The sequence below is a fragment of the Nonomuraea rubra genome, from assembly GCF_014207985.1.
Classification (GTDB): Bacteria; Actinomycetota; Actinomycetes; order Streptosporangiales; family Streptosporangiaceae; genus Nonomuraea; species Nonomuraea rubra.
In genome coordinates this window covers 9,372,169-9,429,839 of record NZ_JACHMI010000001.1, presented here as the reverse complement: position 1 = coordinate 9,429,839, position 57,671 = coordinate 9,372,169, and the positions used below count along the sequence as shown (strand labels likewise).

The following is a 57,671-nucleotide window of genomic DNA, read 5'->3' as shown; positions in this document are numbered from 1 at the left end:
TACGTCCAGCGGCTCGACCCGCAAGGGCTGGAGGCGGCGCTCGACCTGGCCCTGTCGGCCAGCCACCTGAGCATCGAGTCCCTGCACTCCGTACGCGTCGCGCTCGAACGCCAGGCCGCCAGGGAGGCCGCGCGCAAGGGCGACCCGGTCGCCGTCGCCCACGTCGGCAGGGCCCTGGCCGACATGGAGGCCGCCGCCACGGCCGAGGACATCGACCGCGCCGACTTCGCCTTCCACCAGGCGCTGCTGCACGCCACCGGCAACCCCGCGCTCACCTTCTTCGCCGACGCGATGACCGGCGTGCTCTTCCGCGCCGTCCGCCAGCGCCGCGACCGGCTGAAGACCCACCCCCGCGACAAGGAGGTGTCGGTGGCCGCCCACCGGCCCCTGTACGAGGCGCTGCTCGCCGGCGACGCGGACGCCGCCGGGCAGGCCAGCGACGACCACTTCCAGGTCTGGCACGACCTGTTCACCCAACCCCGGATGGAGCGGCCTTGACGGCAACCCTCGGACTCGTCCACACCTCGGCCACGCTGGTGCCGGTGTTCGCCGAGCTGTGCGCGCGACACCTGCCCGGCGTCGAGACGTTCAACATCGTCGACGACAGCCTGATCAAGAACACCATCGCCGCGGGCCGGCTCACCCCCGCCACCGCCCGCCGCGTCGCCGGCCACATCGGCTCCGCCGAGGCCGCCGGCGCCTCGCACATCCTCGTCACCTGCTCCTCGATCGGCCCTGCCGTGGAGGCCGCCGAGCCGCTGACCGGCGTGCCCGTGCTCCGCGTCGACCGGCCGATGGCCGACAGCGCGGTCGCGCTCGGCCGCCGCGTCGGCGTGCTCGCCACCCTGTCCACCACCCTCGAACCGACCGCCGACCTCGTACGGCGGCGCGCCCTCGCCGCCGGGGCGGAGATCTCGCTGGAGGCCCGGCTGTGCGAGGGGGCGTTCGAGGCGCTGATGAGCGGCGACGCCGCCACCCACGACGCCCGCGTGGCCGGGGCGCTGAGCGAGCTGGGCGGGCAGGTGGACGTGATCGTGCTGGCCCAGGCGTCGATGGCGCGGGTGGCCGGGACGGTCGAGGTGCCCGTCCCCGTCCTGGCCAGCCCGCCCCTGGCCATGGAGCACCTGGCGAAGGAGCTGCATGCGTGACCTGACCGTGGCGACGTACCAGGTGGTGACCCGCCTGCCGCTGGAGCAGGCCGTGAGCGCGATCGCGGGGGAGCAGAGCACCGGCACGTTCGTCAGCGTCGCCGGCGAGACAGACGAGCTGCGCGCCCGGCACAGCGCGGTCGTGCTCGACATGACCGAGATCCCCGCCCCGATCACCGAGGCCCTGCCGGGCTCGCGCGGCGACCAGCCGCTGCACGCCGCCCTCGTCCGCATCGGCTTCCCGCTGGACAACACCGGGCCGTCGCTGACCAACCTCTTCCCCGTGGTCGCGGGCAACCTCTACGAGCTGCGCGAGCTGGCCGGGCTCAAGCTGGTCGACCTGGAGCTGCCCGCCGCGTTCGGGGACGCGTACCTGCCGGCGGGGTTCGCCGTGGACGGCACCCGGCGGCTCGTCGGGCGGCCGTCCGGGGTGCTGATCGGCACGATCGTCAAGCCCAACGTCGGCCTGCGCCCGTCCGACTACGTGGACCTGGTGCTGGAGCTGGGGCTGGCAGGGGCCGACTTCATCAAGGACGACGAGGTGAACGCCGACTGCCCGCCCGCGCCCCTGCCGCAGCGCGTCCGGGCCGTGACGGCCGCGCTCGACGAGGTGGAGCGGCGTACGGGGCGGCGGCCCATGTACGCCTTCAACATCAGCGACGAGCCCGACCGCATGCTGCGCAACCACGACCTGGTCGTGGCCGCCGGCGGGACCTGCGTCATGGTCAACCTCAACGTCGTCGGCTTCCCGGCCGTGGCCATGCTGCGCAGGCACGCCAGGGTGCCCATCCACGCGCACGTCACCGGCATCGGGGCGCTGGCCAGGCACGCGGGGCTGGGGATCGGGCACGTCGCCTACCAGAAGCTGGCCCGGCTCACCGGGATCGACCACCTGCACTGCGGGGGGTTCCACAGCAAGTTCTACGTCACCGACGACGACGTGGCGGCGATGGTCGAGGCCGTGCGTACGCCGCTGCTCGGCGGGTTCCCCTGCCTGCCGGTGCTGTCGTCGGCGCAGTGGGCGGGGACCGCGCCGGTCACGCTGGAGCGTACGGGGACCGAGGACCTGCTGGTGCTGGCCGGCGGGGGTGTGCTCGGCCACCCGGACGGGCCGGCGGCCGGGATCACGAGCATCCGGCAGGCGTGGGCGGCGACGGCCGCGGGCGTGCCGCTGCACGAGGTGGACTCGCCGGAGCTGGTCCGGGCGCTGGAGCACTTCGGCGGGGTGGTGGCCCGGTGACGCTGGTCGCCTTCGTGGCCGACGACTTCACCGGCGCGACGGACGCGTTGTGGCAGTTCCGGCGGTTCGGGCTGAGCGGGTCGCTCGTCACGGACGTCGCGTACCTGCACGATCGGGACGACGTCATCGGCGTCGCCACCACCGCCCGGGCGTCGGCCGACCCGGTGGCGTCGGCGCTGCCCGCCCTCAGGGCCGTGGCGGCGCTCGGGCCGCTGGCCGTCCAGTACAAGGTCTGCTCGACGTTCGACTCCTCGCCCGCGTCCGGCAGCATCGGGGCGGTCGTCGCCGCCCTGCACCGCGAGGGGCTGGCCCGGAGCGCGGTGCCCGTGCTGGCCGCGCAGCCGGAGTTCGGGCGGTACACGTGGTTCGCCAACCACTTCGTGCGGGCGGGGGACGAGGTGGTCAGGCTCGACCGCCACCCGCCGGCCCGGGACCATCCGGTCACCCCGGCCACCGAGGCCGATCTGCGGGTGCGGCTGGGCGAGCAGGGGGCGGGCCGCACGGGGTGGCTGCCGGCGGGGGCGTCGCGGGAGGCGTACCGGGCGCGGGGCGGGGACGCGGCCTTCGTCGCGGACGCCATGACCGAGGAGCACCTGCGCGCCCTCGGCGCCCTCATGATCGCGGACGCGCGGGACCTGAGTCCCCTGTACTGCGTCGGCTCAGGCGGCCTCAGCTACGCCCTCGCCTCGGCTCTGGCCGCCAACAGGCCCTTGCCCGTGGGCAGCGTGGTGCTCGGTGCGGCCGGGCCGGTGCTGGTGGTGTCGGGGAGCCGTTCGCCGGTCACCGCGCGGCAGATCGACGCGGCCGAGCGGGCGGGCTGGGCCGTGCTGGACGCCGGCGGGCCCGACGCGATCGCGCACGCCGAGGCGAGCCTGCGCGAGGGCCGGCACACCATCGTGCAGTCGACGCGCGGCCCGTCCCGCGACCCGGCGGGCGTCGGCGAGCTGCTCGGCCGGGTGGCCGCGGCGGCGGTGCGGGCCGGGCTGGTGCGGCGGCTGGTGGTGGCGGGCGGCGACACCTCCGGCCAGGTCGTGGCGGCGCTCGGCGCCCGGGCCCTGGACGTGGCCGGCACGCTGGCTGTCGGCGGGCCGGTGTGCGTGCTGGCCGCGGACGACCCCGCCTGCGACGGGCTGGAGGTGGCGCTCAAGGGCGGCCAGGTGGGCGGCGAGGACTTCTTCCTGCGCGCCGCCCTGGGCACGGGATCGGCGCGGGCCCCGGTGAACGGCTGACCCGCGTACACGTCACCAAGTCAATATGATATGGAGGGCTTTGTCGGCCTCGCAATTTATGTCCGGATTCTGTGACACAGAGGCATATGGGAGCGGTCTCATGGGTCTCTGGTAAGCGGCGTTTCCGCAGGTCGAGCCCGGTTTTCGGGAGGCCGAGAGCCTCATGTCGATCTATTGTAGGTGACCTTACCGTTATATAGTCCCGTTTCCTGCTGTTATATTTTTGCTTATATATTGCGCCCTGATCGCCATCCCGACATCGTGTTGCCATTTCACGATGCGAGGTGGGTTTTCGTTGCGGGGGGCGCCTCTCCGCCACAGGAAGGTTGCGCCCCCGGTCAGCGCGAACGGAGAGTGATGGGTAAGTACCTGCTCCGCAGGTTGGCAATAAATGTGATCTTGGTCGCCATCGCGGCCAGTTTGGCGTACATGCTCGCGGCCACCACCATGAACCCGCGGGCCGCGTACGAGGGGCGCCAGCCCCCGGTGGCCGAAGAGGTCATCGACGCCACACTTGATGACTACAACCTGAACGACAAGACTCCCGTGCTCCAGCGCTACGCGACCTGGGCCTCGGGCGTCGTCACCGGAGACTTCGGCAAGACCTGGAACGGCGGCTCCGTCAACGCGGAGATGGGCCGGCGGATCATGGTGAGCCTGCGGCTCCTGCTCATCGGCACGCTGCTCGGTTTCGCCGTGGGCGTGGGGCTGGGCGCGTTCTCCGCGGTGAAGCAGTACAAGCTCAGTGACCGGTTAATCGGTGTCAGCTCCTTCGTGATCATGGCGATCCCCGTGTTCGTGCTGGCCACGCTGCTGGCGATCGGCACGTACAACCTGAACAGAGGCTTGGGGTTCACGCTCATCGAGTACACCGGCGAGTACAACCCGCGGCTGTCCGGCTGGGACCAGTTCGTCAACCGGCTGAACCACCTCATCCTGCCGACGATCTCGCTCAGCCTCGGCTCGATCGCCTTCTACAGCCGGATCCAGCGCAACATGATGCTCGACGTGCTGAACCAGGACTTCGTGCGGACCGCGATGGCCAAGGGCCTGCGGCGCAGGACGGCGCTGTTCAAGCACGCGCTGCGGACCGCGCTGATCCCCTCGGCCACGTACTTCGCCTTCGCGTTCGGGACGATGTTCACGGGCGCGACGTTCACGGAGAAGATCTTCTCCTGGCACGGCATGGGCGCCTGGCTCGTGGACTCGATCAACCAGAACGACGTGAACTCGGTCGCCGCGGTGACGTTCTTCGCCGCCGTGTGCATCCTGGTCGCCTCGTTCCTGTCCGACGTGCTGGTGGCGGCCCTCGATCCTCGGGTGCGGGTGAGCTGAGATGCGATCGAAAGTCGTCTTCAGGCGCCTGGTGCGCAACAGGCAGGCCCGCTATGGCTTCGTCGCCCTGATCCTGCTGGTGGCGCTGGCGTACGTGGGGCCCTTCTTCGGCGCGTACGACTGGACGGACAAGGACTTCATGGCCTTCATGTCCGCCCCCGACGCCGACCACTGGTGGGGCACGACCGCCATCGGCCAGGACATGTACGCGGTCACCCTGCGCGGCATGCAGAAGTCGATCGTGATCGGCCTGCTGGTCGCCCTCATCTCCACCGGCCTGGCCGCGATCGTCGGCGCGTTCGCCGGATATTTCGGCGGATGGGTGGACCGGGTGCTCATGTGGGGCGTGGACCTGCTGCTCGTCCTGCCGAGCTTCCTGATCATCGCGATCGTCTCGCCCCGGCTCAGGGAGGGCGCGTCGTGGTTGTGGTTCGTGGCCCTGCTGGCCGCGTTCTCCTGGATGATCACCTCCAGGGTGGTGCGCAGCATGACGCTCTCGCTCCGCGAGCGGGAGTACGTGCTGGCCGCCGTCTACATGGGCATCCCGCGCTGGAAGATCATCCTGCGGCACATCGTGCCGAACCTGTCCTCCCTGCTGATCATCGACGCCACGCTCAACGTCAGTGGCGCGATCATCGGCGAGGCGGCGCTGTCCTTCTTCGGCTTCGGCATCCAGCCGCCGGACGTCTCGCTCGGCACGCTGATCGCGGAGGGCTCGCGCAACGCCACCGGCTACCCCTGGCTGTTCGCCTTCCCCGCGGGCCTGCTGGTCGCCCTGGTGCTCAGCGTGAACCTGATCGGCGACGGCCTGCGTGACGCACTCGACCCGGGGAGCAACTCGTGAGCATCTTGGAGGTCAGGGACCTCAACGTCACCTTCCCCGGCGGCATCGAGGCCGTGCGCGGCGTCAGCTACGAGGTCGAGCGCGGCGAGGTGCTCGGCATCGTGGGCGAGTCCGGCTCGGGCAAGTCCGTGACGTCGCTGGCCGTCATGGGCCTGCTGCCGAAGAACGCCGTGGTCAGCGGCTCGGTCATGCTGCACGGGCAGGAGCTGCTCGGCAGGCGCGAGGAGGACCTGGTCAAGGTCCGCGGCAAGGCCATCAGCATGATCTTCCAGGATCCGCTGTCGGCCTTCACTCCCGTCTACACCATCGGCGACCAGATCGCCGAGGCCGTGCGCGTGCACCAGAAGCTGGCCAAGGACAAGGCGGCCAGGCGCGCCGTCGAGCTGCTCGACCTCGTCGGCATCCCGAACCCGAACCTGCGGGCCAAGGCGTTCCCGCACGAGTTCTCCGGCGGCATGCGGCAGCGCGCGATGATCGCCATGGCCATCGCCAACGACCCCGACCTGCTGATCTGCGACGAGCCGACCACCGCGCTGGACGTGACCATCCAGGCGCAGGTCCTGGAGGTGCTCAAGACCGCGCAGCAGGAGACCGGCGCCGGAATCGTGATGATCACCCATGACCTGGGCGTCATCGCGGGCATGGCCGACCGGGTGCTCGTCATGTACGCGGGCCGGCCCGTCGAGCAGGGCCCCGTGGACGACATCTACTACCGGCCGCGGATGCCGTACACCATGGGTCTGCTCGCCTCGATCCCGAGGATCGACGGCGAGGAGGGCGCGCTGGTGCCGATCGAGGGCAACCCGCCCTCGCCGGCAGCGCTGCCGCCGGGCTGCCCGTTCGCGCCGCGCTGCCCGATGAAGGTGGACATGTGCGATGACGAGGAGCCGCCGCTGATCCCCATCACCGGCGGGCGGCACGTGGCCTGCATCCGCGCGCACGAGATCGAGCACAAGGGCCTGTCCGGCGCGGACGTGTTCCCGGTGCCGGTCATCCCGGCGAGCGACGTCGTACGGGTGCCGCGCGCCGAGCGCGCCACCGTGCTGGAGCTCGACGACATGAAGCGGCACTACCCGCTGATGAAGGGCGCGATCTTCAAGCGCCGCGTCGGCACCGTGTACGCGGTGGACGGCATCACCCTCGACATCGCCCAGGGCGAGACCCTGGCCCTGGTCGGCGAGTCCGGCTGCGGCAAGACCACCACGCTGCAGCAGATCATGCAGCTGGAGCCGCCGCAGGGCGGGCGCGTGGTCGTGCTCGGCAAGGACAGCGCCAAGCTGGACAGGGCGGCGCGCAAGGCGCTGCGCGGGGACCTGCAGATTGTTTTCCAGGACCCGATGGCCGCGCTCGACCCGCGCATGCCGGTCGGCGACATCATCGCCGAGCCGCTGCGCGCGCACGGCAAGAAGGACGTCAAGGACAAGGTCGCGGAGCTGCTGCAACTGGTCGGGCTGGCGCCGGAGCACGCCGAGCGCTACCCGCAGCAGTTCTCCGGCGGCCAGCGGCAGCGCATCGGCATCGCCCGCGCGCTGGCGCTGGAACCGAAGGTGCTGGTGCTGGACGAGCCGGTGTCCGCGCTGGACGTCTCCATCCAGGCGGGTGTGATCAACCTGCTGGAGGAGCTGAAGAACAGGCTGGGCCTGTCCTATCTGTTCGTGGCGCACGACCTGGCCGTCGTCAGACATCTGGCCGACCGGGTGGCCGTCATGTACCTGGGCAGGATCGCGGAGATCGGGGCGGTCGAGAGCGTCTACGACCACCCCGCGCATCCGTACACGCAGGCATTGCTGTCGGCGATCCCGCTGCCCGATCCCGAGATGGAGCGCACCCGCAAGCGCATCCTGCTCGAAGGCGACCTGCCCAGCCCGGCGGACCCGCCGTCCGGATGCAGGTTCCGCACCCGCTGCCCGAAGTTCGCCCGGCTCAGTGAGGCGGAGCGGCGGCTGTGTGTGGAGGAGGAGCCCTCGGTGGCCCGGCTGGCCAACACCGTCGACCACGGCGCGGCCTGCCACTACGCGGAGGAGATCGAGGTCATCACGGCCTCGGACAATCAGGAGGAAGAGTGAAGGTTCATTACCGTGCGGCCGCTGGGCTGGCGGTCCTGGCCATGGCCGTGGCGGCGTGTGGCGGTGGCGGTTCCGAGAGCAAGCAGCCGACCGCCGAGAAGTCGCAGCAGGCGCAGCAGCAGATGGCGGAGACCCCGGCCATCGCCATCAACGAGGTGCCTTACGAGCAGGTCAAGGATGGCGGCACGCTGACCGTGGCGATCGGCCAGTGGCCGACCCAGTGGAACCCGTACCACGTGGACGGCAACCAGGCGGACACGGCGACCATGCTCGACCCCGTCCTGCCGCAGCTCATGATGGCCGACGAGAACGCCGAGTTCACGCCGAACGCCGACTACGTCACGGACGTGAAGAACGAGATGGTGGACGGCAAGCAGGTCGTCACCTACACCATCAACGAGAAGGCCACCTGGTCCGACGGCACGCCGATGACCTGGAAGGACCTCGAGGCCTCCTGGAAGGCCATGAACGGCAAGGACAAGAAGTACAAGCCGGCCTCCACCGACGGCTGGGACCGGATCGAGTCGGTGAAGAAGGGCGACTCGGACAAGGTCGGCATCATCACCTTCGCCAAGCCGTACCCGGAGTGGCAGGGCCTGTTCAACCGGGGCACCGCGCACCTCATCCCCGCCGCGCACCTCGAGACGCCCGACGCGTTCGACAAGGACTACAACCAGAAGATCCCCGCCACCGCGGGTCCCTTCAAGGTCGAGAGCATCGACGAGGGCACCAAGACCCTCACCCTCGTGCGTGACGACAAGTGGTGGGGCCGGAAGGCCAAGCTCGACAAGATCATCTTCCGGACCATCGCCGACGCCTCGGCCGAGGTGAACGCCTTCGCCAACGGCGAGCTGGACGCCGCCTACATCGAGGCGGGGAACCCGGCCAACCTGCAGCGGGCCAAGCAGGTGCCGAACGCGGAGATCCGCAAGGCGCTCAGCCCGAACTGGCGGCACATCACGGTCAACAACTCCAGCGAGTTCCTGAAGGACAAGTCGGTCCGGCACGCGATCGCGTACGCGATCAACCGTGACGTGATCACGCAGTCCGACCTGAAGGACATGGAGTGGCCGCTGCAGACGCTCGGCAACCACGTCTTCATGAACAACCACAAGGGCTACGTCGACAACTCCGGCGACCTCGGCAAGTACAACCTGGAGAAGGCCAAGCAGCTGCTCGACGCGGCCGGCTGGAAGCAGGAAGGCGAGTACCGCAAGAAGGACGGCAAGGAGTTCGCGCTCGACTTCGTCATCCCGGCCAGCGTCGCCACCGCGAAGACCGAGGGCGAGCTGACCCAGGCGATGCTCAAGGAGGCCGGGATCAAGATCACGATCCGCCCGGTCCCCGATGACAAGTTCTTCAACGACTTCATCATCAAGGGTGACTTCGACCTGGTGCCGTTCTCCTGGATCGGCACGCCGCTGCCGATCGGCAGCCTGCCCCAGATCTACAAGACCGGCTCCGAGAGCAACTTCCCCAAGGCCAGCGACCCGGCCGTGGACGCCGCCATCGAGGAGGCCGTGAGCGAGATGGACCCGGCCAAGGCCATCGAGAAGGCCAACGCCGCCGACAAGCTCGTCTGGGACATGGTGCACACCATCCCGCTGTACCAGCGTCCTGACATCTGGGGCGTGAAGAAGACGCTCGCCAACTGGGGCGCGCGCGGTTACAAGTACTACGACTACACGGCGGTCGGCTACACCGGCTGATCCCCGTGACATGAAGAACCCCCGGCCCCGCGGCCGGGGGTTCTCCGTTGTCCGGGCGGGTCGGTCACCGAGCCCTGGAACGTGCTCGTCAGGCCGGCTCAACCCCCGGCGAACTCCCGCAGCGTCGTGGGCGGCCGGCCGCCGTGGCGCTCGATGGTGTCGGTGACCCGGTAGAGCGGGTGGTCGCCGGTGCCGATGGCGCGGAAGATCGCCCACAGGTTCGTGAGGTGCTCGACCGCGTACGGGTCCCCGTACACGTCCATCGCCCCCGCCTCCCACTCCTCGGGCGGCAGGTCCGCGTACTCGACGCCGAGCGCCTGCGCCGCCTCCCCGGCGGTGGACATCTCCCCGGTCAGCAGGCACACCGGATCGACCGGGGCCGGATCGAGCAGCAGCCCCGCGCCCACCGCGGCCACGTCGTCGGCCGCGACCAGCGGGATCCGCGTCGAGGGCGGGCCCAGCGGCAGCGCCAGCCGGCCCGCGGCGGCCGCGACGACGGCCAGGTTCTCGAAGAACACCGCCGCCCGCAGGTGCACCGCGCCCACTCCGGCCCAGTCGAAGACCTGCTCCGACAGCCAGTGCCGGCGCATCCGCGGCGTGCCGGCCGCGGGCTGGGCGTCGAGCTGCGACACCTCGACGACGCGCTCCACCCCCTCCTCCCTGGCGGCGGCGGCGAACGCGGCGGTCGCGTCCAGCAGGCCCGCCGTCACCGGGTAGGTGAAGAACGCCCGCCTGATCCCGCGCAGGGCGGGCCGGACCGCCGAGATCTCGCGCAGGTCGCCCACCACCACGTCCACGCCGAGCTTGCGCAGCTCGGCGGCCCGATGGTCGTCGGAGCGCACGAACGCGCGCACCTTCTCGCCGCGAGCCAGCAGCAGCTCCACGACGCGCCGCCCGGTCGAGCCCTGCTGCCCGCCGGCCGCTCCGGTGACCAGGATCATCTCTCCTCCTGCAATGTGAGCCTGAACAGCCCGAGCCGCTCCAGGTCGCGCAGGAACGGCTCGGCGGGGAACGCCTCGGCCGGGCCGAAGACGCCGGGGCCGGGGCCCCTGCCGTCCGCGAGCCGGACGGCGGCCTCGACGGAGGCCAGCGCGCTCATCCGCCACAGGTCGTGCCCGCGCGCCTGGCCGGCCCGGTTGCCGTCCTGCGTGATCACCTGTGCGGCGACCGTGAAGCGGGAGCCCGCTCTGGTGGCCGCGTCCACGTGCTCGCTGGTGAACGCCTGCTCCTCCTCGAACGTGTGCGCCGTGAGCTGCGCCTCGACCTGCCGTGCCGCGACGTGCCTGGGCACCGTGACGACCTCGGGGAACGGCACGGGCGCGATCATCGTGCGCGGCCCCAGCGGCGGCGGGAACGGGAAGACGGCGTTGCGCGGCTCGACGTAGCCGACGTGCTCGGCCCCGTCGCTGTAGGTGATCCGCCGGGTGTCGGCGAACAGCAGCTCGGCGGTCTTCCTGGCCCCCGTGGTCAGGCGCCAGCCGGTCACCGAGTACGCGGTGATCACCCGGTCGATCCCCGTCATGCCGGAGGCCGCCGCCCCGGCGAGCAGGTCGCCCAGCCCGCCGTAGAAGCTCATGGCCGTGACCATGGTGAGGCCCGCCTCGCGCGCGGGCCGTTGCATCGTGTCGAACATCCACTTCGTGTGGTGCTGCTCCAGGGCGTGGTCCACGTAGTGGCAGCCGGCCTCGGCGGCGGCCGTGGCCAGCGCCCTGCCGGTGTCCGTGAACGGGCCCGCGCAGTGGATCAGCACGTCCGCCGAGCCCGCGAGGTCGCGCAGCGCGGCGGGTTCGTCGAGCGCGGCCTCGTGCACGAGGGTCCCGCTCAGCTCCTCGGACATGGTCTTGAGCCTGTTGCCGTCGCGGCCGGCCAGGGTGACCTCCAGGCCCCGGCTGCGCAGGTTGGCGACCACCAGGCGCCCGGTGTGCCCGGTCGCGCCGTAGACGGCGATGTGCGGTGGTGACATGAGTGTTCCTCATTGGGATACTCGGCGTACGTAACTGTGTTCGAAGTTACGTACCGCGAGTATGTAAGTCAATGGGAGCACGATGATCCGCCGTACCCAGGCAGAGCGCTCGGACGAGACCACCGGGCGGCTGGTGGAGGCCGCGCGGGAGCGGTTCGGAGCCACCGGATACGCGCCGACCTCGATCGACGCCGTCGCCGCCGCGGCCGGGGTGACCAAGGGGGCTGCCTACCACCACTTCGGCGGCAAGGCGGAGCTGTTCCGCGCGGCCTTCGTGGCCGAGCTGGAGGCGGTGGACGCCAAGCTGCTGGCCATCGCCGCCGAGGAGGACGACGTGTGGGCGGCGCTGCGGCGCGGCTGCCGGACCTTCCTGGAGCACTGCCTGGATCCCGGGTTCCGGCAGATCGTGCTGCTGGACGCGCCGGCGGTGCTCGGGTGGGAGACCGTTCGCGAGATCGAGCACGACCACATGCTGCGCATCCTGCGCGATGGGCTGCGCATGGCCGTGGCCGCCGGGCTGGCGCCGGACGGCGACCTGGACGCCCGCGCGCAGCTCGTCTTCGGCGCGCTGTGCGAGGGCGGCATGTTGCTGGCCCGGTCGAAGGAACCGGCGGCCGACCTGCCCGGCATCGCCGCGGAGGCCGACCGCCTGCTGTCGGCGCTGGTCACACCGCCACGCTGAATCCGGTTTGGATTACGCGAGGGAGACGGCGATCCGCTGCGTCGCCCCGGCCGCGCCTCGCAGGTCGCCGAACGTCAGGCGGAGCGAGCCGCCCGTGCCGGCGGCGGTGACGGACGGGGCCGCGGAGATCACCTCGCGTACCGGGCGGTCCCAGGTGAGCGAGAGCCCGGCCGCCGCGCGGGCCGGGTCGGAGACGCACACGTGCGCGGTGCCGTCGGCGCGCTCGCGGATGAGCACGCAGGCGGGGACGCTGGCGGCGAGCGGGCCCACGCGGGTGGGCGCCCACAGGTTCGCCGCCGTAAGGCCCAGCTCGGGCACCCTGATCGCCTGCGCGTACGGGGTGTTGGCGAGGATCTCCACCCGGCCCTTGGCCGCAGCCCTGGCGCGGGTGGCCTCGGCGGTGGCGCCGGGCATGAGCAGGTACGCGTAGCTCGCGCCGGCCGGGTCGGTGCCGTGGTCCAGCCACATGGTCAGGTAGCGGCGGGTGATCCGGTCGGGCGAGCCGCCGGCGTTGACGTCCCGCCACGAGCCGGTCCGCTCCTCCATCAGGAGGTTCACGTCGGTGGGGGAGGGGAAGACGTAGCCGGCGTGGCCGGGCACGTGCATCCAGGAGACGTCGGCCTTCCGCTCCCGCGCGGCCTCCGCCCACGTGCCCTCCTTCCCGTCCCGTTCGTTCCACCGGTCGCCGTTCACCCGGACGGTGGCCGTGCCGCGCGCGCCCAGGTTGCGGTTGTCCACCACGGTCTCCACCGGCACCCCGTCGGCGGAGGTGATGCCCGCCCCCAGGCACACCACGCAGTCGTCCAGGAAGAACCACGCCTTCCTGGCCGCCATCGTGCCGCCCAGCCCCCGCAGGTCCTGCCCCACCGCGGCGAACTCGCCGTCCGTCGCGCCGCCCACCCACGTCACGTCCGGCCGGGGCAGCGCCCACGCGCCGCCCTCGCCGTCCGCCAGCCGCTTGGTGGACACCGTGATCCCCGGCAGCCGGTACGGGTCCGCCGTCGCCCAGAACGCGTCGGTGTACTGCTCCTCGCCGAACCCGTCGCCCCACCACGACAACCATCCGGCGCCCGTGTGCCAGCCCCGCGCGTTCTCGCCGTTGCCGTACTCGTAGTGCGCCACCCGCCGCGACGCCATGCTCACCGAGGCCGCCCAGCCGGGCCGACGGTGGACCGCGCGGTCCATGCCGGCGAACAGCCGGTGCCCCACCGGCTCGGCCGCCGCCCGCACCTTCGAGCCGGACACGGCCAGGAGCCGGGCCGTACGGGCGACGCCCAGCGACGGGCTGTCCGCCACCGGACGGCCGCGCTCCAGCCAGCCCTTCACCATGGCCTGCCAGCGTTCCGCGTGCTCGCCGCCCGCCACGTCCGCCAGCAGCGCGATCGAGGCGAGCATGCCCTGGGCGCGCAGGTGGTCGTCCTGCCCGCCCCGGCTGATGCCGCGCCCGGACACGTTGTCCATGAGCAGCCCGTTGTAGACGAACGGGGCCACCGCCTGGTCCACCGTGCCGAGGAAGGCCCGCAGCTCGGGCCCGTCCAGGTCCCAGGTCGTCCCGCGCAGCAGCGCGCCCAGCATCGCGACCCCGCTGAACAGCGCCGCGCCGTAGCCCCCGACGCAGGGCACGCAGCCGTGCTGGATGAAGGAGCCGTCGGCGTGGAAGCCGTCGCCCGCGGTGACGGGGAGCAGCGCCGGGGTCAGCGCGTCCTTGGCGAGCTGGATCCGATGCGTCTGGCCGCCGAGCACCCCGCGCACTGCCAGCACCCGGCACAGGTCCACCCGGTTCGCGCCGGTGCTGCTGCCCGCGTACCGCGCCACCGACGAGCCCGGCACGAACGCGTCCACGGCCGCGCAGCAGGCCGCCGCCCTGCGCCCGGTCAGCCGCCCGGACATCAGCAGCGCCGTGTCCAGCAGCGCCTGCGGGCCGCCGATCCGCCAGTGCCACCAGTTGCCGTACGGGGTGGTGCCCGGGTGGTAGACGTCGGCCAGCAGGTGGTCCAGGCCCGCCAGCACGGCCCGGCCCAGCTCGGCGTCGCCGGTCACGCCGGTGCCCGGCTGCGCGTACGCCTCGGCCATCACCCTGAGCCTGGTGAAGCTCTCGTGCAGGTTCCCGGAGAGCGCGGCGGGGTCGCCGGCGGGCGCGGGGCCGCGCCGGGCGGGCCCGGTCCAGGTGAGGCCGTGCTGCGTGATCGAGATCCCGGACGGGCCCGCGTACGCGACGGCGCGCCGCGTGCTCGCGTCCGCGTAGCGCAGCCCGCGCCAGAGCGCGCCCCGCTGCGGGCTCATCGCCTCCCGGTGCCTGGCCGCCGCCCGGCCCAGCTCCGCCAGCCTGCTCCTGTACGGCTCCGCCGTCCGGTCGAAGCCCTCGCCGAGCAGCAGCGCCCGCCATCGGGCCCGCAGGTCCGCGTGCCGTGGAGCCGCCTCGGCGCGGCCGGCGGGACCGGTGGCGATCCCGGTGCTCAGCGCTGCGCCGCCTGCGGCGCGCAGGAGGGCGCGCCGTGTCCATCCACCCGACATGAGATCCCCCGAGGCCGATCGTGCTGCTTGGACATCGGGGACGATATAGGCGCTCATGCCGGTGACCGGGATGACTTCAGCGGGGTTGATCGAATGCTGACCGATTCATGCCCCTGTCGGGTAAGCGCCCTCCAAACGGGGAGAGCGGCACCGCCTCGCGGGGCGGTAAAGCGGTGCTGAAACTTTCACCCGATCGCGGCCCGTTTTCCCTGGTGCTCGCGGATCGGGCGGGCGCCGGGCGGTGCAGGCCCGGGAAACTCGGCAGATGTCACCTAGAGTGCGTTTGGGAGCGCTCCCAAAACACCCTTCGAGCCGAGCGCGGAGCAGCGTGCCATGAGCAACCCGAGCAGAAGATGGACGAGCACCGCCGCCGCGCTGGTGCTCGCCGCCGGTCTGGTGGCGGCGCCCCCTGCGGCAGCCGTCGCGGCCTTCCCCTACCAGGACCCCACCCTCCCCGTGCCCACCCGGGTCGCCGACCTCATGTCCCGGATGTCGCTCGACGAGAAGCTCGGCCAGATGACCCAGGCCGAGCGCGGCTCGGTCAGTGAGTCGGACGTCACCACGTACCGGCTGGGCTCGGTGCTGTCGGGCGGTGGCTCCGCGCCCTCCCCGAACACGGCGACGGGCTGGGCCGACATGTACGACAGGTACCAGAACGCCGCACTGGCCACGCCCCTCGGCATCCCCATGATCTACGGCGTGGACGCCGTGCACGGGCACAACAACGTCCACGGCGCCACGATCTTCCCGCACAACATCGGCCTCGGCGCCACCCGCGACCCCGCCCTCGCCGAGCGGATCGGCCGGGCCGTGGCCGAGGAGGTGTCCGGCACCGGCATCGACTGGAACTTCGCGCCCTGCCTGTGCGTGGCCCGCAACGACCGGTGGGGCCGCACGTACGAGTCGTTCGGCGAGACGCCCGACCTGCCCTCGTCGATGGCGTCCATCATCACCGGCATGCAGGGCAGCACGCTCGACGGCCCCGCCTCCGTGCTGGCCACCGCCAAGCACTACGTCGGCGACGGCGGCACCACGAACGGCACCGACCAGGGCGACACGCAGCTCTCCGAGGGCGACCTGCGGGCGATCCACCTGCCGCCGTTCGAGGAGGCCGTGGAGCGCGGGGTCGGCTCGGTGATGATCTCCTTCAGCAGCTGGAACGGCACCAAGCTGCACGGCCACCAGCACCTGATCACCACGGTGCTCAAGGGCGAGCTGGGCTTCGACGGGTTCGTGGTCTCCGACTGGAACGGCATCGACCAGATCGACGGCGCCCCCGGCACCTCGGCGCAGGACGTGCGCACCGCCGTGAACGCCGGCATCGACATGTTCATGGTGCCCGTCGAGTGGCGGCGCTTCCTCGACCTGCTGCGGGCCGAGGTGCAGGCCGGGCGGGTCACCACGACGCGCGTGGACGACGCCGTACGCCGCGTGCTGACCAAGAAGTTCGAGCTCGGGTTGTTCGAGAAGCCGCGCACGGACCGGTCGTACACCTCGACCGTGGGCAGCGCGGCGCACCGGGCGCTGGCCCGCGAGGCGGTCGCCAAGTCGCAGGTCGTGCTGAAGAACGCGGGCAACGTGCTGCCGCTGGCCAGGACCGGCGGCAAGCTCTTCGTGGCCGGCAAGAGCGCGGACGACATCGGCAACCAGAGCGGCGGCTGGACGATCTCCTGGCAGGGCTCGTCGGGCAACATCACGACCGGCACCACCATCCTTCAGGGCATCAGGAACACCGTGGGCTCCGGCACCACCGTCACCTACAGCCGCGACGGCAGCGGCATCGACGGCTCCTACCGGGCCGCCATCGCCGTCGTCGGCGAGACCCCGTACGCCGAGACCCAGGGCGACCGCCCCGGCGGCCTCGGCCTGGACACCGCCGACCTGAACACCATCGCCACCCTGCGCGCCTCCGGCGTCCCGGTCATCGTGGTGCTCGTCTCCGGCCGCCCCATGGACATCGCCTCCCAGCTCTCCGGCTGGAACGCGCTGGTGGCCGCCTGGCTGCCGGGCACCGAGGGGCAGGGCGTGGCCGACGTGCTGTTCGGCGCCGCCCAGCCGACGGGGAAGCTGCCGATGACGTGGATGAGCAGCGCCTCCCAGCAGCCGATCAACGCGGGTGACGGCAAGACGCCGCTGTTCGCGCAGGGGTACGGCCTGACGTACGAGCCGTCCGGCGAGGAGGACACCAGCCCGCCCACCGCGCCCGGCACGCCCGCCGCCTCCGCCGTCACCTCCTCCTCGGCCACCCTGACCTGGCAGGCCGCCACCGACAACGTGGGCGTGACCGGCTACGACGTGGTCCGCTTACAGGGCACGGCCGAGACGGTGACGACCACCTCCGCCACCGCCTCCGCCTCGCTCACCGGCCTGACCGCGAACACCTCCTACACGTTCGCCGTCTACGCCAGGGACGCGGCCGGCAACCGCTCGCCCCGCTCGGGCACGGTCACGCTGACCACCACCGGCGGCGGCACGGGCGGAGGGTGCACGGCGACCCCGTCCACGCAGAGCCAGTGGAACACCGGGTACGTCATCCAGGTCACGGTGACCAACACCGGCACCGCGCCGCGCACCGGCTGGACCGTCACCTTCACCCTGCCGCCCGGCCACACGATCAGCGGTGGCTGGAACGGCACGTTCTCCACGTCCGGCCAGAACGTCACGGTCCGCGACGTGGGGCACAACGGCTCGCTGGGGCCGGGCGCGAGCGCGTCGTTCGGCTTCCAGGGCACCCGACCGAACGGCGACACCTCGCTGCCGTCCGGATACACCTGCGCCTGAACGCGGCCCCGGCCGGTGGCGCGGGCACCGCACCACCGGCCGGGCGGTTCCCTACCGTTCCTCGTACAGCCGCCCGAACTCCACCTGCGGCGTGCCACCGGCGAAGTTGCGATCGACCGCGGCCCGCTCGGCAGCGCTGGGTGTCGCGTTCCTGCAGCTCACGGGCGCGCTGGAGCCCGACATCAGATCGGAGCAGAGCCCGGTGCGCCGGTCCGGCAGGCCGAGGATGTGCCCGATCTCGTGGGTGGCGATCCGCAGCGGGTAGTAGCCCTGGTTGACGGCCTGGCGGCCCATCCAGATCGTGCCCCGTCCCAGGCTGGTGGGCAGGGCCCGGGGCCAGCCGTTGTCGGCGTACACGACGAAGTGGGCGGGCGTGCCGCGGACGAGCCGGACGTTCACCACGTTGGCGTTCCAGACCTGGGCCGCCTGGTCGATCGTGGCGCTGAACTCGGCGGCCCGGCTCGCGTCGTACCTGAGCACGGTGACCAGGGCGGTGGCCTGAGCGGGCGCGGTGACCAGCAGGAACGCCAGGCTCAGGACGACGGAGAGCATGATGCGGAGAGGTCTTGACACGGGGCCTCCTCCAGGAGTTGGGGGTGTTGTGACGGTATGCGCACCCCCTCGTCCCGGAGACGTAGCAATTTGCCCCTATCGCGGTGATATGGCCACTCAGCAGATCGTCTGCCGGCTGTTGACCAGCGTGTTGTTCCTGAAGGTCGTGTTGACGCCGCAGGGGTTCTCGGTGATGGCGGAGTTCGTCACCGTCAGGTTCTGGATGACGATGTCGGAGGTGTTGGGGAACTCCGAGCGGGCCGCGAGCCGGATGTCGCCGGGGCCCGTCACCGTGCCGCCCTGGGCGGCGATGTTCACGTTGTAGCAGTTCTCGATGAGGATGGAGTTGTTACCGGTCTGCGCGATGTCCACCCGGTCGATGACCGCGCCGCCGCTCTCCGAGACGCAGAAGACGCCGCGCCCGCCGCCCCGCGCGATCACCCGGCCGACGCGGACGTTCGTGGGGTACGAGCTGCCGATCCGGCCGTTCCTGTTGGCCATGCGGAAGGCGGCGTAGCCGGTGCCGGTGCCGGCGCCCTGGGCGTCGACCGTGTTCACCGTGGCGTTGATGGTGTCGTTCAGCAGCAGGCCGGAGTGGCCGGTGTTGCGGGCCGTGACGGTGCCGACGGTCAGGCCGTCCACGCCGTACGTCTCCACGCCGTGGGTGCTGGTGCCGGAGACGTAGACGTTGTCGATGCGCACGTTCCTGGTGCGCACGCTGCGGTCGCCGTGGTTGTCGATCCGGATGCCGAGGCCGCTGGACAGGCGCAGGTCGATCTGGCCGAGCGTGACGTTGACGCCGTTGCGCACGAAGATGCCGTAGAGCGGGGCGCCGGTGACGTTGAGGTGCTGGACCTCGACGTCCGTGACTCCTCTGGCGTACACGACGGCCTGGTCGCCGGAGCCCGAGCCGGTCACGTTCACGGTGCCGCAGACGTCCAGCACCGTGTAGCTCGGCAGGGAGAGCCGCGAGCCGGCGCTCATCGAGCCGGAGCCGCGCACCACGACCCGCTGCTTCGAGGTGCGGCCGGCGGTGAGGCTGCCCACCGCGGCCTGCATGGCGGACAACATGCTGCTTCCCGTGTAGACCGTCCTGCTGCCGTTGCGCGCGGTCCAGGTGCCGCCGCTGAGCACCGCCTCCGCGTTGTACGAGCCGTCGCCGCACGCGAGCGCGGCCGTCGCGGCGCCGGCCGGGGCCGGCAGCGGGGCCACCACGAGCGCCATCGCGGTGAGGCCGGCCATCAGGCCGAGTTTCCTGGGCTTGCTGCTGCTTCGCATACTCCGCTCCTGGGGTCGGGCCCTGAATCGATTCATCATCTGTCAAGCCTCTGAGCTGCTCTGATGTAGGAGGGTGGGGTGGGAACGGCGGCTTGACCGTGGGGAGTATTACAACGTTCAAATCGGCAGTCAACAAGCCGTGAAACTTACACGGGCACCGCCCCCGGCCCGGCTCCGGAAACTGTCGGTGGTCACGTGCACACTCAGTGCATGCAGAACGAGCCACTCGAACTCGGCGAGATCTCCTTCTCCTCCTGGTACGCCCACACCGACAAGATGGCGGAGGTCGGCTTCCTGACCATCGCCAGAAGGCTCCCCTCGCTCGTCGGCCAGGCGATGCGGATGGCCTGGCAGGCCAGCCCGCGCGACGCCCTGGCCACGGTCGCGCTCAACCTGCTCGGCGGTGTCTTCACCGCGTTCGGCCTGCTGGCCACCACCGGCGTGCTGACCGCCCTGTTCAGCGAGGGCCCCACGCCCGACCGCGTCATGGCCGCCCTGCCCGGCCTCGCCCTCGTCGGCGGCGCCGCGGTGCTGCGCACGGCGACGCAGGCCGGCGCGGGCTGGGCCCAGTCACGCCTCACCCCGCAGATCGCCCGCCTCACCGAGGAGCGCCTGTACGGCCTGACCAGCCAGGTCGAGCTCGCCGCCTACGACGACCCCGACTTCCACGACGCCATGGAACGTGCCGGCAGCCGCGGCGTGTCCATGGCCGGCTCGGTGGTGGCGTCGGCCGTCGACACGGTCACCGCCGCCGTCGGCATTGTGGCAGCCGCTGGCGTGCTTGGCGTCCTGCACCCGGTCCTGCTCCCGCTCCTCCTCCTGGCCGTGCTCCCCGACGCCTGGGCCGCCGTCCGCAGCGCCCGCATGCGCTACTCCACGATGTACGCGCTCATCCCGGCCCGCCGCCGCAAGTGGATCATCGGCCAGCTGCTGGCCGAGCGGGAGCCGGCCGCCGAGGTCCGCGCGTTCACCATGCGCGGCTTCCTGCTGCGCATGTACGACGCGGTGGCCAAGGCCGAGCAGGACGTCATGCTCGGCCTGGCCCGCCGCCAGATGGCGGCCAGGCTCGTAGGGGAGGCGCTCGGCGGCCTCGGCACGGCGCTCGTCTACCTCGCGCTCGGCATCCTGCTCGCCGTCGCCGCCATCCCGCTGGCCGTGGCCGGCACCGCCGTCCTGGCCATCCGCTCGGGCCAGACCTCTCTCGGCAACCTCATGTACGCCACCAACCGCCTCTACGAGGAGGGCCTCTACTTCACCGACTTCCTGGACTTCTGCGCCGAGGCCGAGCGCCGCCTGACCGTCCCGCGCCCGGCCCCCGTCCCCGAGGGCTTCGAGTGCGTCACCGCGTCCGAGGTGACCTTCACCTACCCCGGCGCCGCCGCCCCCGCCCTGCGGGGCGTCTCGATCGAGATCAAGCAGGGCGAGGTGATCGCGTTCGTCGGCGAGAACGGCTCCGGCAAGACCACCCTGGCCAAGATCCTGTCCGGCCTGTACGAACCCGACACCGGCACCGTCCACTGGGACGACACCGACCTGCGCCAGGTCAGCCCCGAAGCCCTCCGCTCCCGCACCGCCGTCATCGCCCAGGACCACACCCGCTGGCCGCTGACCGCCCGCTACAACATCACCATGGGCACCGGCAAGGGCGAACCCGCCCTGCACGCCGCCGCCGCGGTCGCCGGCGCCGACGAGGTCATCGCCGCCCTCCCGCACGGCTACCGCACCCTGCTCGACCGCCGCTTCAAGGACGGCCACGAACTATCGGGCGGCCAATGGCAGCGCATCGCCGTCGCCCGCGGCTTCCACCGCGACGCCGACCTGCTCATCTGCGACGAACCCACCGCCGCCCTCGACGCCCGCGCCGAACACGCCCTCTTCGAACGCATCCGCCACCACGCCGACGGCCGCACCGTCCTGCTCATCACCCACCGCCTGGCCAGCGTCCGCTACGCCGACCGCATCTACGTCCTCGACCACGGCACCATCACCGAACAGGGCGACCACGACACCCTCATGTCCCTCAACGGCCTCTACGCCGACCTCTACACCCTCCAGGCCACCGCCTACCGCTGAGCCGAATTGAGTAGGGGATACTCATGCCCTGCCGTGGCCCGCCTCCTAGCGTCACGAGCCATGAAGACCTGGACGGCCGCCCTCGCCCTCATGTCCTGCCTCGCCGCGACCGGCTGCGGCGGCGGCGTCTTCAACGCGCCCGGCTCCTCCTCCTCCTCGTCCTCTTCCTCGGAAGAGGATGGCGGCCGTGTGGTGGGGGCGGGTGACGGCGAGGATCAGTCCCGCGCCTCCAGCCGGCCGCCGGGCAAGCGCAAGACCCGGTACGACTTCACGCTGCCGGTGGGGGAGACCGCGGTGGACGAAAGCGAGGGGAAGGTCTACGAGGCGCTGTCGATGGGGAGGTGCGACGAGGCTCAGGCCCTGCTCGACGGGTCCCGGCAAGGCTTCCGGTCGGAGCTGACCGTGCCGCTGTTCCAGGCCGGGGTGCACCTGTGCCGGGGGGATGTCGCGGCTGCCAGGGCCGCGTACGCGCGGGCGGTCTACACGAACGAGGAAGGGGTCTGGTTCATCTGCGCATTGGATCGGGCGGTGGGCAGCGTCGTGCGGGGGCGGCCGAAGTCGGCGCTGGGCGCGTGCCCGCCGGTCGTCCCTCGCTCCTCCACCCCGGAGCCTGAGTCCTCACCTGAGGCGTCTCCCGAATCGTCACCCGAGGCGTCTCCCGAGTCCTCACCCGAAGCGTCTGCCGAGTCCTCGCCTGAGTCCTCAACCGAGTCCTCAACCGGGTCCTCGCCGGATGCCGGGTCGTCGCCTGGCACGGAGTCCACGACCGGTTCGGAGCCGAGCGGAAGCTCGGAGCCCACAAGCGGCACAGGGGCCGGCCAGGACTCGGAGCCCACGTCCGGCTCCGGTTCCGGCCCGGTCTCGGAGCCCGCGCCCGGTGCGGGGGCGGACTAGCCGTGGGGGTGAGTGCGTGAGCGGCGAGCCGACCGTGGAGATCGGGAGCAGGCCCACCCGGCCGGGGCCTCCCGGGGAGCCATCGGCCTCGGTCCGCGCCGATGACCGGGGCAGGGTGACGGGGACAGCCGCCGCCCACCCGCCGGCCGGGGCGGCGCCCGAGCGTGACCCGTTGGCGGGTGAGGAGGGCTTGCCGGCGGGCGGGGAGGACTCGTTGGCGGGTGGGGAGGGCGAGGGCGACGGGCCCGCCGGGCACCCGTTGCTGCGCTGGGCTGTCGGCGTGCTGGCCAACGTGACCGTCCTGACCGGCCTGCTCGTGTACTTCGGCTGGCAGCGCAGCGAGGTCCAGGCCCTGGAGCTGGGCATCGACGACAGCGTCCTGGGCATGACCACCACGGACTACGTGCTGCGGAGCGTCGGCCCGGTGCTGGCGCTGCTGCTGGTCGTCGCCATCGGCGGGCTGGCGTGGCTGCAGCTCGACCACTTCCTGGCACCCCGCGTGCGTGCAGCCGGAGCCGCGGAAGGCCAGGCCGCGGGTGCCGGTCGCGTCGTCACCTACTCCTTACGCTTCATGTCCTGGGCCTGGTTGGTGCTGCCCCTCACCTTCTGGGCCCTGAGCTTCCTCCAGGTCCTGCTCGAGATCACGTTCCTGGTGTTCCCGTTCAGCATCGGCGTGGGTGCCCTGCTCACCCTGTACGGCACGCACCTGCGCTCCACCATGCCCGGCCGGCGGCCACGCACGAGCATGCCCCTGCGTTACGCCTTCACCGCGATCATCGTCTGCGTGTCCCTGTTCTACGGCGCGCAGAACCACGCCACCGTCCTAGGCGTCTCCCTGGCCGAGAACACCGAGGTCGACAAGCTGGCGACGGTACGCGTCTACAGCACCCAGCGCCTGAACCTCGCGGCAGGCAAGGAGACGACCCTGCCCGGCTCCACCGGCAAGGACGACTACCGCTACCGGTACACGGGCCTGCGCCTGCTCCTGCACACCGGCAAGGGGTACTTCCTGGTCGCGGAGGACTGGCGGCCACGGGAGGGGACCGTGATCATCCTCCAGGAGTCGTCCACGATCCGGCTGGAACTGGGCGGGTGAGCGACCCCCTCCGCGCGCGTTCAGGCCGTCCACGCCGACGGTGTCCGGCACCGCCGCTGCGGCCGGGCGGCCCGGCCGCAGCGGCGCGCCGCACGGCAGGCGGGCGACCTGGCGGCAGGCGGGCGAACCACCAGGTCGTCTTCCGGCTCGGCCCCCTGCCGTGGCCGTCGAGGCCCGCTGAGGCTGCCGGAGCCAGGTCATTCGGCCCTGATGTTGTCGATGAACACCTCGCCTCCGGTGTTGAGGAACACCCACACCGCGCGGATGTCGCTCCGGTCGAGGGTGATGCCGGTGGGGCAGCTGATCTGGTCGAACCGTTCGGTGATCGTCCTGCTGGAGTGCGCGTTCGTCCAGGTCCACAGGCCACCCTGGCACCAGGAGAAGGCCTCGCCGACCTGGACGGCGATCTCGCCGACGGTGCCGGCGTCACCGGCCTTGAGGTCGAACTTGAGCATCGTCGCGCCGGTCAGGTCGAGCGGCGTGGCCAGGGGCCTGCCGAACCAGTTGCCGGCGACCGGGGTGGACACCTTGAGGCCGTTCGTGCCCTCGGTGTGGAAGAGGGGGGACTGTGCCACGGTGCCGCCGTCGCCCGGGTTGGCGATGGTGAAGTCCTCGGTGCCGGACTCGAAGGAGAACAGGGTTCGCGACTCCGGCAGGACCGGGCTGTCGTCCGGGACGTCGCCGCAGGTCAGTACGGGTGACGCCCAGTCGGCGTGCGTTCCGGTCGTCTCGGACTCCGCTACCAGGCGCAGCCAGGCCGTGCCGGTCAGGTCGGCGGTGAGGGGCTTCGGGGCCTCGCCTGAGGTGACCGGGCCGCTGGCCGCCGCCACGGCGTCGTCGGCGTACACGGTGAAGGTGGCGGGGCCGCCCGGGGCCTCGTCGTCGATGCCGACGTCGGTCACGAGTCGCGAGCAGCGGCCGCCGAGGTAGTAGAGCAGCTCGCTGCCGGTCGTGGTGCCCAGGCCGCGGGTGTGGACCTGGCCGCCGATGGTGATGAGGTTGCCGTCGTTCTCCAGGGCGCCGCCGTTGCTCTGGTCGGGCTCCAGGGGGCCGGTCGCGTTGACCGAGGTGACGGGGGAGATCGTGCTCAGGTGCCGGCGGCCGTCCTCGGGGGCGGTGACGACCGTGGCGATGACCTGGCTGGAGGTGGTGGCCGGGCGGTGCCTGGGGCCCCACCTGTAGGAGGCGGTGAGGTCGATCGGGTAGCGGCCCGCGGGGGTGCTCGCCGGGACGTCGATCCGCCAGCGGGTCTCCAGCGTGGCGTCCGTGGCCAGCCGGGAGCGCCGCGCCGGGGTGACCGGGGTGGCCGTCCAGCCCTCCGGCACGTCCGCCGTCACGGCCACGTCGCGAAGCGTGCCGACACCGCGATTGGTCACGGCCGTCGTCAGCGTGCCGCCGGCGGTGGGGTCCGGTCCGGTCGTCGTCGGGGTGCCGCCGCCGGTCGGGTCGGGTACGGCTGCCACAGGCGCGCCCCCATCGGTGGGCTGGGGTACAGCGGTCGTCGGGGTGCTGTCGCCCCCGGCAGGGCCGGGGACGAGGGTGGCGAGGTTGGCGCCGAGGGCGACCGCCGGGGCGACGGCGGTGGGGTCGCGGAGGGGACGTACGCGGTAGACCACGGTGCCGTGCGCCGGCACGGCCGCCGAGATCGTGGACTTGACCTGGGTCGTGGCGCCGGTCCAGACGTCCGTCAGCCGGTACGCCCCCGCGTCCCGCAACCCGGTCTCGCCCGTCGTGACGCTCACCGTGGCCAGCGTGTCGGTGGAGTTGTACAGGGCGATGGCACGATCACCGTTCGCGAGGGGCTTGTCCAGCACCATGAGCCCGTTCTCGTCCGAGACGACCGCGCCCTGCACGCCGAGCCGGTCCTGGTCGATGGCGATGAGCTCCCTGTTGCCCAGGATCGCCAGCGTCTCGGCGGAGGCCGTGCGCAGGTCGGTGCCGATGATCAGCGGGGCGGCCATCATGGCCCACATGCTCATGTGGGTGCGGTACTCGGTGGCCGTCATCCCGCCGTTGCCGATCTCCATCATGTCGGGGTCGTTCCAGTGGCCTGGCCCGGCGTACGGGGCCAGCGGCGCGTTCTGCCGGATGATGGAGCGCAGGCTGGCCCAGTTGTCGCTGATGTCCCCCGTCGTACGCCACAGGTGGCCGATGCCCTTCGCCCACGTCCACGGCCGCGAGGTGCCCCACTCGCAGATGGAGTACACGATCGAACGCCCGGTCCGGTCGAGCGCCTGGCGCATGGCGGTGTAGCGCCGGATGTAGTCCTCCTGCGACCCGTCCGACTGGTTGTTGCAGTTGTCGTACTTCAGGTAGTCGACGCCCCAGTCCGCCCAGGTCCGGGCGTCGAGCTCCTCGTGGCCGAGGCTGCCGGGGTAGCCGGCGCAGGTCTTGGTGCCGGCGTCGCCGTAGATGCCGAGCTTGAGTCCCTTGCCGTGGACGTAGTTGGCCACCCCCTTGATGCCGTTCGGGAACTTCGCCGGGTCCGGCACGAGCCTGCCGTCCGGGCCGCGTTCCCGCAGCGACCAGCAGTCGTCGATGTTGACGTACCGGTAGCCGGCGTCCTTGAGCCCGGTGGAGACGAAGGCGTCGGCCGTCTCCTTGATCAGGGTCTCGTTGACGTCGCAGCCGAACGCGTTCCAGTTGTTGAACCCCATGGGCGGCGTGGCCGCGAGCGGCGGGGGAGGGGGCGCCGCCTGGGCGGCGGGCGGGGCGAGGAACGACCAGCAGAGCGCCAGGGATGAGACGAGGGCCGCGACGGGCCGTCCCCGATTCCGCATCATGCGCCTCCAGGGTGACATGCGGTCAGCGACTGTGGACGCTATAGACGCGGGTGAGGGGCGTCAATATGTGGATTAACTGGTTCATTAAGGGCTTGCGGTGTTGTCGAACCATTTCGATGGATGCGAGCTGGGCGGATCGCCGAGGGTTACGGAGCCGTACGCTATGAATCGGTTAAGCGGCGGCTGCCCGCCCAGCCCGCGCGGCTCAGACCACCGCGCCCGCGGGCCCGGTGAGCAGCGTGGCGCCCTTCCCGGCGAAGTTCGCCAGGTCGGCGACCGCCGCCTGCCCCTCCTCGCTGGCCGCGGCGGCCTCGAACGCCTGCTGGTCGTCGAAGGTCAGCACGGCGACGAGGTGGTACGGCGGCTGCTCGCCCCCGGCGGCGGCCGGCCGCATGGTCGTGTACGAGCGCAAGCCAGGCATGCGGGCCGCGAGCGGGGCATGCGTCTCGTCGTAGTGCTTGTCGAACGCCGCGGCGCTGTCCGGCTGGTTGTAGAGCACGATGAGCTGGAAAGCCACTGTCGCCTCCGGAGGCAGATGGGATGTGCCCTCTGATCAAACCTCTGCCCCGGCCGGTGCGGTAGGGGCGGTTCGCGTTCTACGGTGAACGCAGGAACGCGTTCGAGGGAGGGCTCGCACGGATCGCATCGTCGTGGCGACGGGCAAGGCCCTGGTGGCCGCCATGGCCACCGGCGGCTGGCAGGCCGCGCGTGACGGCGCGCCGTCACTCTGGCGGCGGGCCAGCCCCGCGGAGGCCGAGGCCGTCGGGGCGGAGCTGGAGCTCGTACGCGGACAGGTGCTGGAGGCCCGCGCGGACGGCGACGAGGACACCGAGCGGGCGCTGGCCGGGCCCTGGCAGCTCAGGCTGCAGGCGCTGCTGCGCGCGGACCCGGCGATGGCCGTGGAGATCCAGCGGGTGCTGGACGAGGTGCTGCGCCCCGCGCCGGCGGCGGCCGAGCAGGCCCGCGCCGGCTCCATCGTGATGAAGGCGGAGGCGCGCGACCAGGGCCGGATCTACCAGGCGGCCGGGGACATGCACATCAACGAGCGCTGAGGTCACCGATCCTGGCCGAAGGCGGTCAGGGGCGGATCCGTGCCTGCCGGAAACGTGACCCTCGATGGCGCCCGAGGTGCGCGCCGCGGCCATGGAGAACCGCGAGTTCCTGATCCGCGCCGTCGAGTACCTGGCGGGCGACGCGGGCGTCCGGCAGTTCGTCGACATCGGCGCCGGGATCCCCGCCGAGCGTCCCGTCCACGAGGTCGCGCAGCTCATCGACCCGGACGCCAGGGTCGCGTACGTGGACAACGACCCGATCGTGCTCGTGCACTCGCGCGCGTTGCTGGGCGGGCGCCGCGGCACGGCCGTCGTCCAGGGGGACGCCCGCGAGCCCGAGGCGATCCTGGAGGCTCCCGAGCTGGCCGGGCTGATCGATCCCGGCCGGCCGGTCGCGGTGATCCTCATCGCGATCCTGCACTTCGTGCCGGACTCGGACGACCCGGCCGGCCTCGTGCGGCGGCTGCTCGACCGGCTGCCCTCCGGCAGCCACGTCGTGATCACCCACCTGTCCGACGGCGGCGTGCCGGACGACCCGCGCATCGCCAAGACCCGGGCCCTGTACGGCGGCGGCCTGCACTTCCGCTCCCGCGAGGCGGTCGAGGCCCTGTTCGAGGGGCTGGAACTGGTGGAGCCCGGCCTGGTCGGGGTGGGGCAGTGGCGTGGCACGGCAGGGGAGGGCACCTCGTGGTGGCTGGGCGGCGTGGCCCGCAAGCCCTGACCTCGCCGGCCCCGCCACTCCCGCCGGCCGGCTAGCCGAGCCAGCCGGGGACGACCAGGACGGCCCACGCCGCCAGCGGGCCCACCAGCACGATCACGCCGCCGTAGGCCAGCAGCCTGCGGTAGAAGTCGTCGCGCTGCATGCCCCTGACGTTGGCCACCAGCAGCGCCCCCGTCGTCGAGAACGGGCTGACGTCCACGATCGCCGACGACACCGACAGGGCCGCGATCATCGCGATCGGGCCCAGCGTGCCCTGCGACAGCAGTGGCACGGCGAGCGGCACCAGCGCGCCCAGGATGCCCACGGTCGAGGCGAACGCCGACACGACGCCGCCCACGTAGCAGATGAGCAGCGCCACCAGCAGCGGGATGCCGATCGCGGCCACCGCGGAGCCGACGTAGTCGACGGTGCCGATCTCCTGCAGCACGCCCACGTACGTGACGACGCCGCAGATCAGCAGCACGGTCGGCCAGGCCACCTTCTCCACGGCGCCCTTGTTCGACTTGGGGGAGGTGAGCATGAGGACGACGGCCACGGTGACGGCGGTCAGGCCGACGTCCAGCTTGAAGGCCAGGACGGCCAGGCAGAGCGCGAGGATGCCGGTCAGCGTGAGGGCCTGGTGCGGGGTGAGCCGCAGGCTGCCGCCGGACGCGGTGCCGGACGCGGTGCCGGACGCGGCCTCCGTCGCGACCCCGCCCTCGCCGCCGGGAACGGTCGCCGTGGTGCCCTCGCTCCCGTCGCCGGTTGCGGTCGCGGTGCCGCCCCGCGCGGCGCTCGCGGTCGCGGCGGGCGACGGGGCTGAGGTGGGCGGCGGCGCCGAGGCGGGCGCGGGCTCTTCGGAAGGCACACCGTTGTCCGGCGCGGCGGCGCCGGAGGGGCTGTTGCCGGGTGCTGCCGGGCGCAGGGCGTCGCGGCCCACGAGGTGGCGGCCGCCGAAGACGAAGAAGACGGCCACGGCCGCGGCGGCGTTGAAGGCGAAGCTCGACAGGAACAGCACCAGGTTGTTCCCGGGCAGGTTCGCCTCGCCGGTGACCCCGTTCACGATGCCGCCCAGCACGCTGATCGGCGAGAACGCGCCCGCCTGCGTCCCGTGCGCCACCATGAGCCCGATCAGCATCGGATGGATCCGGTAGTCGGCCGCGAAGCCGAACGCGATCGGCGCCAGGATCGCCGCCACGGCGGGCGCGGGCGCGCCCACGGCCGTCAGCAGCGCCGAGATGACGAACACGACCAGCGGGATCGCGGCCAGCCGCCCCCGTACGAGATGCACGGCGGCGCGGACGAGCCAGTCCACGGTCCCGTTGTTGGTGGCGATCGCGAACAGCAGCGTCACCCCGACCAGGATCACGAACAGGCTGCCGGGGAACGCGTCCAGGATGGCGTCGGTCTCCATGCCGGCGGCCAGCGTGCCGACCAGGAAGGCGCCGACGAGGGCCAGCGCCCCGAGGTTCACGGGGAAGATCGTGGCCACGACGAACATGGCGATGAGGGCGAGAATGGACAGGAGCTCTGCGGACACTGCGTACTCCGATCTCCCCCGAGGCGTTATGGCAGGCCGGCCGCCCAGTGGATGAGCTCGACCGGATGGCAGGCGGCGCGTCCCGCCCCGTGTGCGATCTGCTGGCGGCAGGAGACCCCCGTGGCCGCGAGCAGCGTGTCGGGTGAGGATGCGGCGATCGCCGGGAAGAGCCGGAGAGCGCCGATCTTCATGGACAGGTCGTAGTGCTCGGCCTCGAAGCCGAACGATCCGGCCATGCCGCAGCAGCCGGCGTCGAGCTCCGTCACCTCCGCTCCCGGGATCCTGGACAGCAGCGCGCGCGTGGCGGCGGTGCCGGTGACGGCCTTCTCGTGGCAGTGGCCGTGCAGGAGGATCCGGCGCCCGCGCAGCGCGTCCCCCAGCACCAGCGAGCCGTCGTCGATGGCCTCGGACAGCAGCTCGGGGACGAGCCTGGCGCGGGCCGCCACGGCCGCCACCCGCGGGTCGCCGGGCAGCAGCGCGGCGTACTCGTCCTTGAGCGTCAGCAGGCAGGACGGTTCCAGGCCGACGATCGGCGCGTCGGAGCCCGACAGGCGGGCGACCAGGTCTTCGGCCATCGCCCGGGCCCGGTCGAGCAGGCCCTTGGAGATGCTGGAGCGGCCGCAGCAGCCCTCGGCGGCCAGGCGTACCCGGTAGCCGGCGTGCTCCAGCAGCTCGATGGCGGCGCGCCCGATCGCGGGCTCGGTGTAGGTGGTGAACGAGTCCGCGAGCAGGATCACCTCCCGGCGGGCCTCCTTGACGGGCCTGCGGGCGTACCAGCGCAGCAGGTTGTCGCGGTGGAAGCGGGGCAGCGGGCGCCGCCGGCTCAGGCCGAGCGGGCCACGGGCGGCGCCGGCCAGCCAGTTCGACAGCGGCGCGGTGGCCGAGCCGAGCCGGTTGAGCGTCCTGATCGTGCCGAACGCCCGCGCCCGCAGCGGCACGCCGTGCTGCTGCTGGTACTGGTGGAGGAACTCGCTCTTCATCGCCGCCATGTCGACCCCGAGCGGGCACTCCGACTGGCACGCCTTGCACTCCAGGCAGAGGTCCAGGATGCCGTGCAGCCGCTCCTCGCCCAGCGCCAGCCGCGGATCGGGCGACGACAGCGCCTTGACCAGGGCGTTGGCCCGGCCGCGGGTGGAGTGCTCCTCCTCGCGGGTGGCCATGTACGACGGGCACATGACGCCCGTGTCGTCCTTGCGGCACACGCCGATGTTCATGCACCGGTCAGCGGCTTCGTGCATGCCGCCCGTCCCGAACGACAGGGTCGTGGGCAGCGGGCGCGGCGCGGGCATGGCCGGGTCGCGCAGGTGCTCGGTCATCGGCGGAGCGTCCACGATCTTGCCGGGGTTCAGCCGGTTGTGCGGGTCGAAGAGGTGCTTGACCTGCCGCATCGCCTCGTAGATCGCGTCGCCGAACAGGTGCCGGTTGAACTCGGAGCGCGCCAGCCCGTCGCCGTGCTCGCTGGAGTTCACGCCGCCGTGCCGGGCGGCCAGGTCGGCGATCTCCTCGGCCACGGCCCGCATCCTGCCGATCTCGCCGGGCTGCCGCAGGTCCACGAACGGCCGTACGTGCAGGCAGCCGACCGAGCAGTGGCCGTAGAAGCCGGCCCGCAGCCCGTGGCGGTCGAGGATCCCGGCGAACTCCTCGACGTACGGCAGCAGCCGGTCAGGCGGCACGGCCGTGTCCTCGACGAACGCGAGCGGCCTGCGGCTGCCCACGCTGGAGGCCATCAGCAGGCCGAGCCCGGCCTTGCGCACCTTCAGCACGGCCGCCTGCTGCTGCGCGGTGACGGCCCGCAGCGTGTGGTAGCCGTGGCCGTTCGACTTCCAGATCGCGGCCAGCTTGTCCACCCGGTCGGCCACCTCGGCCGGGGTGTCGCCGAAGAACTCCACGAACAGCAGCGCCTCCGGGTCGCCCGCCAGGACGTCGCCGAGCCCGGCGTAGTCCACGCGCTGCCTGGACAGGTCGAGGATCGCCTTGTCGAGCAGCTCGACCGAGGCGGCCTCGAAGGCGAGCGCGTCGGCGGTGGCGGCGATGGCGGCCGGGGTGGAGGTGAAGTGGCCGACGGCGATGGCCTTGGCCTTCGGCAGGTCGACCAGCCCGACCGTGGCCTCGGTGACCACGGCCAGCGTGCCTTCCGAGCCGACGATCAGCTTGGTGAGGTCCCCCTGCGCGGCGGCGTCGAGGCGGTAGCCGCCCGAGTGGCGCCAGAAGCGGGGGAAGCCCGACAGGTCGAGCCCGCCCAGGATGTCCGCGACCGCCGCGTTGAGCCGGGGGTCGGTGGCCAGGTCGGGCGTGGTGGCGTCGGCCAGCACCACGCGCAGCGCCTGGACGTGGTCGATCGTGGAGCCGTACAGGATGGAGTGGCTGCCGGCCGAGTTGTTGCCGATCATCCCGCCGATCGTGGCCCGGTTGCTGGTGGAGGTGTCGGGCCCGAACATCAGCCCGTGCTTGCGGGCCGCCCGGTTGAGCTGGTCCTGTACGACGCCGGGCTGCACCCGGGCGGTCCTGCCGTCGAGCTCCAGGATGGTGTTCATGTGCCGGGAGAAGTCCACGACGACGGCCGCGCCGACGGTCTGGCCGGCCAGGCTGGTGCCCGCTCCGCGCGGCAGCACCGGCACGCCCAGCTCGCCGCACGCCAGCACGAGCGCCTGCACGTCCTCGGCGTGCCGGGGGAAGGCGACGGCGAGCGGCTCGATGGCGTACATGCTGGCGTCGGAGGAGTAGAGGTGCCTGGTGTAGGGGTCGTCCCGGACGTCGCCGGCGATCAGCGGGGCCAGCGTGCGGGCCAGGCTCACCGGGCCCCCTCCAGGTACGCCAGCGCGGCCCGCGCCCCGCCCTCCTTGATCGGCACCCCGGCCGCCGACAGCCCCATCTCGACGCCGCTCAGCGTGCCCGCGAGCATCAGATCGTTGAAATGGCCGAGATGCCCGATGCGGAAGACCTTGCCCGCGAGGCGGCCGAGGCCGGTGCCGAGCGACATGTCGTACCGCTCCAGGATCAGCCGCCTGACCGCGTCGGCGTCGTGCCCGTCGGGCATCAGCACGGCGGTCAGCGAGCTGGAGTGCTCGCGCTCGTCGGCGCAGAGCACCTCCAGCCCCCAGCCGTGCACGGCCCGCCTGGTCGCCTCGGCGTGCCGGTCGTGCCGGGCGAAGACCGCGTCCAGGCCCTCCTCCTCCAGCATGATCAGCGCTTCGCGCAGGCCGTACAGGAGGTTGGTGGGCGGGGTGTACGGGAAGAAGCCCTGCCGGTTGGCCGCGATGATCGGCTCCCAGTCCCAGTACGACCGGGGCAGCCGCCCCCGGTGGGCCAGGGCCTTCGCGCTGACCGCGTTGAACCCCATGCCGGGCGGCAACATCAGGCCCTTCTGCGAGCAGCCGACGGTGACGTCCACGCCCCACTCGTCGTGGCGGTGGTCCATCGAGCCCAGCGACGAGATCGTGTCCACCAGCAGCAGCGCCGGGTGCCCGGCCCGGTCGAGGGCTGCGCGGATCTCGGGGACGCGGCTGCGCACGCCGGTCGAGGTCTCGTTGTGCACCACCATGACGGCGGCGACGTCGGGGGTGAGGCGGCCGGCCAGCGCGTCCGGGTCGGCGCCGTGCCGCCAGTCGCCCGGCACGACGTCCACGACCAGCCCCAGCCTGGTGGCCAGCTCGCACCACAGCGAGGAGAAGTGCCCGGTCTCGAACGCCACCACCCTGTCACCCGGCGACAGCGTGTTGACCAGCGCCGCCTCCCACGCGCCCGTGCCCGACGACGGGTAGACGACCACGGGCCCGGCGGTCTTGAACACGGTCTTCAGCCGTTCGAGCAGCTCGCTCGCGAGCCGGGCGAACGCGGGCCCCCGGTGGTCGATCGTCGGCTGGGCGATGGCCCGCAGCACCCGATCGGGAACGTTCGTCGGCCCGGGAATCTGCAAGAAGTGCCGGCCCACTGTCTGACCACCTCCGTGCCATCACACGGCACGGCGTGCCGCTGTGCGGTTCATTAACATTAAAATCGGTCCGCAGAGGAGTCAATGCATGCAGAACGTGATCAACGCCCTCCGTGTGCTCGAAGAGGTCGCCGACCGGCAGCCCATCGGCGTCGGCGAGCTGGCACGCGGGCTCGGCCTGCCCAAGAGCACCGTGCAGCGGTCGCTGAGGACGCTGCACGAGGCCGGGTGGATCAGGCCGGCCGGGGGCGAGGTCACGCGCTGGCAGGTCACCAGCAAGGCACTCCAGGTGGCCCGCCGCACCGAGCTGGGGCTGCGGGACGCGGCCGTACCGGTCATGGAGGAGCTGCGCCAGGCCACCGGCGAGACGATCCACCTGATGGTGCCCGAGGGCGACGCGGTCGTGCTGATCGAGCGGCTGGAGACCGACAAGCCGCTGCGCATCGTGCTGCCGCTGGGCATCCGGCTGCCGCTGCACGCCTCCGCCAACGGCAAGGCCGTGCTGGCCCACCTCGACCGGCCGCTCGGCGAGCTGCCCGGCTACACCGCCACCACGATCACCGACCCGCGCGCGCTCCGTGCCGAGCTGGACGCCGTGCTCCAGCGCGGATACGCCGACAACCGCGGCGAATGGCGCGCCGACATCGCCGCCGTCGCCGCCGCGGTCCTCGGCCCCGCCGGCCCGATCGCCAGCCTCAGCGTCTCCACCCCGGCCAGCCGCATGACGGAGGAACTGCGCGCGGAGTACGGCAAGCTCGTCACGCGGGCCGCCAGGACGCTGGGCCAGGATCTCGTCAGCCCGTAGGGCTGGGTGAGCCGGTGGGCGGCGCGGTGACCGGCGGCGCCGACGCCGGCGGGCCCGCCGGAGCGGACGGCAGGTTGGCGAAGTGTCCCGTCCGCGTCTTCACCGGCACCATCAGGCGCACCGGCTTGGCCTCGCGGAACGTGAACGTCATCGGCACCACGTTGCCGCGCACCCCGGTGGCCGTGCCGATCGGCTTGTTGCCGGTGCCGACGGCCTGGTCGGGCGGCAGCGCGAGGGGCTGCCCGGCGAGCTGCACGGTGCCGCCGCCCTCCATGGTGATCCGTTCGAGCTGGTCGGGCCGCTGGGCGTCGTTGACGATCACCCCGAACAGCGCCTGCTGCGCGGGCGGCGAGGCCGAGTCGGTGCCGCCCAGGAGGAAGATGTTGCGCAGGCTCAGGCTGTCGCCCACGTTGGCGTTGGCTCCGTCGTTCTGCGGAACCCGGTTGGCCTCGTCGAAGCCGGCGATCGCGCAGCCGCTGACCGCCAGGGCCACGACCGCCACGACGGCGGCGATTGGACGCATCACGTCAGCTTCTCCCTCCGGACCGTAGTCGTTCCAATACCCCCGAACACCGCCCCGAACCAGCGCTTTCAGCCTGGTGACCATCGATGATGCATCATGTACCGTCACCGTTAACGCGTGACCTACCCCAGGAGCGGTAGATGGTTGAGCAAGGACTCGACGCGACAGGTCAGCAGAAACGACGGCAACTGGTCCGCGCGGTGGTCGCCTCCGCAGTGGGCACCTCGATCGAGTGGTACGACTTCTTCCTCTACGGCTTCGCCGCCAGCACCATCTTCGCGGAGCTGTTCTTCCCCACCAGCGACCAGACGACGGGTCTCCTGCTGGCCCTCGGCACCTACTTCGGCGGCTTCGCCGCCCGCCCCATCGGCGCGGCGATCTTCGGCCACTACGGTGACCGCATCGGCCGCAAGGCCACCCTCATCATCACCCTCATGACCATGGGCATCGCCACCGCCCTCGTCGGCCTGGTGCCCACGTACGAGCAGATCGGCATCTGGGGCGGCATCCTGCTCACCCTCCTGCGCCTGCTGCAGGGCATCAGCGTCGGCGGCGAGTGGGGCGGGTCGGTGCTGCTGGCCACCGAGTGGGGCAAGTCGCGCGGCGGGCGGCGCGGCTTCCTCGGGAGCTGGCCGCAGTTCGGCGTGCCCGTCGGGCTCGTGCTCGGCTACCTGGCCCTGCAGGTGTTCGAGCCGATGGACCCGTACTGGGGATGGCGCATCCCGTTCCTGCTCAGCGTCGTGATGGCGGCCATCGGCCTGTACATCAGGCTCGGCATCCTGGAGACGCCGGTCTTCGCCAAGGTCGTCGCGGAGAACAAGGTCGAGCGGGTGCCCGTGCGCCAGGTCCTCGTCATGAACTGGAAGGAGATCGTGCTCAGCGCGCTGCTGCGCACCGGGCAGCAGGCGCCGTTCTACATCTTCACGGTCTTCATCCTCACCTACGCCACCAGGACGCTGGGCTTCGCGGCGAGCGACGTCTACACGTACGTGATCGTGGCCGGGATCGTGTCGCTGTTCACGGTGCCGTTCTGGGGTTACATCTCCGACCTGGTGGGGCGCAGGCGGCTCTACATCGTGGGCGCCCTGTCCATGGTGGCGTGGTCGTTCGTCTACTGGCCGCTGCTCGACACCCGCGTGCCCGCGCTGGTGTTCCTGGCCATCGTGCTGGCCGCGCCCATCCACGACATCCAGTACGGCCCGCAGGCCACGTTCATCGCCGAGAGCTTCACCGGGCGGCTGCGCTACAGCGGCGCCTCGCTCGGCTACCAGCTCGCCTCGATCACGGCGGGCGGGCCGGCGCCGCTCATCGCGGTCTGGCTGTACGCGACGTACCAGAGCTCCATGGCCATCGCGATCTACATGGCGATCTGTGCCGCGATCAGCGTCGTGGCGGCGTACCTGCTGAAGGACCGATCGCAGCAGGACTACGCGGTCGAGTACGACGATCCGCAGGCCAAGGCCGGTTAGGCGAGCCGTTCGAGGGCGGCCATGGTCGCGTCGAGGTGGCGCAGGACGATCTCCACCGCCTCCTCGGCGCGCCGCCCCCTGAACGCCGTCACCAGCTCGCGATGGTCGCGGTCGGCCTCGGCCCTGCGCGCCCGCTCGTGCCCGCGCAGGGACAGGCCCACGTAGACGGCGGCGCCGTCGCGCAGGCCCTTGAGTATCGCGCACAGCCGGGGCGAGCCGGCCGCATCGCTGAAGACGGCGTGGAAGCGGCGGTTGAGCTCGACCCACTCGCCTGGGTCGAGCTCCTCGCGCATCCGCATGCGCAGCCCCTCCGCCAGGTCGATCTCCTCGTCGGTGATACGTTCCACGGCCTTGCGGATCGAGACGGGCTCCAGCATGCGGCGCAGCTCGTAGATCTCCCTGACCTCGGACAGGTCGAACTCGCGCAGCATCGCGCCCTTGTGGGCGTCGATCCTGATCAGCCCCTCGCCCGCCAGGTCGCGCAGGGCCTCCCGGACCGGCGTGATGCTCACCTTGAGCTGGGCGGCGATGTCGGCCTGGACGAGCCGGTAGCCGAGGGGCAGGTCGCCGCCGAGGATCGCCCGCCGGAGCGTTTCGTAGACGAAGGCGTGCGCGGTGCGCGCGGGCGGGCCGGGCTTGAGCACGACGGTCGTCACGAAAGCCACTATAAGCGGCGCTCACCGGCGGCTGTCCGGGGAGGTCAGGCGTCCTCCGCCAGCACCGGATTGCTCAGCTCGCCCAGCCCCTCCACCGTGACGGTCATCGTGTCGCCCGGCTGCACCGGACGCACCCCCGGCGGGGTGCCGGTCATGATGACGTCGCCCGGCTCCAGCGTGGAGAAGGCCGACACGTACGCGATCAGCTCGGGGATGCCGAAGATGAAGTCCCTGGTACGGCCGTCCTGGCGCAGCTCGCCGTTCACCGTGCAGGTGACGCGCACGTCCGACGGGTCGAACTGGGTGTCCACCCACGGCCCGAGCGGGCAGAAGGTGTCGAAGCCCTTGCCGCGCGTCCACTGCGGGTCGCTCTTCTGGATGTCGCGGGCGGTGACGTCGTTGCCGATCGTGTAGCCGAACACCACCGACATCGCGTCCTCGGCCTTCACCCGCCGCCCCGCGCGGCCGATCACCACGACCAGCTCCGCCTCGGGGTCGAGTCGCCCCGACAGCGACGGGTAGACGACCGCCTCGCCGGGGCCGACGATCGACGACGGCGGCTTGAGGAAGATCAGCGGCTCCTTCGGCACGGGGTTGCCGAACTCGGCCGCGTGGTCGGCGTAGTTCCGGCCGACGCAGAGGATCTTGCTCGGGGTGACGGGCGCGAGCAGCCGCACGTCGCCGCCCACCGGGTCGCCGGGGACCAGCTCCGTGTACGGGTCTCCGGCGGCGGCCCGCACCGTTCCACCGGCGTCGATCACCCCCCACCGCGCCGTGCCCGCGTCGTCGTACCTGATGATGCGCATCTCGCTCCTCAGCAGCCGTTGTACTCGTTCGTCCAGAGGCGGCCCTCGGCCGCGTCCGCCTTCTCCTCCAGGATCTTCAGCCTGAGCATGACATCGAGCGTGCGCTGGACGACCGCCGGGTCGAAGCAGCCCCGGTCCGACAGCGCGGAGGACATCGCCTTGACCGTGCGCAGCACCGTCGCCTGGTCGCTGCTGCCCAGGTCGTCCATGATCTGGGCGGCCACCGCGTCTGGCTGCTGCTTGACCTTGACGGTCGCCTGCGCCAGCACGCGGCTGAAGGCGGCCGCGGTCCCGGCGTTCTCCCCGGCCCACTGGCGCGAGGTGGCCCAGGCGGTGTAGTCGAACCTGTCCAGCTCCGGCACCTCGCCCTTGGGCCCGTCGATGAGCACCACGCCGAAGCCCTTCTCCGCGGCCACGTACGGGGTCGGCGGCGACAGGTGGTAGGCGTCGATCTGGCCCTTCTCCAGCGCGGCCAGCAGCGCGGACCCGCCGCCGAGCGGCACCAGCTCCACGTCCCGCTCCGGGTCCAGGCCGACCGAGCCGAGGTAGTAGCGCATGTACGTGTCGGTGGGGGAGCCCGGCGAGGTGATGCCGATCTTGAGGCCCCGGAGCGCGCCCAGCCGGTCGCGCAGCGGCGAGGCCGCGGTGACGTTCTTGCGCTCGGCCACCTCCTTGCGCATGACCAGCGTGAGCGTCACCCGGTTGAGTATGTCGTGCGCCATGACCACCGAGTCGTCGCCCGCCCTGCTCAGCTCGGCCAGGTCCTCGAAGCCGACGTCGGCGTACTGGGCCTGGCCGGAGGCGAGCGCGGCGATGCTGTCGTTGCCGCTCTCCACCTCCACGATCTCGACCGTGAGCCCCTCCTTGGCGAACAGGCCGTCGTCCTTGGCGACGTACAGGGCGGAGAGGAACACGTTCGGCGCGGACGCGATCGTGATCCTCTTCGCCTCCTGCGCCGGCTCCGCCGCGCCCCCGCACCCGGCCACCGCGGCGAGCAGCACCGCGGCCGTTCCTGATCGGGCTCTCATGAGACCTCCTCACCGCGCAGCCGGACCTCCGGCCGCCAGCGCAGCACGCGGGACAGGGGACGCAGGGCCAGCGACAGGAGCAGGACGATCGCGGCCAGCACGATCGTGCCCGCGATCACCCCAGCGGTCTGGTACCGCCCGGCCGCCGCCCTGGTCAGGTAGCCGATGCCGCGGTTGGAGGCGATGAACTCGCCCACCACCGCGCCGATCATCGCGGCGGGCAGCGTGACGCGGAAGGCCGCCAGCACGTACGGCAACGCGCCCGGCAGCAGCACCGACCGCATCGTCACCCACCGGTCGCCGCCCAGCACGCGGGTGACGTCGATCAGGCCCTGCGGCACCTGCCTGATGCCCTCGACGGTGTTGATGAAGACGACGAAGAACACGAAGTACGCGGCCAGCACGATCTTGGGCGCCAGCCCGATGCCGAACCAGAGGATGAACACCGGCCCGAGCGCCACCGCCGGCACCGAGTACGCGATGAGGAAGTACGGCTCCACCACCCGGTAGGCCACCCGGCGCAGCGCCAGCGGCCAGGCCAGCAGCACCCCGAGCAGTGCGCCCGCCAGGAAGCCGAGCGCGGTCGAGGTGAGCGTGAACCGCGCGTGGAACCAGAAGTCCGCCGAGACCGCCCACTCGGCGAGCCGCTCCGCGACGGCGGACGGGGTGCTGACGAAGAACGGCCGGACGAGGGTGCCGGAGGCGAGGTCCCAGGCGGCGACGGCTCCCGCCGCCAGCCCGATCCGGCCCGCCCACACGACCGCCCGCCGGGCCCTGCGGCGGCGCGCATGCCTGGCCACCTGCTCGCCGAGCACCCGCTCGCCCGCGCTCATCCGTGCGGCCTCTGCGCGCACCACGGCAGGGCCCGTGACTCCACGGCCCTGATCACCGCGTTGACCAGCATCACCAGCACGGCCACCACCACGATCCCGGCGAACACGGTCGCCGTCTCGAACTGGCGCGACGACCGTACGATGAGGAAGCCCAGCCCCTGGGCCGCCGCGATGAACTCGCCGAGGATCGCGCCGACCATGGCCCGCGAGAACGTCAGCCGGATGCTCGCCACCACGGCGGGCGCCGCGCCGGGCAGCACGACCGTCCGCACCAGCCTCGCTCCCCGCGCCCCCATCACCCGCGACACCTCCACCAGCCCCGGGCTGATGCCGCGCACCCCCGCCACGGTGTTGGCCAGCACGATCAGGAACACCATCAACGCCGCCAGCAGCACCTTCGGCAGCACCCCGAGCCCGAACCACATGATGAACATGGGCGCCAGCGCGATCTTCGGGATCGAGTAGAACGCCGCCAGGAACGGCCCCGCGATCTCGTCCAGCACCGGCACCGCCACCAGGACCAGCGCCGCCGCCAGCCCCACCGCGATGCCGATGAGGTAGCCCGCGCCCGCCTCGCCCAGCGTCACCCCGATGTGCCCCCACAGCTCACCGTCGAGAACGAGCTCGGCCAGGCGGGCCGCCACCTCCGACGGGGAGCTGACGTAACGGCGCTCGACGACCAGCGGCGCCCCGAACTCCCAGAGCACCAGCAGCGCCACCCCCAGCAGGACGATCCCGGACCGCACCAGCAGCCGCTCCCTGGCGGCGGCCGCCCGGGACCGGCCCGCGGCCCGCGCGAGCACCTGTGCCGTGGCGTGCTCCGTGGTCCCGCGGGCGTCCCTGATCGTCATGTCGCCGCGATCTCCATGCGGATGTCGTCCCACAGCGCGTCGTAGAGCTGCCTGAACTGCGGGACGTCGTGGATGTGGAAGACGTCCCTGGGGCGGGGCAGCCGCACCTCGTACTCCCGCTTGATGCGGCCGGGGCGGCAGGTGAACGTGATGATCCGGTCGCTCAGCGCGATGGCCTCGACGAGGTCGTGGGTGACGAACAGGACCGTCGGCCGCTTCAGCTCCCACAGCTTGAGCAGCTCGTCCTGGAGGATCACCCGGGTCTGCGCGTCCAGCGGGCCGAACGGCTCGTCCATGAGGACGACGTCGCTGTCGTACGCGAGCGTGCGCACGATCCCGGCCCGCTTGCGCATGCCGCCGGACAGCTCGTGGGGGTAGTGGTTCTCGAAACCCTTGAGCCCGACCAGCTCGACGAACTCCTGAGCCCTGCGGCGCCGCTCGGCCTTGGGGACGCGGCGCAGCTCCAGGCCGTACTCGACGTTGCGCAGCATCGAGCGCCACGGCAGCAGGTTGTCGTCCTGGGTGATGTAGCCGACCTCGGTGTTGATGCCGGTCACCGGCCTGCCGTGGTGCACCACCCGCCCGGCGGACGGCTGGATCAGGCCGGCGAGGAGGTTCAGCACCGTGGACTTGCCGCACCCTGACGGGCCGACCAGGCTGACGAACTCGCCGGGCCGCGCGTCGAAGCTCACGTCCTCCAGGGCCAGCAGCGGCTGCGCGGACCGTCCCCGAGGGACGAACGCCTTGTAGACGGCCTCCAGGCGGACGGCCGCTGCCTGATCTGCCATGCCTATCAGCTCCATACCGGATACCGAAGATGGTAGACCGTCTACCGGCGAGATCAAGGTGTCAGCCGGCTCACCTGGCCAGGAGGTCCCGCAGCGCCTTCACCACCTCCGCCGGAGCCTCCTCGGCCATGAAGTGACCGCAGGACACCGTCCGGTGCTCCAGATCCGCTGCCCAGGCCCGCCACCTCCCGGCCGCGTCGAACCCGAGCGCCGCGCCCCAGTCCTGCTGGAGCACCGTCACCGGCATGGTGAGCTTGTTGCCCGCCTCGCGGTCGGCTTCGTCGTGCTCCACGTCTACTGTCGCCGTCGCCCGGTAGTCGGCCACGATCGACGGGACGGCCTCGCGCGACGCCTTCAGGTACGCGGCGCGCACATCGGCCGGGATCGCGTTCGGGTCGTTGGCCCACAGGTCGAGGAAGTACCCGAAGAACGCGTCCGCCGCCCCGCTGATCATGGCTTCCGGCAGGCCGGGCGGCTGGGCCATCAGGTACAGGTGGAACCCGACGGCGGCCGAGCGGCCCTGCATCACCTCCCAGGAGTCCAGCGTCGGGAGCACGTCCAGGGAGGCCAGGTGCGTGATGACGTCCGGGTGGTCGAGCCCCGCCCTGACGGCGACCAGCGCGCCCCGGTCGTGCCCGGCCAGCGCGAAGCGGTCGTGCCCCAGCGCTCTGGCCAGGGCGACGACGTCGGCGGCCATCGTGCGCTTGGAGTACGCCAGCCCGTCGGTGTCGGCGGGCTTGTCGCTGTCGCCGTAACCGCGCAGGTCCGGGCAGATGACGGTGTGGTCGGCGGCCAGGTCGGCGGCGACGTGCCGCCACATGAGGTGGGTCTGCGGGAAGCCGTGCAGCAGCACGACGGGGCTGCCCGAGCCGCCTACGGCGACGTTGAGCGCCACCCCGTCGGCGACGGTGACGCGGCGCTGGGTGAATCCGGTGATCTGCGGTGTCATGGTTCTCGGTTCTCCTTCTCGGTTACCGGCACCCACACCCTGCCGCCGGGCGATCAGCGCCTGGTCAGCGACGGCTCAGCCGCCTGACCAGGCAGCACGTACGGGCGGATAGGTTTGGTGATGCGATGGTGACTTTCGGGGTGCTCGGCCCGCTGACGGCCGAGAACGAGCACGGCCCGGTGCGGCTCAAGGGCCCGCGCCACCGCGCCGTCCTCGCCAGGCTGCTGGTCGCCAGGGGGCGGGTCGTCCCGGTGTCCTGGCTGATCGGCGACCTGTGGGAGTCGCCCCAGGAAGGCGCGCTCGGCGCCGTGCAGACCTTCGTCGGAGCACTCAGGAAGGCACTCGAACCCGGCCGCCCGCCCCGCACCCCCTCCCGCATCCTCGTCACCTCCCCGCCCGGCTACGCGCTGCGCGCCGAGCCCGGGGCGGTGGACGCCTGGCGCTTCGAAGCCGCGGTCACGGACGCCTCCCGCCTGCTCGCCGACGGCGCCGCCGGCCAGGCCCACACCCTGCTGGACACCGCCCTGGGGCTGTGGCGGGGGCCCGCGTACGCCGAGTTCGCCGAGCTGGACTGGGCGCGGGGCGAGGCCGCCCGCCTGGACGAGCTGCGCCTGCTCGCCGTCGAACGCCGCGCCGAGGCGGCTCTGGCCCGCGGGCTCGCGGCCGAGTCGGTGCCCGATCTGGAGGCGCACGTCGCGGGGCATCCGCTGCGCGAGGACGGGTGGCGGTTGCTGGCGCTCGCGTTGTACCGGGCGGGGCGGCAGGGGGATGCGCTGGGGCAGCTGCGGCGGGCCAGGGGGGTGTTGCGGCGGGAGCTGGGGGTGGATCCGGGGGAGGGGCTGCGGCGCCTCGAATCCGACATCCTCACCCACGCCCCGCACCTCATCCCCACCCCACCCCCGCACCTGCCGTCCACCGCGCCGTCCGCTGTGCCCTCGCCCGGGGACGGCTTCCCGCCCGCGCCCGAAGCCGGTCCCGCGCCGGAAGGCGGTCCCGCGCCTGGAGGCGGCTCCGCGCCTCAAGGCAGCCGCTCGTTCGGCGGCGGACCTTCGCCTTGGGCGGGCTACTCGTCGGCGTCCACGAACACCGGCCCGCCGGCCTCACCGTCCGGTCACGTGGCGGGGCCGCCGTCCGGCCGCCCGGTCGCCCTTCCCACCGGTCGGGCAGGGGAGGCGGTGTTCGGTGAGCACCCGTTCGTGGGGCGGGCCGCCGAGCTGGCCGAGCTGGAAGGGGTGGCGGCGGACGTCACGACGGCGGGGCGGGCGCGGCTGGTGCTGGTGTCCGGTGCGGCGGGCGCAGGCAAGACGGCGCTGGCCGGGACGCTGGCCCGCCGCCTGGAAGCCAACGGCTGGACCGCCGCCTGGGGCGCCAGCCCGGAACTGCAAGGCGCCCCCTCGGCCTGGCCCTGGACCCAGATCCGCGAGCGCCTCGCCACGGCCGGGCAGGCGTCGCCGGGCGGCCAGGCGCCTACAGCCGACCGCACGTCGTCGGTCGGGCCCGCGTCGTCGGTCGGGCCCGCGTCGTCGGTAGGGCACGCGTCGTCGGTAGGGCACGCGTCGTCGGTAGGGCACGCGTCGTCGGTAGGGCACGCGGGCGTCGATGAGCCTGATGAGGCCGGCGGGGACGGGTCGCTCGCCACCCGCTTCAAGCGCCACCACGCCATCGCCGCCTACCTGGCCGCCGTCGCCGAGCGCGCCCCGCTCCTCCTGGTCTTCGACGACCTCCACTGGGCGGACGAGGAGACCCTGGCCCTGCTCACCACGCTGGCCACCGGCCTGGGCGCGGCACCCGTGCTCATCCTCGGCACCTACCGCTCCACCGAGATCTCAGCCGGCCTGGCGGAGGCGCTGGGCAGGGCGGCTCGCGCCGAGCCGGCCCGCGTCTACCTGGGCGGCCTCACCCAGCCCCAGGTCCGCGAGCTGGTCCAGGCCATCACCGGCCGCACGACGAGCGACGGCGACGCCCGTACGATCCACACGCGCAGCGCGGGCAACCCGTTCTTCGTCAGGGAGCTCACCCGCCTGTGGGAGAGCGAGGGCGACGCCGCCCTGCACGCCACCGTTCCCGCCGGGGTCCGGGACGTCATCCGCCACCGCCTGGCGGGCCTCACGGAGACGGCGCGTACGCACCTGCGGCAGGCCGCCGTCCTCGGCCAGGAAGTCGAGCTCGACGTGCTGATCTCGCTGGCCGGCGACGAGGAACAGGTGCTGGAGTCGGTGGAGTCGGCCCTGCTGGCGGGGTTCCTGGTCGAGCAGGACGCCGACCGGCTGCGGTTCGCGCACGCGCTGGTGCACGAGACGCTCTACGACGACGTCACGCGGGCCCGCCGCGTCCGCTGGCACGCCAGGGCGTCCGAGCTCGTCGAACGGATCCGTCCCGGCGACGTGGAGACCATCGCCTACCACTGCATGCGCGCGGAAGGCCGGGCCGGCGCCACCCGCACCGCCCACTACACGCGGGCGGCGGCCCGGCGCGCGGAGGCCAGGTCCGCCCCGCACGAGGCGGCCCGGCTGTGGCGCGCCACCCTCACGGCCCTCGACCACACGCCCGGCCCACCCTCGTCCGACGGCCATGCCTCGCCCGGCCCCATCACGACCACCCCCGGCCCGGGCGATCCCGGCCCGCTCGGTCACGACCTGATGGGCCGCGATGCGATGGGCTGTGACGCGCTCGGTCACGGACCGGTCGGCGGTGGTGGCGGGGCGGATAGGCGGCTGGAGGCCGTCATGGGGCTGGTCAGGGCGTTGGCGGTGATCGGGGAGCTGCACGAGTCGCGGCGGTACCGGGCCGAGGCGGTGGACGCGGCGGAGGCGCTCGGGGACCCGGTGGTGACGGCCGGGGTGATCGGCTCGTTCGACGTGCCCGCCATCTGGACCGCCAACGACGACCCCGCCCTGTCCGCCCGCCTCGTCGCCGCCGCCGAGCGCACCCTGGCCGCCCTGCCTCCAGGCAGGCACGACAGCAGCCGCACGCCGGCCGCCCTGCCTCCAGGCGGATACGACGCCGAGCGCGCCCGGCTCCTGATCACCATCGCCATGGAACGGCGCGCCGACCCCGGCCCGCGCGGTGATCAGGCGGCGCGGGAGGCCGAGGGCATCGCCCGCCGCCTGGGCGACCGCACCCTGCTCGCCTACGCGCTCAACGGCCGGTACATGCAGACGTTCCAGCGGGCCGGGCTCGCGCCCGAGCGGGCCGCGATCGGGGAGGAGCTCGTCGGGCTGGCCGCCGGGCACGACGGGCTGGTGACGTTCGAGGTGCTGGGGCGGCTGATCCTGGTCCAGTCCGCGGCCGCGCTCGCCGACCTGGAGGCCGCCGACCGGCACGCGGCAGCGGCCGACCGGCTGGCGGAGCGGTACGACCTCCCGCTGGTCGGCGTGTTCACCACCTGGTACGCGGCCCTCCGCCGCACCATCACGGGCGACGGCGGCAAGGACGCGGCCCGCTCGGCGTACCGCGCGGCCGCGGCCCGGCTCGGCGGCACCGGGATGCCCGGTGTGGAGGCCGGCCTGCTGCCACTCGCCCTGCTGTGCCTGGAGCTGGGTGATGGCGACGGGCAACAGCCGGTGGATGCTGATTGGGGGCCGTACGGAAGCTGGGTCCGCCCTCTGGCCCTGCTCGCCCAAGGACGTCACGCGGAGGCCGGCGCGATCCCCGACTCCCCGCGCGACCTGCTGTTCGAGGCGAGGACGTGCCTCCACGCCATGACCGCGATCGCGACGGCCGACCGCCCGACGATGGAACGCCTCTACGACCGCCTGCTCCCCGCGGAGGGAGAGCTGGCCGGTGCGGGAAGTGGCCTGCTCACCCTGGGCCCCGTCGCCCAGTACCTCGGCCGTCTGGCCACCGCCCTGGGACGGCACAGCCGCGCCGCCGAGCACTTCCGCCAGGCCGAGGCGCTGGCCCGCAAGGCCGGGTCGCCGCACTGGGCCGAGGCCGCCCGCCGCGGCCGGGACGCCCTCCCCGACGAGGGCCGTTCCGCATAACCAGGAAAGCGACATACCACCCGCAACAGGCACGCACAACCCAGACCTGTAGTCTGCATGTCGACGCGGGACGCCGGAGCCGGCCGATGCCGGCCGCTCGACGCGATGCCCCTCATGACGGCGCCTCACCCATGTTTCCGAAAGTTTCGGGAAATTTGTCGCCCCGCCAGACCCGAACGAGCCCGTGACGAGCGCGGACCGTTCGCGGGCGGGATCTGCAACATAGCAGGTTGGCCCCACTCTTGACACGATTCAATGGTCCCCTTATGTTGCCGCAATATTAAAGAGATCTGCTTGAAAGTTTCGGCGTCACCCCGCGTAACACCCCCCGCTCTGGCCGCGGACGGCGCCGTCATGGCCGAAGGGATGGCATGAGGGGCCAGGAACCAATCGACACGCGCTCGGCGTCCGGCGAGAGCGAGCCGTGGCGCGACGCCCGGCTGACACCCGCCGAGCGGGCCGACGCGCTCATCCCGCTCATGACCCTCGAGGAGAAGATCGCCCAGCTCGTCGGGGTGTGGGTCGGTGCCGACGCATCGGGGGGCGGCGTCGCTCCGCACCAGACGGACATGGGCGCGGGCCCCGAGTGGGACGACGCCATCCGGCAGGGCCTGGGCCAGCTCACGCGCCCGTTCGGGACGGCGCCGGTCGACCCGGTCGCGGGGGCCCGCTCGCTGGCCGCCTCGCAGGCCGAGATCGTCAGGGCCAGCCGGTTCGGGATCCCGGCGCAGGTGCACGAGGAGTGCCTGACGGGCTTCGCGGCCTGGCGGGCGACGGTGTACCCGGCGCCGCTGAGCTGGGGCGCCTCCTTCGACCCCGAGCTGGTGGAGCAGGTCGCGGCGCAGATCGGCAGGTCCATGCGCCGCGCGGGCATCCACCAGGGCCTGGCCCCGGTGGTGGACGTGACCAGGGACTACCGCTGGGGCCGTACCGAGGAGACGATCGGCGAGGACCCGTACCTCGTCGGCACGCTCGGCGCCGCGTACGTGCGCGGCCTGGAGGGCGCCGGCATCGTCGCCACGCTCAAGCACTTCGCCGGCTACTCCAACTCGCGCGGCGGCCGCAACCTGGCGCCGGTCGCGATGGGCCCGCGGGAGCTGGCGGACGTGCTGCTGCCGCCGTTCGAGATGGCGCTGCGCCTGGGCGGCGCCCGCTCCGTCATGAACTCCTACGCCGAGATCGACGGCATGCCGGTGGCGGCCGACGAGAGCATCCTGACCGGGCTGCTGCGCGACGAGTGGGGCTTCGAGGGCACCGTGGTCGCCGACTACTTCTCGGTCCGGTTCCTGGAGCGCCTGCACAAGGTCGCCGCCGACGGCGGTCAGGCCGCCGGGCTGGCGCTGAAGGCCGGGATCGACGTCGAGCTGCCCACGGTGGACACGTTCGGCGCGCCGCTGGTCGACGCGGTCAAGGCCGGGTCTGTTGACGAGGCGCTGATCGACCGCGCGCTGCGCCGCGTGCTCGTCCAGAAGGCCGAGCAGGGCCTGCTCGACGAGGGCTGGCAGCCGCTGCCCGGCCCGGCCGAGGACGTGCGGCTCGACGACGAGGAGAGCCGGGAGCTGGCCCTGCGGCTGGCCCGCGAGGCGATCGTCCTGCTGCGCAACGACGACGCCGCCCTCCCGCTGAACCCCGCCGCGAAGGTGGCGCTCATCGGCCCCGTCGCCGACGACCCGATGGCGATGCTGGGCTGCTACGCCTTCCCCAACCACGTGGGCCCGCACCCCGAGCAGGGACTCGGGCTCGAACTGCCGACGCTGCGCGAGTCGCTCGCCGCGCTGGTCCCCGGCCTCGCCCACGCCCGGGGCTGCGCGATCACCGGCGCCGACACCGGCGGCTTCGCCGAGGCGGTCGAGCTGGCGGCGAGCAGCGACGTGGTCGTGCTGGCCGTCGGCGACCGGGCCGGGCTGTTCGGGCGCGGCACCTCCGGCGAGGGCTGCGACGCCACCGACCTGCGCCTGCCCGGCGTGCAGGCCGACCTGGTGCAGGCCGTGCTCGCGACCGGCACCCCGGTCGTGCTGGTGCTGCTGGCCGGCCGCCCGTACGCGCTGGGCGACGAGGTGGCCGCGGCCAAGGCCGTGCTGTACGGGTTCTTCCCCGGCCAGCGCGGCGGCCAGGCCCTGGCCGAGGTGCTGACCGGCGCCGTGAACCCGACCGGCCGCCTGCCCGTCAGCGTGCCGCGCGACGCGGGCGGCTTGCCTGCGACGTACCTGGCCCCGCCGCTGGGCCGCCGCTCCGAGGTGTCGTCGGTGGACCCGACGCCCGCGTACCCGTTCGGGCACGGCCTGAGCTACACCACCTACGAGTGGAGCGACGCGAGCGCCGGCGCGGCCGAGTGGGCGGTGGACGGCGAGGTGACCGCCGCGGTCACGGTCCGCAACACGGGGGAGCGCGGCGGCGCGGAGGTCGTGCAGCTCTACCTGCACGACCCGGTCGCGCAGACGACCAGGCCGGTGGTCCGCCTGATCGGCTACGCCCGCGTCCCGCTGGAGCCGGGCGAGTCCGCGCGGGTCACCTTCACCGTCCCGGCCGACGTCACGTCGTTCACCGGGGCGAACGGCCGCCGCGTCGTCGAGCCGGGCGACGTCGAGCTGCGCCTCGGCCGCTCGTGCGCGGACGCCGTGGCGACCCTGCCGCTGCGCCTGACCGGCCCCGAGCGCGAGGTCGGCCACGGGCGGCACCTCCTGGCGCCGGCGCACATCGACCGCAACCCCCCGGAGGGCCGAGGATGAGCACATCCGAGACGCTGACTGTCGGCACGGCACGCGAGCCCGAACCAGAGCCCGCCCCGAAGAGCCATCGGCGCAAGGGCGGCAGCTCCTGGGGCCGCGCGCTGCGCCGCGACTGGCAGCTCTACTCGCTGGCCGTCCTGCCGCTGCTGTTCTTCCTGATCTTCCGGTACGCGCCGATGATCGGCAACGTCATCGCCTTCAGGAAGTTCGAGCCCGGCGGCAACCTCTTCGGTGAAGAGTGGGTGGGCCTGCGCTACGTGAAGCTGTTCCTGAACGACCCCACGTTCTGGAACGTGTTCACCAACACGCTGATCCTCGGCGGGCTGACCCTGCTCTTCTGCTTCCCGCTGCCGATCGTGCTGGCCCTGCTGCTCAACGAGGTACGGCGGCGCGCGCTCCAGCGGTTCCTGCAGTCGGTGACGTACCTGCCGCACTTCCTGTCGATCGTCATCGTGGCCGGTCTCGTCATGCAGATCACCTCGATCGACGGGCCGATCAACGCGTTCCTGGGCTACATCGGCAGCGAGAAGATCTCGTTCATCCAGGACCCGGACTGGTTCCGGACGATCTACGTCGGCTCGGAGGTCTGGCAGACCGTCGGCTGGGGCACGATCCTCTACCTCGCCGCGCTGACCACCATCGACGACCAGCTCTACGAGGCCGCGAGGATGGACGGCGCCGGCCGGTGGCGGCAGATCTGGCACGTGACGCTGCCGGGCATCCGGCCCACGGCGGTCACGCTGCTGATCCTCAACATCGGCACGTTCATGGCGGTGGGCTTCGAGAAGGTCTTCCTGCTGTACAACCCGCTGACGTACCCGACCGCCGACGTGATCTCGACGTACGTGTACCGGATGGGCCTGGAGGCGAGCAACTTCAGCTACGCCGCCGCGATCGGCCTGTTCGAGGCGCTGGTCGGCCTGGTGCTGATCCTCTCGGCCAATGTGATCTCCCGCCGCACAGTTGGGACGAGCCTGTGGTGACAACGCATGACATGACCCGGGGCTACCGCGTCTTCCAGTGGTTCAACGGCATCGTCCTGACGCTGGTTGTGGTGGTGACGCTCTACCCGTTCGTCAACATCCTGGCCCGCTCGTTCAGCTCCCAGACGGCCATCAGCGCGGGCGAGGTGAACCTCATTCCCAAGGGGTTCAACCTGACGACGTACCAGATCGTCGCATCCGATCCGATCTTCTGGACGAACTACCGCAACACGGTCATCTATACGGTCGTCGCGACGATCATCGCGATGGTGATGACGACGTCCTACGCGTACGTGCTGTCCAAGAAGCACCTCAAGGGCCGCAAGTTCCTCGTCGGCGTCGCGGTCTTCACCATGTTCTTCTCCGGCGGCCTGATCCCGAACTACGTGCTGATCACCAGTCTCGGGATGAAGAACTCGATCTGGGCGATCGTCCTGCCCAACGCCATCAGCGTGTTCAACCTCCTGGTCATGAAGGCGTTCTTCGAGAGCCTTCCGCAGGACCTGGAGGAGGCCGCCGCCATCGACGGCCTGAACACCTACGGCATCCTGTGGCGGATCGTGCTGCCGCTGTCGAAGGCGGTCATCGCCACGATGATCCTTTTCTATGCGGTCTCGTTCTGGAACTCCTGGTTCGGGGCGTTCCTGTACATGGACCGTTCTGACCTGTTCCCCGTGACGGTCTACTTGCGCAACCTCATCGCCGGCGCGACCGGCGCGGACTCCTACGGCGCTGCGGCCGCCGAGGTGACGCAGATCGGGGCCAACATCCAGTCGGTGACGATCGTGCTCACCGTCCTGCCGATCCTGGTCGTCTACCCGTTCGTCCAGCGCTTCTTCGTCTCCGGCGTCATGCTCGGCGCGGTCAAGGGCTGACCCTCCCGACGCCTCACAACCCCCAGAAAGGAATCCCCCCATGCGCGCAATCTCGCGGCGTCAGGCGATCCTCGGCCTCAGCGCCTTCGCCGGCCTCGCCCTGACCGCCTGCGGCAGCGACAGCGAGACCCCGGCCAAGGCCACGGACGCGGCCAACAAGGCCGGCTCGATGGCGTCGTACGGTGTCGGCCAGCAGTTCAAGGCCACCGAGCCGCTCTCGTTCGACGTGCTCTACAACAACCACTCGTTCTACCCGAACAAGCCCGACTGGCTGTTCTGGTCGGAGCTGACCAAGCGCACGAACGTCACGCTCAAGCCGGTCGAGGTGCCGCTCAGCGACTACGAGAAGAAGCGCGGCCTGCTCATCGCCGCAGGCGACGCCCCGCTGATCATCCCGAAGACCTACCACCCGCAGGAGGAGGCGTTCGTCTCGTCCGGCGCGATCCTCCCGGTCAGCGACTACTTCAACCTGATGCCCAACTTCCAGGACAAGGTCGCCAAGTGGCAGCTCCAGCCGGAGCTGAACTCGATCATGCAGACGGACGGCAAGATCTACCTGCTGCCCGGCCTGCACGAGGCCGCCTGGGCCGACTACTCCTTCGCGGTGCGCACCGACATCCTCGAGAAGCTGAAGCTGGAAGTCCCCAAGACGCTGGACGACTTCTACAACATGCTCAAGGCGATGAAGGCCGAGTACCCCGACCTCTACCCGATGACCGACCGCTGGGGCGTGCCCACGCCCGGCGGCAACCTGATCAAGCTCATCGCGCAGGCGTACGGCACCAAGGGCGGCTGGGAGTACCAGCACGCGGTGTTCGACGCCGCCCAGGGCAAGTTCGTCTACACCGGCGCCATGCCGCAGTACAAGCAGGCGATCGAGTACCTGAACAAGCTGGTGAAGGAGAAGCTGCTCGACCCCGAGAGCTTCACCCAGCAGGACGAGGCCGCCAAGCAGAAGTTCATCTCCGGCAAGTCCTTCGTGATCAGCACGAACGCGCAGGTGCTGATCAACGACTACCGGGGCCCGCTGACCGAGAACAACAAGGACGCCAAGATCGTCAAGATCCCGGTGCCGACCGGCCCGGCGGGCGACTACAAGGTCGCCACCCGCCTGGAGAACGGCATCATGATCTCCAAGAAGGCCCTGGAGAACAAGAACTTCGTCGCCATGATGCAGTTCATCGACTGGCTCTGGTACTCCGACGAGGGCCTGGAGTTCGCCAAGTGGGGCGTCGAGGGCACGACGTTCACCAAGGAAGGCGACAAGTACAAGCTGGCCGACGACGTCGACTACGTCGGCCTCAACCCCGGCGCGCCGAAGCACCTGCAGAAGGACTTCGGCTTCGGCAACGGCGTGTTCGCCTACGGCGGCCCCACCAAGCTGCTCCAGTCCACGTTCTCGGACGAGGAGATGGAGTTCCAGAACGTGATGAACGCCAGGAAGACGTGGCCCGTCGAGCCGGCCGCGCCGCTCAGCGAGGAGGAGCGCGAGCAGGTCTCGCTCTGGGAGACGCCGCTGAAGGACCACGTCACCCAGAACACCCTCAAGTTCATCCTCGGCGAGCGCGACCTGAGCGAGTGGGACGCCTACGTCAAGGAGCTGGAGGCCAAGAACTCCACCCAGTACGTCACCCTCGTGAACGGCGCCTACGAGCGGTTCAAGAAGGCGCACGGCGGCTGATTCCCCCTCAGGCCGGGCCGTCCCCTCCTGCCGGGGGCGGCCCGGCCGACCTCTTTCCAAGGACTGATCCATGCGCAACCTCGTCCCCGGCGAGCCCTCCGGGCGGCTGTCCGACGCCTGGCGCTTCTGCGTCGGCACCGGACGCTTCGACCTCGCGCTGCGGCGCGACTACCAGGACTCGCTGGCGCTCGCCCAGCGGGAGATCGGCTTCCGGTACATCCGCGGCCACGGCCTGTTCAGCGACGGCGCCGGCGTGCACCGCCCCTACGAGTACGGCGGCGAGCGGCACGTCCGGCACTCGTTCACGTACCTGGACCAGGTCCTCGACGCCTACCTGGAGCTGGGCATCGAGCCCTTCCTGGAGCTGGGCTTCATGCCGTCGGGCCTGGCCTCGGGCGAGCAGACCGTGTTCTGGTGGCGCGGCAACGTCACCCCGCCCAGCTCGTGGCAGGAGTGGGCCGAGCTGGTCAGGGCCACCCTCACCCACCTGATCGACCGCTACGGCCTCGACCGGGTGCGCCGCTGGCCGATCGAGGTCTGGAACGAGCCCAACCTCGAGCAGTTCTGGCAGGGCGCCGACGAGGCCGCCTACCACCGCCTGTACGAGATCACCGCCCGCACGATCAAGGACGTGGACGCGTCGCTCCAGGTCGGCGGCCCGTCCATCTCGCCCGGCTCCGACGAGTGGATGCCGCGTTTCGCCGACTTCGTCACCGCCCGCGACGTGCCGGTGGACTTCCTCAGCCGCCACGCCTACACCTCGGGCCCGGCCCAGCACGTGCCGTTCGGCGTGTACCAGACGATGGCGCCCGCCTCCGGCCTGCTGGAGCAGTTCGCCACCACGCGCCGCCAGCTCGCGGGCGGCCCGCTGGCGGACCTGCCGGTGCACATCACCGAGTTCAACTCCTCCTACCGCCCCGACAACCCGATCCACGACACGGCCTTCAACGCCGCCTACCTGGCCCCCGTCCTGGCCGCGGGCGGCGACCTGGTGGACTCCTTCTCGTACTGGACGTTCAGCGACATGTTCGAGGAGGTCGGGATCCCGACCTCGATCTTCCACGGCGGCTTCGGCCTCTTGACCCACCGGCAGATCAAGAAGCCCACCTACCACCTGTACGCGTTCATGGCCCGCATGGGCGACCAGGTCCTGACCAGGGGCGAGGACCACCTCGTGACCAGGGACTCCACCGGCCGGGTCACCGTGCTGGCGTGGGCTCCGGTGGACGTCACGGGCGGCCCGGCGGTGGCGGGGCACACCGTGCGGCTGGCGGTCCCGATGCCGGGGGACTCCGTCTTCATGCTGCGCTCGTCGGTGAGCGAGGAGCTGGGCAACGCGTGGACGGCCTGGTCCGAAATGGGGCGTCCCCGGTCACCCCACCCCAAGCAGCTCGATATCCTCCGGGAAGCGGCGGAACCGGTCCGCCGCCACCGGAGCCTGCCGGTCACCGGCGGGACGGCCGAGCTCGACCTGACGCTCGACCGCCACGAGGTCACCCTCGTCGAGCTCACCCCGGTGGCGGACGAGACCCCGCCGTGGTGGGACGACCGCCGGCTGCTCGGCCTGGCGGAGGGCACGTGACCGGCGACGGCCCGGGACACCAGGAGAGGGGCACGCGATGAGCGACGTGACGGCCTCACGGAAGTTCGGCACCGGCCCGCTCTCGCGGGTCTCCGCTCTGATCTACACCCTGCTGGTCGTCGAACTGCTCGTGCTGCTCACCGCGGTGCCCGGGCTGGTGGTGCTCGTCCTGCTCGACCGCTCCGCCGGCAACGTGCCGCTGATGGCCGCCTGCCTGCTGCCCGCCGGCCCGGCACTGTCCGCCGCCCTGTACGCGCTGCGCCACCGCGGCAGGGAGCTGACCGAGCTGCGCCCGGCGTCGGCGTTCTGGCGCGGTTACCGGCTCAACTTCGGCGCCGCCATGAAGATCTGGGTCCCCTGGCTGGTGGTGCTGGCCCTGGTCGGGACGAACCTGGGCAACTTCTCGGCCGCCGGGGTGCCGGGCTGGTGGGCGGCGCTGCTGGTCGTCCTGGCGGCGGGCGCCACGCTGTGGGTGGCCAACGCCCTGGTCATCACCTCGCTGTTCGCGTTCAGGGCGGTGGACGTGGCCAAGCTGGCGGCGTACTCGCTGGGCCGCTTCCCCGGCGCCACCCTGGCCAACGCGTGCCTGCTCATCGTGGCCGGCGGCGTCACGGTCGTCGCCACGGAGGCGGCGCTGGCGCTGCTGGCCTCGGTGCTCACGGCGACGCTCCTGTGGAACAGCCGCGCGATGGTCACCGAGGTCCAGCAGCGCTTCACGCGTCAGTAGATGCGCCTGCCGCGGGCGTCCGGCACCCCCGACTTGCGCAGGAAGTAGGCGTTGACCTGGTCGCGCCACTCCTCCGCGCACCGGACCTGCTCGTCGAGCCGCTCCTGGACCCGCGCGTACAGCGCGGGGTCCACGGAGCCCGCCAGCTTCTCCCACGCCAGCCGGATCCCGGCCGCCTCCTCGGCGCCCGCGAAGTGGGTGTCGTAGATGTGCTGGACGACCGTGACGCCGCTGCGCAGCACGTGCTCGTACGGCACGTGGTGGAAGAAGAGCAGCAGCTCGTCGGGGCACTCGGCGAGCGACTCGTACACCTGCGACCACGGCTCCGGGTACTGGCCGGTGTAGCCGGTGCCGGTGGCGCGGGTGCGGTCCACGCCGACGCCGTCGCGGTCGGCGAAGTGGTAGGTGCCCCACGGCGTGTACTCGTACCCGTCCACGTCCGGGCCGTAGTGGTGGCCGGGGCGGACCATGAAGCCGACGCCGAGCGGCGCGGTGTACCGCTCGTAGGTCTCCCAGGAGCCGTCCATCATCTCGTGCAGCGTGCCGCGCACCAGCTCGCCCCCGCCGGGGAACGTCAGGCCGATCCACTCGTCCAGGATCGCCGCCGGGCCGAGCTCGGGGGACCAGGCGAGCCGGCCGAACGCGTACAGGTTGGCCTGGGCCAGCGGGTGGCCCGTCCAGTACGGGTCGTCGCCCACGTTGGAGACCGCCACCAGGCCGCCGCCGGCCGCCACCTCGGCGACCGTGGGCTCGCCCGGCCCCCGGAAGCGGAACCCGAGCACCTCGCTCCACATCGGGCCGAGGTAGCACACGTGCCGCTGCTGGCCGGTGTACTCCTGGGTCACCTGCAGCTCCACCGCGAGCCTGGTGGCCGGCATGGCGCCGATCACGGGGGAGATCGGCTCGCGCGTCTGGAAGTCCATGGGGCCGTACTTGACCTGGAGGATCGCGTTCTCCCTGAACCGGCCGTCCAGCGGGGCGAAATGGTCGTGGGCCGCGCGGGCGCGGTCGGTGGTGCGGTCGCGCCAGTCCTGGCGGTGGTTGTAGACGAAGGCGCGCCAGTACACCACGCCGCCGTGCGGGGCCAGGGCGTCGGCCAGCATGTTCGCGCCGTCGGCGTGGCTGCGCCCGTACGCGAACGGTCCCGGCTGGCCCTCCGAGTCGGCCTTGACCACGTACCCGCCGAAGTCGGGGATCGTCTCGTAGACCCGCTCGGTCGTGCGGGCCCACCACTCGCGCACGGACTCGTCCAGCGGGTCGGCGCTGTCCAGGCCGCCGAGCACGATCGGGGAGGCGAAGCTGACCGACAGGTGCACGCTGATGCCGTACGGGCGCAGCTCGGCCGCGATGGCGGCGACCTCGCCGAGCCGGTCGGTCAGCAGGTGGGCCTCGGCGGTGTGCACGTTCACGTTGTTGATCGCGACCGCGTTGACGCCGGTCGCGGCGAGCAGCCGGCCGTACGCGCGTACCCGGGTGAGGTCCGCCCGCAGCGCGCCGTCCCGCCAGAAGATCGAACCGCCCGAGTAGCCGCGCTCGACCTGGCCCATCACCGGGTGCACGTCGATGTTGTCCCAGTGGTCCAGCATGCGCCTGCGCAGCGCGGGGCGGTGCGCCGTGGCCGGGCGCGCCTCGCCGAACGCCGCCTCGCCGAGCCTGGCCACCTCGAACCAGCCGTACAACAAGCCCGCGGGGTCGTCGGCGAGCACCGCCGTGACGCCGTCCGCCCGGCCCAGCACGAACCCCTCGGCGCCGGGCTCCGGCTCCCGCAACGCCCGCACGGCGGGTGGCAGGTCGCCGGCCGAGGACAGGGCGAGCACGAGGTCGCACGCCTCGCCCGGCGCGGCCACGGCGCCGCCGTGCCGCTCGCAGGCGTCGGCCACCTCGGCCCGCACGGTCGCGGCGAGCGCCGAGTCGTCGCCGAGCACGAGCACGCGGCGCGCGCCGGCGGCGCGGAAGGCCTCGGGAGGCAGCCAGGCCGGATGCACGCCGGGCACATGGGGAACGGTCAAGGGGGCTCCTTAGATCGGTGCGCGGGCGGGGGACGCCGCCCGGTCACGCGCGGCGGCGGAGATGCGCGCACGCAGCGGTTATGCACCAAAATCTATCGGTTCCCGGTGAACCGCCCAGCACCGCCCCGAGCCTGTTCGAGGAGCCGTGCCGGCGCGCCCCCTGGCCCGGCCCTCAGGTGCCGGGGGGCGCGCCCGTTTCACGGAGTCACGCGTAGAGGAAGTAGTAGTAATACTGGCTCTTCCACTCGCAGCGCCAGCCGTCCCACCAGCCTTGGTCATCACCGTAGCTGCCGACTCGCTGACATTCCGAGTATTCCCGGTAGATGCCGTTCAGTGTCTCGGCGTGCGCCGGGGCGGCGCCGATCGACAACGACATTCCGGTGGCCAGAACGGCCGAGACGAGAACCGCGCGTGCCTTGCGCATCAATCCTCCTGCGACGCACCGGATCATGGCGCTCAAGATTATTGCTGACCGGATGCCGGGAAAGATAGTCATCCGCCGCGCAAACCCCGGATTTCATCGCGTCCGCGCGCTGATCCGATCCCATTCGCGCAACGCGGCCGGTGTCCACCGCGCGTGCCGTTCGCGGAAGAGCCGCGCGGCTCGCGCGCCCCGCCAGCCGGCCGGTAGGAGCTCCGCGGGCAGCTCGGGGTCGATGAGCGCGAGATGGCGCCAGTCGTGCACCAGCCGGGTGAACCGGACCAGCGGGTCGCCGAAGGACGGGCGGGTGAACGCCGCGAGGAACGCCTCGTACTCCCGCTCGACCTCGTCGAAGTCCCACGCCTGGCGGACCAGGGCCGACGCCTCGCCGCCCGACAGGTGCTCCGCGACGAAGATCTGCGCCTCATCGCGGACCCCGGCCTCGTCCAGGACCAGCTCGGCCTCCTCGGCCCGGTCGGTGTGCGTGGTGACCCAGGTCCCCGGCGCCGGGTTGCCGAACCCCGCCCGCCGCAGCCGCGTACGCAGCAGGTGCCGGCCCGGCC

The 57,671-nt window shown here is 72.0% G+C and carries 45 protein-coding genes (2 of these 45 only partly in view); 24 read left to right on the top strand and 21 right to left on the bottom strand.

Annotation, left to right across the window (positions count from 1 at the left end):
* The 8 genes from HD593_RS42985 to HD593_RS42950 all read left to right on the top strand — a co-directional run.
* Positions 1-498: the 3' portion of a FadR/GntR family transcriptional regulator gene (locus tag HD593_RS42985; RefSeq protein ID WP_185108344.1), read on the top strand. Its footprint begins 204 nt before the window's first position; the window shows 498 of its 702 coding nt (coding positions 205-702); the start codon falls outside the window, past its left edge; its stop codon occupies positions 496-498.
* Positions 495-1,148, top strand: a complete 654-nt coding sequence (locus tag HD593_RS42980; protein WP_185108342.1) for an aspartate/glutamate racemase family protein — start codon at positions 495-497, stop codon at positions 1,146-1,148. Before HD593_RS42985 ends, HD593_RS42980 begins: the two co-directional genes overlap by 4 nt.
* The gene (locus tag HD593_RS42975; RefSeq protein WP_185108340.1) at positions 1,141-2,388 is read left to right on the top strand and encodes a RuBisCO large subunit C-terminal-like domain-containing protein; all 1,248 of its coding nucleotides are present in this window, start codon (positions 1,141-1,143) and stop codon (positions 2,386-2,388) included. The genes HD593_RS42980 and HD593_RS42975 overlap by 8 nt, the downstream gene beginning before the upstream one ends.
* Positions 2,385-3,617 carry a four-carbon acid sugar kinase family protein gene (locus HD593_RS42970; RefSeq protein ID WP_185108338.1) on the top strand — a complete coding sequence of 411 codons (1,233 nt, stop codon included), beginning with the start codon at positions 2,385-2,387 and terminating at the stop codon, positions 3,615-3,617. Before HD593_RS42975 ends, HD593_RS42970 begins: the two co-directional genes overlap by 4 nt.
* Positions 3,618-3,974: 357 nt before the next feature.
* Positions 3,975-4,952, top strand: coding sequence for an ABC transporter permease (locus tag HD593_RS42965; RefSeq protein WP_185108336.1), 978 nt, complete (start codon positions 3,975-3,977; stop codon positions 4,950-4,952).
* Position 4,953: 1 nt separating this feature from the next.
* Entirely contained in the window at positions 4,954-5,796 is an 843-nt protein-coding gene (locus HD593_RS42960) for an ABC transporter permease (protein WP_185108334.1), read from the top strand.
* Positions 5,793-7,862 carry an ABC transporter ATP-binding protein gene (locus HD593_RS42955; protein WP_185108332.1) on the top strand — a complete coding sequence of 690 codons (2,070 nt, stop codon included), beginning with the start codon at positions 5,793-5,795 and terminating at the stop codon, positions 7,860-7,862. Before HD593_RS42960 ends, HD593_RS42955 begins: the two co-directional genes overlap by 4 nt.
* Positions 7,859-9,571 carry an ABC transporter family substrate-binding protein gene (locus tag HD593_RS42950; RefSeq protein ID WP_185108330.1) on the top strand — a complete coding sequence of 571 codons (1,713 nt, stop codon included), beginning with the start codon at positions 7,859-7,861 and terminating at the stop codon, positions 9,569-9,571. Before HD593_RS42955 ends, HD593_RS42950 begins: the two co-directional genes overlap by 4 nt.
* Positions 9,572-9,669: 98 nt before the next feature.
* Here the strand turns inward: HD593_RS42950 and HD593_RS42945 are convergent, their stop codons facing one another.
* Both HD593_RS42945 and HD593_RS42940 read right to left on the bottom strand, forming a co-directional pair.
* On the bottom strand, positions 9,670-10,512 hold the full coding sequence (locus HD593_RS42945) for an NAD(P)H-binding protein (protein ID WP_185108328.1): 843 nt from the start codon (positions 10,510-10,512) through the stop codon (positions 9,670-9,672).
* Positions 10,509-11,534 (bottom strand): saccharopine dehydrogenase NADP-binding domain-containing protein, encoded by a 1,026-nt coding sequence (locus HD593_RS42940; RefSeq protein WP_185108326.1) that lies wholly within the window; start codon positions 11,532-11,534, stop codon positions 10,509-10,511. The genes HD593_RS42945 and HD593_RS42940 overlap by 4 nt, the downstream gene beginning before the upstream one ends.
* Positions 11,535-11,616: 82 nt before the next feature.
* On the opposite strand from HD593_RS42940, the gene HD593_RS42935 reads away from it, so the two are divergent.
* Complete coding sequence (locus HD593_RS42935) at positions 11,617-12,216, top strand: TetR/AcrR family transcriptional regulator (RefSeq protein ID WP_185108324.1); 600 nt, start codon at positions 11,617-11,619, stop codon at positions 12,214-12,216.
* A 12-nt stretch (positions 12,217-12,228) separates the two neighbouring features.
* Here HD593_RS42935 and HD593_RS63900 read toward each other — a convergent pair whose 3' ends face one another.
* On the bottom strand, positions 12,229-14,730 hold the full coding sequence (locus tag HD593_RS63900; protein ID WP_185108322.1) for a polysaccharide lyase 8 family protein: 2,502 nt from the start codon (positions 14,728-14,730) through the stop codon (positions 12,229-12,231).
* A gap of 333 nt (positions 14,731-15,063) precedes the next feature.
* Here HD593_RS63900 and HD593_RS42925 point away from each other — a divergent pair, with 333 nt between their 5' ends.
* On the top strand, positions 15,064-17,511 hold the full coding sequence (locus HD593_RS42925; RefSeq protein ID WP_185108320.1) for a glycoside hydrolase family 3 N-terminal domain-containing protein: 2,448 nt from the start codon (positions 15,064-15,066) through the stop codon (positions 17,509-17,511).
* Between the two features lie 51 nt (positions 17,512-17,562).
* Here the strand turns inward: HD593_RS42925 and HD593_RS42920 are convergent, their stop codons facing one another.
* Together HD593_RS42920 and HD593_RS42915 are read right to left on the bottom strand one after the other, a co-directional pair.
* Entirely contained in the window at positions 17,563-18,084 is a 522-nt protein-coding gene (locus tag HD593_RS42920) for a snapalysin family zinc-dependent metalloprotease (protein WP_312904129.1), read from the bottom strand.
* A 96-nt stretch (positions 18,085-18,180) separates the two neighbouring features.
* Entirely contained in the window at positions 18,181-19,341 is a 1,161-nt protein-coding gene (locus HD593_RS42915; RefSeq protein ID WP_185108318.1) for a right-handed parallel beta-helix repeat-containing protein, read from the bottom strand.
* Positions 19,342-19,551: 210 nt separating this feature from the next.
* Between HD593_RS42915 and HD593_RS63895 the strand changes: the two genes are divergently transcribed.
* Genes HD593_RS63895 through HD593_RS42900 form a run of 3 tightly spaced genes read left to right on the top strand, consistent with a single transcriptional unit; the run spans position 19,552 to position 23,404 of the window.
* Entirely contained in the window at positions 19,552-21,414 is a 1,863-nt protein-coding gene (locus HD593_RS63895; RefSeq protein ID WP_185108316.1) for an ABC transporter ATP-binding protein, read from the top strand.
* Between the two features lie 60 nt (positions 21,415-21,474).
* The gene (locus HD593_RS42905; protein ID WP_185108314.1) at positions 21,475-22,308 is read left to right on the top strand and encodes a hypothetical protein; all 834 of its coding nucleotides are present in this window, start codon (positions 21,475-21,477) and stop codon (positions 22,306-22,308) included.
* Positions 22,309-22,324: 16 nt separating this feature from the next.
* Positions 22,325-23,404 carry a hypothetical protein gene (locus HD593_RS42900; protein WP_185108312.1) on the top strand — a complete coding sequence of 360 codons (1,080 nt, stop codon included), beginning with the start codon at positions 22,325-22,327 and terminating at the stop codon, positions 23,402-23,404.
* A 197-nt stretch (positions 23,405-23,601) separates the two neighbouring features.
* Here HD593_RS42900 and HD593_RS42895 read toward each other — a convergent pair whose 3' ends face one another.
* Positions 23,602-26,187: an NPCBM/NEW2 domain-containing protein gene (locus HD593_RS42895; RefSeq protein ID WP_221525273.1), complete on the bottom strand. Its 2,586-nt coding sequence runs from the start codon at positions 26,185-26,187 to the stop codon at positions 23,602-23,604.
* Between the two features lie 205 nt (positions 26,188-26,392).
* Positions 26,393-26,704, bottom strand: a complete 312-nt coding sequence (locus HD593_RS42890; protein WP_185108308.1) for an EthD family reductase — start codon at positions 26,702-26,704, stop codon at positions 26,393-26,395.
* A 133-nt stretch (positions 26,705-26,837) separates the two neighbouring features.
* On the opposite strand from HD593_RS42890, the gene HD593_RS42885 reads away from it, so the two are divergent.
* Entirely contained in the window at positions 26,838-27,239 is a 402-nt protein-coding gene (locus HD593_RS42885; RefSeq protein WP_185108307.1) for a hypothetical protein, read from the top strand.
* A 64-nt stretch (positions 27,240-27,303) separates the two neighbouring features.
* Positions 27,304-27,960 carry an SAM-dependent methyltransferase gene (locus tag HD593_RS42880; RefSeq protein ID WP_185108305.1) on the top strand — a complete coding sequence of 219 codons (657 nt, stop codon included), beginning with the start codon at positions 27,304-27,306 and terminating at the stop codon, positions 27,958-27,960.
* Positions 27,961-27,991: 31 nt separating this feature from the next.
* On the opposite strand, the gene HD593_RS42875 is transcribed toward HD593_RS42880, so the two are convergent.
* From HD593_RS42875 to HD593_RS42865, 3 genes are read right to left on the bottom strand one after another with little or no spacing between them, the layout of a single operon-like run.
* Positions 27,992-29,479, bottom strand: coding sequence for an SLC13 family permease (locus HD593_RS42875; RefSeq protein WP_185108303.1), 1,488 nt, complete (start codon positions 29,477-29,479; stop codon positions 27,992-27,994).
* Positions 29,480-29,505: 26 nt separating this feature from the next.
* On the bottom strand, positions 29,506-32,274 hold the full coding sequence (locus HD593_RS42870; RefSeq protein WP_312904127.1) for an FAD-binding and (Fe-S)-binding domain-containing protein: 2,769 nt from the start codon (positions 32,272-32,274) through the stop codon (positions 29,506-29,508).
* The gene (locus tag HD593_RS42865) at positions 32,271-33,410 is read right to left on the bottom strand and encodes a pyridoxal-phosphate-dependent aminotransferase family protein (protein ID WP_185108301.1); all 1,140 of its coding nucleotides are present in this window, start codon (positions 33,408-33,410) and stop codon (positions 32,271-32,273) included. The genes HD593_RS42870 and HD593_RS42865 overlap by 4 nt, the downstream gene beginning before the upstream one ends.
* A gap of 88 nt (positions 33,411-33,498) precedes the next feature.
* Here HD593_RS42865 and HD593_RS42860 point away from each other — a divergent pair, with 88 nt between their 5' ends.
* Positions 33,499-34,215 (top strand): IclR family transcriptional regulator, encoded by a 717-nt coding sequence (locus HD593_RS42860; RefSeq protein ID WP_185108299.1) that lies wholly within the window; start codon positions 33,499-33,501, stop codon positions 34,213-34,215.
* Here the strand turns inward: HD593_RS42860 and HD593_RS42855 are convergent.
* Complete coding sequence (locus HD593_RS42855) at positions 34,205-34,741, bottom strand: hypothetical protein (protein WP_185108297.1); 537 nt, start codon at positions 34,739-34,741, stop codon at positions 34,205-34,207. The genes HD593_RS42860 and HD593_RS42855 overlap by 11 nt on opposite strands.
* A gap of 137 nt (positions 34,742-34,878) precedes the next feature.
* Between HD593_RS42855 and HD593_RS42850 the strand changes: the two genes are divergently transcribed.
* Complete coding sequence (locus HD593_RS42850; RefSeq protein WP_185108295.1) at positions 34,879-36,207, top strand: MFS transporter; 1,329 nt, start codon at positions 34,879-34,881, stop codon at positions 36,205-36,207.
* Here HD593_RS42850 and HD593_RS42845 read toward each other — a convergent pair.
* The 7 genes from HD593_RS42845 to HD593_RS42815 form a co-directional block, all read right to left on the bottom strand.
* Complete coding sequence (locus tag HD593_RS42845; RefSeq protein ID WP_185108293.1) at positions 36,204-36,863, bottom strand: GntR family transcriptional regulator; 660 nt, start codon at positions 36,861-36,863, stop codon at positions 36,204-36,206. The two genes, HD593_RS42850 and HD593_RS42845, sit on opposite strands and share 4 nt — an antisense overlap.
* Positions 36,864-36,907: 44 nt before the next feature.
* The gene (locus HD593_RS42840) at positions 36,908-37,669 is read right to left on the bottom strand and encodes a fumarylacetoacetate hydrolase family protein (protein WP_185108291.1); all 762 of its coding nucleotides are present in this window, start codon (positions 37,667-37,669) and stop codon (positions 36,908-36,910) included.
* A gap of 8 nt (positions 37,670-37,677) precedes the next feature.
* Positions 37,678-38,697, bottom strand: coding sequence for an ABC transporter substrate-binding protein (locus tag HD593_RS42835; protein ID WP_185108289.1), 1,020 nt, complete (start codon positions 38,695-38,697; stop codon positions 37,678-37,680).
* Positions 38,694-39,554, bottom strand: coding sequence for an ABC transporter permease (locus HD593_RS42830; RefSeq protein ID WP_185108287.1), 861 nt, complete (start codon positions 39,552-39,554; stop codon positions 38,694-38,696). Before HD593_RS42830 ends, HD593_RS42835 begins: the two co-directional genes overlap by 4 nt.
* Entirely contained in the window at positions 39,527-40,381 is an 855-nt protein-coding gene (locus HD593_RS42825; RefSeq protein WP_185108285.1) for an ABC transporter permease, read from the bottom strand. The genes HD593_RS42830 and HD593_RS42825 overlap by 28 nt, the downstream gene beginning before the upstream one ends.
* On the bottom strand, positions 40,378-41,169 hold the full coding sequence (locus HD593_RS42820) for an ABC transporter ATP-binding protein (RefSeq protein ID WP_185108283.1): 792 nt from the start codon (positions 41,167-41,169) through the stop codon (positions 40,378-40,380). Before HD593_RS42820 ends, HD593_RS42825 begins: the two co-directional genes overlap by 4 nt.
* A gap of 70 nt (positions 41,170-41,239) precedes the next feature.
* Positions 41,240-42,118 (bottom strand): alpha/beta fold hydrolase, encoded by an 879-nt coding sequence (locus HD593_RS42815; RefSeq protein WP_185108281.1) that lies wholly within the window; start codon positions 42,116-42,118, stop codon positions 41,240-41,242.
* Positions 42,119-42,243: 125 nt separating this feature from the next.
* Between HD593_RS42815 and HD593_RS42805 the strand changes: the two genes are divergently transcribed.
* The 7 genes from HD593_RS42805 (at position 42,244) to HD593_RS42775 (ending at position 54,678) form a co-directional block, all read left to right on the top strand.
* Entirely contained in the window at positions 42,244-46,101 is a 3,858-nt protein-coding gene (locus HD593_RS42805) for an ATP-binding protein (protein WP_221525272.1), read from the top strand.
* Positions 46,102-46,472: 371 nt separating this feature from the next.
* Positions 46,473-48,830 carry a beta-xylosidase/alpha-l-arabinosidase gene (locus tag HD593_RS42800; RefSeq protein WP_185108279.1) on the top strand — a complete coding sequence of 786 codons (2,358 nt, stop codon included), beginning with the start codon at positions 46,473-46,475 and terminating at the stop codon, positions 48,828-48,830.
* Positions 48,827-49,813 carry an ABC transporter permease gene (locus HD593_RS42795; protein WP_185108277.1) on the top strand — a complete coding sequence of 329 codons (987 nt, stop codon included), beginning with the start codon at positions 48,827-48,829 and terminating at the stop codon, positions 49,811-49,813. Before HD593_RS42800 ends, HD593_RS42795 begins: the two co-directional genes overlap by 4 nt.
* Positions 49,810-50,688: a carbohydrate ABC transporter permease gene (locus HD593_RS42790; protein ID WP_312904126.1), complete on the top strand. Its 879-nt coding sequence runs from the start codon at positions 49,810-49,812 to the stop codon at positions 50,686-50,688. The genes HD593_RS42795 and HD593_RS42790 overlap by 4 nt, the downstream gene beginning before the upstream one ends.
* 40 nt (positions 50,689-50,728) lie before the next feature.
* Positions 50,729-52,369 carry an ABC transporter substrate-binding protein gene (locus HD593_RS42785; protein ID WP_185108275.1) on the top strand — a complete coding sequence of 547 codons (1,641 nt, stop codon included), beginning with the start codon at positions 50,729-50,731 and terminating at the stop codon, positions 52,367-52,369.
* A 70-nt stretch (positions 52,370-52,439) separates the two neighbouring features.
* Positions 52,440-53,951, top strand: a complete 1,512-nt coding sequence (locus HD593_RS42780) for a GH39 family glycosyl hydrolase (protein ID WP_185108273.1) — start codon at positions 52,440-52,442, stop codon at positions 53,949-53,951.
* Positions 53,952-53,988: 37 nt separating this feature from the next.
* On the top strand, positions 53,989-54,678 hold the full coding sequence (locus tag HD593_RS42775; RefSeq protein WP_185108271.1) for a DUF624 domain-containing protein: 690 nt from the start codon (positions 53,989-53,991) through the stop codon (positions 54,676-54,678).
* Here HD593_RS42775 and HD593_RS42770 read toward each other — a convergent pair.
* The 3 genes from HD593_RS42770 to HD593_RS42760 all read right to left on the bottom strand — a co-directional run.
* Positions 54,672-56,687, bottom strand: a complete 2,016-nt coding sequence (locus tag HD593_RS42770; protein ID WP_185108269.1) for an alpha-glucuronidase — start codon at positions 56,685-56,687, stop codon at positions 54,672-54,674. The genes HD593_RS42775 and HD593_RS42770 overlap by 7 nt on opposite strands.
* Positions 56,688-56,892: 205 nt before the next feature.
* Positions 56,893-57,111, bottom strand: coding sequence for a hypothetical protein (locus HD593_RS42765; protein WP_185108267.1), 219 nt, complete (start codon positions 57,109-57,111; stop codon positions 56,893-56,895).
* Between the two features lie 93 nt (positions 57,112-57,204).
* A protein-coding gene (locus HD593_RS42760; protein ID WP_185108265.1) for a PaaX family transcriptional regulator crosses the window boundary here: on the bottom strand, positions 57,205-57,671 show its 3' portion. It continues 409 nt past the right edge of the window; 467 of the gene's 876 nt are visible here — the last part of the coding sequence; its start codon lies beyond the right edge, outside the window; its stop codon occupies positions 57,205-57,207.

Excerpts from the sequence above, each read along its gene's own strand:
- HD593_RS42975 (WP_185108340.1), top strand. The coding sequence starts at position 1,141 with ATGCGTGACCTGACCGTGGCGACGTACCAGGTGGTGACCCGCCTGCCG.
- HD593_RS42965 (WP_185108336.1), top strand. The coding sequence starts at position 3,975 with ATGGGTAAGTACCTGCTCCGCAGGTTGGCAATAAATGTGATCTTGGTC.
- HD593_RS42960 (WP_185108334.1), top strand. The coding sequence starts at position 4,954 with ATGCGATCGAAAGTCGTCTTCAGGCGCCTGGTGCGCAACAGGCAGGCC.
- HD593_RS42945 (WP_185108328.1), bottom strand. The coding sequence starts at position 10,512 with ATGATCCTGGTCACCGGAGCGGCCGGCGGGCAGCAGGGCTCGACCGGG.
- HD593_RS42940 (WP_185108326.1), bottom strand. The coding sequence starts at position 11,534 with ATGTCACCACCGCACATCGCCGTCTACGGCGCGACCGGGCACACCGGG.
- HD593_RS42935 (WP_185108324.1), top strand. The coding sequence starts at position 11,617 with ATGATCCGCCGTACCCAGGCAGAGCGCTCGGACGAGACCACCGGGCGG.
- HD593_RS63900 (WP_185108322.1), bottom strand. The coding sequence starts at position 14,730 with ATGTCGGGTGGATGGACACGGCGCGCCCTCCTGCGCGCCGCAGGCGGC.
- HD593_RS42925 (WP_185108320.1), top strand. The coding sequence starts at position 15,064 with ATGAGCAACCCGAGCAGAAGATGGACGAGCACCGCCGCCGCGCTGGTG.
- HD593_RS42915 (WP_185108318.1), bottom strand. The coding sequence starts at position 19,341 with ATGCGAAGCAGCAGCAAGCCCAGGAAACTCGGCCTGATGGCCGGCCTC.
- HD593_RS63895 (WP_185108316.1), top strand. The coding sequence starts at position 19,552 with ATGCAGAACGAGCCACTCGAACTCGGCGAGATCTCCTTCTCCTCCTGG.
- HD593_RS42905 (WP_185108314.1), top strand. The coding sequence starts at position 21,475 with ATGAAGACCTGGACGGCCGCCCTCGCCCTCATGTCCTGCCTCGCCGCG.
- HD593_RS42895 (WP_221525273.1), bottom strand. The coding sequence starts at position 26,187 with ATGATGCGGAATCGGGGACGGCCCGTCGCGGCCCTCGTCTCATCCCTG.
- HD593_RS42880 (WP_185108305.1), top strand. The coding sequence starts at position 27,304 with ATGGCGCCCGAGGTGCGCGCCGCGGCCATGGAGAACCGCGAGTTCCTG.
- HD593_RS42860 (WP_185108299.1), top strand. The coding sequence starts at position 33,499 with ATGCAGAACGTGATCAACGCCCTCCGTGTGCTCGAAGAGGTCGCCGAC.
- HD593_RS42850 (WP_185108295.1), top strand. The coding sequence starts at position 34,879 with ATGGTTGAGCAAGGACTCGACGCGACAGGTCAGCAGAAACGACGGCAA.
- HD593_RS42840 (WP_185108291.1), bottom strand. The coding sequence starts at position 37,669 with ATGCGCATCATCAGGTACGACGACGCGGGCACGGCGCGGTGGGGGGTG.
- HD593_RS42835 (WP_185108289.1), bottom strand. The coding sequence starts at position 38,697 with ATGAGAGCCCGATCAGGAACGGCCGCGGTGCTGCTCGCCGCGGTGGCC.
- HD593_RS42825 (WP_185108285.1), bottom strand. The coding sequence starts at position 40,381 with ATGACGATCAGGGACGCCCGCGGGACCACGGAGCACGCCACGGCACAG.
- HD593_RS42820 (WP_185108283.1), bottom strand. The coding sequence starts at position 41,169 with ATGGCAGATCAGGCAGCGGCCGTCCGCCTGGAGGCCGTCTACAAGGCG.
- HD593_RS42815 (WP_185108281.1), bottom strand. The coding sequence starts at position 42,118 with ATGACACCGCAGATCACCGGATTCACCCAGCGCCGCGTCACCGTCGCC.
- HD593_RS42805 (WP_221525272.1), top strand. The coding sequence starts at position 42,244 with ATGGTGACTTTCGGGGTGCTCGGCCCGCTGACGGCCGAGAACGAGCAC.
- HD593_RS42800 (WP_185108279.1), top strand. The coding sequence starts at position 46,473 with ATGAGGGGCCAGGAACCAATCGACACGCGCTCGGCGTCCGGCGAGAGC.
- HD593_RS42795 (WP_185108277.1), top strand. The coding sequence starts at position 48,827 with ATGAGCACATCCGAGACGCTGACTGTCGGCACGGCACGCGAGCCCGAA.
- HD593_RS42785 (WP_185108275.1), top strand. The coding sequence starts at position 50,729 with ATGCGCGCAATCTCGCGGCGTCAGGCGATCCTCGGCCTCAGCGCCTTC.
- HD593_RS42780 (WP_185108273.1), top strand. The coding sequence starts at position 52,440 with ATGCGCAACCTCGTCCCCGGCGAGCCCTCCGGGCGGCTGTCCGACGCC.
- HD593_RS42775 (WP_185108271.1), top strand. The coding sequence starts at position 53,989 with ATGAGCGACGTGACGGCCTCACGGAAGTTCGGCACCGGCCCGCTCTCG.
- HD593_RS42765 (WP_185108267.1), bottom strand. The coding sequence starts at position 57,111 with ATGCGCAAGGCACGCGCGGTTCTCGTCTCGGCCGTTCTGGCCACCGGA.